Consider the following 56,483-nt stretch of genomic DNA (forward strand, 5'->3'; position numbering starts at 1 on the left):
CGATCAACCAGTGCACCGTGCAGGCCGCCACCAGCGACGCCGTCAAGCAGATGCTCCAGGACGCCGAGGTCCACGACGTGGACGCCGCCCCGTGGGGCGAGGAGTTCGAGCTCGGCGGGCGGGTCCGCACCCTCAAGCGCGGGGTGTTCCAGCCCGCCCGCGCCGCCAAGCTGCACGAACTGTGGCGCCGGCACGCCGCGTTCGAGGAGGTCGACGCCGCCACCCGCGTCCAGGTGGAGCACAAGTACCTGCGCCGCCCGTTCGCCGAGGTCTGGGCCGAACTCGCCGCGGACCCCGGCGCCACCGCGGCGCCCGTGGAGCACACCGGCAAGCAGCGGATGGCGCGGGTCTTCCGCTGGTACCTGGACCGCTGCCTGGACTTCGCGGCCCAGGGCGACCCCGACCGCCGCGTCGACTACGCCGTGTACTGCGGGCCCGCCCAGGGGGCGTTCAACGCCTGGGTGCGCGGCACCGACTTGGAGGACTGGCGCGGCCGCCACGTGGACGTGGTGGCCGACCGGCTCATGACGTCCGCCGCCGCACTGCTGCGGGACCGCTTCGCCACCCTGGTGCAGGCCGGCTGACCCCGCTACGACGGCGGCCCGCCGGACCCCCGAAGGGTCCGGCGGGCCGCCGGGCGCGCGCTGGCCGTGCCGGTGCTCAGCGGGCGGTGAGCCGGGCCCACACCGGCTCGTCGGGCCGCAGGTTCCCGGTCTGCTGGAAGGAGACCGACTCCGCCAACGACTCGATGCGGAACGCCCGCAGCACCGCCTCCAGCAGCACGGTGGCGGCCAGCAGAGCGAAGTGCTCGCCGATGCAGACGTGCGGACCGCCGCCGAACGGCAGGTAGGCGTAGCGCGGCCGGTCGTGCTCGCCGACGAAGCGGTGCGGGTCGAACCGCTCCGGCTCGGGCCAGAACTCCGGGTGGCGGTGGGTCACCCAGGGCGAGAGGAACACCGCGGTCCCCGCCGGCACCCGGTACCCGCCGAGCACGATGTCGGCGGTGGCCAGGTGCTCGGTCATGTAGACCGGCGGGTAGAGCCGCATCGACTCCAGCAGGCTCGCCCGCGCCAGCGTCTCGCGCTGCTGCGCGAACTCCGCCGGCGTGCCGCCCCCGCGGGTGTACGCCAGCGCCTCGTCGGCCACCGTCTGCTGCACCTCGCCGTGGCGCCCCAACAGGTGCAGCGCGAAGGTCAGCGCGGTCGCGGTGGTCTCGTGGCCGGCCATCATCATCAACAGCGTCTGGTCCCGGATCTCGGCGTCCGACAGGCCCGCGCCGGTCTCCGGGTCCCGCGCGGTGCGCAGCCGGGTGACGATGTCGTCCCGCTCGGCCCCGCCGGCCTCCGCGTCGCTGCGCGCCAGGATCCGGTCGATCAGGGCGTACAACTGGGCCTTGGTGCGCAGGAACGCGCGGTTGCGCGGCGTCGGCAGGGCCAGCGGCGGCTTGAGGAGCTGGGTGGTCCGGCCGATGATCAGCTCGTTGGTGAGCGGGATCAGCTTGTGCAGCTCCGGCGCGGTGTAGTCGATGTCGCCGCTGAACAGCGCCCGGCCCACCACCCGCAGCGAGTAGCGCAGCATCAGCCGGTGCAGGTCCACGCGGTCGGCCGCGGTCCCGGCCGGTACGTCCTCGGCGACGATCCGGGCCGCCTCGGCCGCCATCAGGTCGGTGTACTGCGCGACCCGCTTGGGCGTGAACAGCGGCTGGAGCGTGCGGCGCTGGCGGCGCCACTCCGCACCGTCGGTGGTCATCAGGTTGCGCCCGATCATGTCGTCCAGCACCTGGGTGCTGGACGGGCCGCGGCCGATGGTCCGCTCGGTCTCGGTGAGGACCTGCCGGGCCGCGTCGGGGTGGTACGCCGCCACGACGACCTTCCCGAGCGGGCCCTTGCGGGGACCGAAGGGGAAGGCGACCAGGTCGCCGTGGTCGCGGTGGGCGCGCGCCAGCACCGAGATGGGGTCGCGCAGGAACTCGGGGGCGACGCCCGCGACGCCGCTGCCCTGCGGGCCGGGGACGTCCTCGAACGCCGCGATCTGCTCCGTGGTGGTCATCGGTTCTCCGTCCGTTCGTGGCGCGCCGGCCGGCTCAACGGCGGGTGAAGGTGGTGCGGACATCGCGGTCCGGACGGATGCTGTTGAGGACCTTCATCGAGATCTGCTCGTCGTGCGAGGTGATCTCGTACTTGCGCAGCAGCGCCTCCATCAGGATGGAGGAGGCCAGCAGCGCGAAGTGCTCGCCGATGCACACCCGGGGACCGCCGCCGAACGGGAAGTACGCGTAGCGCGGGCGGTCGGCCTGCTTGCCGACGAAGCGGTCCGGGTCGAACCGCTCGGGGTCCGGCCAGAACTCCGGGTGGCGGTGCGTCACCCACGGCACCAGGAAGACCGAGGTGCCCTTCGGGACGTGGTAGCCGTTCAGCTCCAGGTCCTCGTTGGCCACCCGCTCGGTCATGTGCACCGAAGGGAACAGCCGCAGGCCCTCGTTGAGCGCCGCCCGGCCCAGCGTGTCGCGGTTCTGCGCGTACTCGGCCCCGGTGCCGCCCGCCGCGTGGTGCGCGTCGATCTCCGCGGCGATCCCCTTCTGGACGTCGCCGTGCCGCCCGATCTGGTGCAGGCCGAACGTCAGCCCCATGGCGGTCGTCTCGTGACCGGCCATGAACAGCAGCAGCGCCTCGTTGCGGACCTCCTGCTCGGTCAGCGGCTCGTCGCTCTCGGGGTCCCGCGCCTCGCGCAACCGGGAGACGATGTTGTCCTCGGACGACGCGGTGTCGCCGCTGCCGCTGCGCTCGATGACCCGCTCGATCAGGTCGTACAGCGCGTCCCGGGTGCGCACGAACATGCGGTTCGTCGGCGACGGGAACTTCAGCGGGAGCTTGGGGATCTGGGTGGTCCTGGCCATGATCCCGCGGTTGGCGTCGGGGATCAGGGTGTGCAGCTCGGCTTCCGCGTCGTCGAGGTCGCCGCCGAACAGCGCCCGGCCCACGACCCGCAGCGAGTAGCGCATCATCGCCTGGTGCAGGTCGATCTCGGTGCCCTCGAACTGCTCGTGCTCGGCGATGATGCGCTCCGCCTCGCCGGCCATCAGCTCGGTGTACCGCGCGACGCGCTTGGGCGTGAACAGCGGTTGGAGGATGTGCCGACGGCGCCGCCAGTACGGGCCCTCGGTGGTCATCAGCCCGCGGCCGACCAGCTCGTGGGTGGCGCGGAAGCCGTCGGTGTCCCGGCCGAAGGTCCGCTCGGTGTCCATCAGCAACTGGTGGACCAGGTCCGGGTGGTAGACGGCGAGGATGGTCTTGCCCAGCGGGCCCTTGCGGGGTCCGAAGCGGTAGGCGACCAGATCGCCGTGCTCCTGGAAGCCCCTCGTCAGGAAACCGAGGGGATCGGCATTGAAATCCGGGAGCAGTCCCGCCAGGGCGTGCCCTTTTGGTCCAGGGATGTCGTGGAACGGACGTAGTTGAGCCGTGGTGGACATGCTTTCCTCTCCCCGTGCCCGACGCGCTGTATGAGGTGACCGTCTTTGTGACGGTGGCTCCTCGGCAGTCGGAACCGCAGCGATCGACAGCCAAAATTCGCGGAACGAACTTGCCGGGTCCGGTGAAAAGGTCGCTTTCCGTCCGGCAGTTGACTCAGATGTGCTGCAAAGATCCTATACATCGGGGAGAGTTGACGGAAGGGCGAGGGGGAATGCCGGCGGCAGTTCACCGGATGCTTCACGAAATCCCTGGCGAATCTTCCGGTCCGCCGCTTAAGGTGACCGCCATGCGCGCTGTGCAGATCAAGAATTTCGGCGGACCGGAAGTTCTGGAGCTCGCCGAAGTGGCCGACCCGTTACCGGCGCCGGGCGAAGTGCTCGTCGAGGTCTCGCTGGCCGGGGTCAACTACCGCGACACGCACCTCTCCGAGGTCGGCACCCTGCCGGGCGACCTCCTGCCGCTGATCCCCGGCATGGAGGTCGTGGGCCGCACCGCCGACGGCACGCGCGTCGCCGCGGTCGTACCGCGCGGCGGCTACGCCCAACGCGTCGCCGTCCCCGCCCAGTTGGCCGTCCCCGTCCCCGACGGCGTCGACGACTTCTCCGCCCTCGCCCTCCTGGTGCAGGGCACCACGGCCTGGCTGCTGCTCCACGAGAGCGCCCGGATGCGCGCGGGGGACTCCGTCCTGGTGCACGCCGCCGCCGGGGGAGTGGGCAGCCTCGCCGTCCAACTGGCCCGGACCGCCGGCGCCGGACGGGTGATCGCCGCCGCCGGCTCGCCCGAGAAGCGCGCCCTCGCCCTCGACCTGGGGGCCGACGAGGCCATCGACTCCCACGACCCCGACCTGGCGGCCGCCGCCCGCCGCGCCAACGGCGGCCGGGGCCTGGACGTCGTCCTGGAGATGACCGGCGGCCCGGTGACCGCGCAGAGCCTCGCCGCCCTCGCCCCACTGGGCCGCCTCGTCTTCTACGGCATGGCGTCGCGCACCGCCCCCGCCCCCGTCGAACTGCCCGCCCTGATGGAGACCTCCACCACCGTCTGCGGGCTGATGCTCGAACACGCCATGACCCGCCCCGGACTCCTGGAACGCGCCATGGACGCGCTGTTCGAGCAGGTGGCGGACGGCAGGCTGCGGGTGGTGTGCGGGGCGGTCCGCGGCCTGTCCGAGGTCCGCGGCCTGCACGAGGACCTCGCCGCCCGCCGCACGGTCGGCAAGCTCGCCCTGGACCCCGGCCGGTGACCGTCACCCCGGCCACCGGCCCCCACCGGCCCGCCGACGCCACGGACGACGCGACCCCCGACGCCACCGCCGACGTCACCCCCGACGTCACCGACACCGGCATCGCCCGGGTCCGGCCGGGCGAGTGCCACGTCTGGTTCGCCGACGCCAGCGCCGACCTCGGCCTGCTGAGCCTGCTGGACGCCACCGAACGCGACCGCTACCGCCAGTTCCTGCGCGAGCAGCCGCGCGCCCTGTACCTGACGGCGCACGCCCTGGCCCGCAAGGTCATCGCGGCCCAATACGGCGTGCGGCCGGCCGCGTTGCGGTTCACCGCCGTCTGCAAGCACTGCGCCGGCGCGCACGGCAAGCCCCGCCTGGTCGACCCGCCGTTCCCGTTGCAGCTCTCCCTCTCGCACTCCGACGAGCGGGTCGCCGTCGCGCTCACCCTGGACGCCGACGTCGGCGTGGACCTCGAACGCGTCGGCCACCACCGGGAGGACCTGGCCCGCACCGTACTGTCCGCCGCCGAACAGCACACCCTGCGGAGCCTCGCCGAGGGCGCCCGGGACGCCGCGTTCATCCGCTACTGGTGCCGCAAGGAAGCCGTCCTCAAGGCCACCGGGGACGGACTGCTGGTCAACCCCGCGGCCCTGACCGTGAGTCCGCCCGACGCCCCGGCGCGGCTGCTCGCCTGGGACGACCGCACCGGGCCCGCGCGCCCGGTGCACCTGACGGACCTCGACCCCGGCCCGGGATACCGCGCCGCGGTGGCCGTCCTCGACCACGCACCGCGCGTCGTGGCACACCGCATCGACGACGTGCTGGGCCCGCCGGCCTGACCCGGCGCACCCCGACCACCCACCGCCCGCGCCGGTCCCACCCGACCGGCCCGCGCGGCCCGACCAAGGAGGCAAGCCCGTGTACCGGGTCATCCAGTGGTACTCCGGAACCATCGCCAAGAAGCAGATCAAGCTGCTGGCCGAGCACCCCGACTACGAACTCGTCGCCGTGGTCACCCAGTCGCCGGAGAAGGACGGCGTGGACGCCGGCGAGATCGCCGGCATCGGCCCCATCGGGGTGCGCGCCACCACCGACGTCGCGGCGGCCCTCGCCCTGGACGCCGACTGCGTCCTGCTCAACCCGCCCTTCTGGGACGGCGACCTGGCCGCCCGCATCCTGCGCTCCGGCAAGAACCTCGTCACCCCCAGCGGCGGCTTCGACCTGCGCGGCACGCCCTTCCACGCGGAGCTCTCCGCGGCCTGCGCCGAGGGCGGCACCACCCTCACCGGCGGCGGCAACATGCCCGGCCTGCTCAACGACGTCATGCCGCTGGTCCTCTCCGGCTACACCACCAACGTCCGCCGGGTGTGGACCCGGGAGCGCAACTTCCACCGCGACTACGCCGCCGGCGACGTGCTGCAACTCCTCGGCTTCGGCGCCCCCCTTGAGGAGTGCGGCCCGGACAGCCAGCGCGCCCAGATGCTGGGCATGGCCTTCCACTGGTACGAGGGCCAGGCCGCGCACCTGGTCACCGACGCCCTCGGCCTGAAGCTGGACGAGCTGCGCACCACCGCGTGGGACATCCTGCCCGCGCCCCACGAGCTGCACCTGCCCGCCAGCGGCCTGACGATCCCCAAGGGCACGGCCGCCGGCATGCGCTACGAGTTCACCGGTTTCGTCGCCGGCGAGCCCTGGCACACCACCGTCGTGGAGCACGTCGCCGAACTGGGCCTGGGTGAGGGCTGGCAGCAGTCCGAGGACGACCCGGAATTCAGCATCCGGATCGACGGCGACCCGGACCTGCGGGTGGACTTCGCCCACCTCGGCGTGGACGGGCTGATCCAGCTCAACGCCGCCCGGATCGTCAACCTCATCGGCCCGGTGTGCGCCGCCGAGCCCGGCTGCCGCACGATCCTGGAACTCCCCTTCGTCACCGCCAACGCGGCCGTGGTGCCCACCGCGGCCGACTGACCGACCGGCCCGCCCGGCGGGGTGCGCCGCGACCCGTCCGCCGCACCCCGCTCAGTCGTCGCCCACCCCCAACTCCCGTGCCAATACCGCCGCCTGGAGCCGACTGCGCAGCTCCAGCTTGGCCAGCAGCCGACTGACGTGGGTCTTCACGGTGGCCTCCGCCATCGCCAACCGCACCGCGACGTCCGCGTTGGACAACCCCTCGCCCAGGCATCCCAGCACCTCCCGCTCCCGCGGGGTGAGCGCCGCCAGCACCGCCGGGTCCGGGGCCGGCCGGTCGCCCGCGGCCCGGCCGCCCGCCCCGGGCCGGGCGAACTCCGCGATCAGCCGCCGGGTCACCGCCGGCGCGATCACCCCCTCGCCGGCCGCCACCGTGCGCACCGCGGTCAGCAGCGTCGCCGCGTCGCTGTCCTTGAGCAGGAAGCCAGCGGCGCCCGCGCGCAACGCGCCGAACACGTAGGCGTCCAGGTCGAAGGTGGTCAGCACCAGGACGTCGGCCAGCTGCTCGGCGGTGATCCGGCCGGTGGCCGCGACCCCGTCCAACCGGGGCATCTGGACGTCCATCAGCACCACGTCGGGCCGCAGGGCGTGTGCCAGCCGGACCGCCTCCTCGCCGTCCACCGCCTCCCCGACCACCTCGATGTCGGGCGCGGACCCCAGGATGAGGACCAGCCCGGCCCGTACGGCGGACTGGTCCTCGGCGACCAGGACCCGGATCGGCTGCGCCGCGGCGCCTGTCATCGTCGTCCTTCCTCTCCGGCGGCGGGCAGCGCGGCCCGCACCAGCCAGACCGTTCCGTCCGGCCCGTCCGTCGGGCCGGCGTCGAACTCCCCGCCCAGCAGGGCGATCCGCTCCCGCATGCCGACCAGCCCGGCCCCGGACCCGGGGGCGCGGGGGCCCGGCCGCTCGGCGTGCGGACTGCGAACGGTGACGGTCAGCGGCCCGGCGGGGCCGTCGTGGGCGATCCGCACCCGGACCTCGCCGGGCGCGGCGTGCTTGAGCGCGTTGGTCAGCGACTCCTGGACGATCCGGTACGCGGCCAGCTCGACCGGCGCCGGCACGGGCGCCTGGCCCGGGCCGGTCGGCCGCCGCGCGTCGTCCAGGACGAACGTCAGGCCGCTGGTGGCGCCGTTGGCCCGGGCCTGGTCGACCAGGGCCCGGAGCCCGTCGAGGGTGGGGGTGGCGGCCGGCTCCTCACCGCCGGCCCGCGCGTCCCGCAACAGCCCGATGAGCCGACGCATCTCGGCCAGCCCCTGGACGCTGTTCTCGCGGATCACGCCGAGCGCCGTCCGGGTCGCGTCCGGATCGTCGAGGGTCTGGGCGGCGGTGGCGTGGATGGCGATCGCGGACAGGTGGTTGGCGACCAGGTCGTGCAGCTCCCGGGCCATCCGGGCGCGTTCGCCGGCCACAGCCTGGCTGCGGTCCATCTCGGCCAGCAGCGCGGTCTGTTCGGCCCGCAGCCGGGCGGCCTCGGCGGCGTCCCGGTGGTTGCGGAGCATCAGCCCGGTCCAGGCCGGCACCACGGTGACCAGCGCGATCCCGATGCAGAGCAGCACCACCTGCGGATTCGGCCACAGCGCCGCCGTGACGAGGGTGATCAGCACCGTCAGCAGCTCCGAGCCCCGCGGGACCCACCGGGTGGCGGCCGGCGGCCCGTACAGCACCGCGGCGTAGACCACGTCGGTGAACATCAGGACGGTGGCGACCAGGGTGCCGGTGGCGACGTCCAGCGCCAGCGCCGGCACCGCCACCGCCAGCGCGGCCATCGGAGCCACCCGGCGCAGGAGTTCGGCCGCCGCCATCGCCGCGAGCGCGAGCAGCGTCACCGCAGCGGGCAGCCCGAACAGCGGCGGTCCGCCGCGCAGGTGCAGCAGCCACAGCAGCACCCCGACGGCCAGCCCGCCGCCCGCGAGCAGCACGTCGTGGTGGTGCGGCCGTCGGGACGCGGCGGGGACTCGAACGCTCACCCCTCCATCCAACACGGCCCCGGCGTCGTCCGCCGCCACCGGGCGGACGGCCTCGGCCGCGCCGACTACATCGAAAGGTGCAGCGCCGGATCGTCGCCGCCGACGACGTCCGGGCCCCCGACGGCTGGGAGTCTGAGAAGGACCGCCCCGCCCGGTGGGAGCCCCGGAACCGCCCGGGGCGCGGAGCGGTCGGAAAGGAGATTCACCGTGGTCGTCACCCTGATCATCGCCTGCGAGGTCGGCTTCTGGGTGCTGCTCGTCGCCGGCCTGGCACTGCGCTACCTGGCGCGGATGCCGAGGACCGGGGCGGCCGTGCTGCTGCTGGAGCCGCTATTGGAACTGGCGCTGCTGATCGTCACGGCGATCGACCTGAAGAACGGGGCCGCCGCGGACTGGAAGCACGGCCTGGCCGCCGTCTACATCGGCTACACCGTCGCCTACGGGCACGCCACCCTCGCCTGGGCCGACCGGCTGGTCGCGCACCGCTTCGCCGGCGGCCCGCCGCCCGTCAAGCGGTACGGCATGGACCGCTTCCGGCACGAGGCGAAGCTGTGGCTGCGCACCGTGCTGATGGCCGCGGTGGCGGCCGCCCTGCTCCAGTGCGCGATCTGGTACGTCGGCGACGGGGACGTCGCCTCACTGCGGACCTGGCAGGCCGCGACCGTGCGCCTCGTGGCGATCCACGGCGTGATCGCGCTGACGTACCTCCTCTGGCAGAAGAAGGCCCCCGAGGACCAGGCCGCACCGCAGCAGACCCCGACCCGGCCCCGGCACAAGACCCTGGGCTAGGTACAGCCGCTCAGCGCTCCCCGCCCGGCACCCACAGCACGTCCCCGACCTCCTTGTTCGCCGTCCGCGCGAGGATGAACAGGAGGTCGGAGAGGCGGTTGAGGTAGGTGGCGGTCAGCGGGTTCATGGTGTCGCCGTGCTCCTCCATGGCCGCCCAGGTGGCGCGCTCGGCCCGACGGACGACGGTGCACGCCTGGTGGAGCAGGGCCGCCCCGGGGGTGCCGCCCGGCAGGATGAAGCTGCGGAGCTTCTCCAGCTCCGCCAGGAAGCGGTCGCAGTCCGCCTCCAGCTTGTCGACGTAGGACTGCTCGACGCGCAGCGGCGGGAACTCCGGGTCCGCGACGACCGGGGTCGACAGGTCGGCACCGACGTCGAAGAGGTCGTTCTGCACCCGCAGCAGCACCGCGGCGACCTCCTCCGGCAGCGCACCGAGCGCCAGCGCCACGCCGATCGCCGCGTTGGCCTCGTTGGCGTCCGCGTACGCCGCGATCCGGGAGTCGGTCTTGGCGGTCCGGCTCATGTCGCCGAGCGCGGTGGTGCCCTTGTCTCCGGTACGGGTGTAGATGCGGGTCAGATTCACCATGGGGCTGAGACTACGCCGCGGCCCGGCGGAAGGCCCGGGCGCACACGACCGCCGCCGGCGCCGCGCCCCGACCGCCCGCGACCGGTGCGCCCACCGTCCCCGCGCGCGCGGCGGGGCGCCGGGCGGTCCGCCCCTCAACTACGCCGCGCGGCCGGCCGCCTGACGGTCCCCCGGACGCCGCGCGGGGCCCACGGTGTGATGTCCGTCATCCGAGACGTGACGCGCATCTCTTCACCGCCAATCGATCGCCGGTGACCGCTAACGTCACTCAGGACCGTCAAATGCACAGGGTTGAGGGGACAGCAGTGGCAAAGAAGCTTGCCGTCATCGGCGCCGGACTGATGGGTTCCGGCATCGCGCAGGTCTCGGCCCAGGCGGGTTGGGACGTGGTCCTCCGCGATGTGACGGACGAGGCGCTGGCCCGCGGCAAGGGCGGCATCGCCGCCTCCTTCGAGAAGTTCGTCGCGAAGGGCAAGCTGGAGGCGTCCGCCGCCGAGGAGGCGCTCGGTCGGATCACCACCACCACCGACCTGGACGCCGTCGCCGACGCGGACGTCGTCGTCGAGGCCGTGTTCGAGAAGATCGAGGTCAAGCGCGAGATCTTCCAGGCGCTGGACAAGCTCGCCAAGGACGACGCGGTGCTGGCCTCCAACACCTCGGCGATCCCGATCACCAAGATCGCCGCGGCCACCTCCCGGCCCGAGCGGGTGGTGGGCACGCACTTCTTCTCGCCGGTGCCGATGATGCAGCTCTGCGAGCTGGTGCGCGGCTACAAGACCAGTGACGAAACCCTCGCCAGGGCCCGGGAGTTCGCCGAGTCGGTCGGCAAGACCTGCGTCGTGGTCAACCGCGACGTGGCCGGCTTCGTCACCACCCGGCTGATCTCGGCACTGGTCGTCGAGGCCGCCAAGCTCTACGAGTCCGGGGTCGCCAGCGCCGAGGACATCGACGTCGCCTGCAAGCTCGGCTTCGGCCACGCCATGGGGCCGCTGGCCACCGCCGACCTGACCGGCGTCGACATCCTGCTGCACGCCACCGAGAACATCTACACCGAGTCCCAGGACGAGAAGTTCGCCCCGCCGGAGATCATGCGCCGCATGGTGGACGCCGGCGATATCGGCCGCAAGAGCGGGCAGGGGTTCTACGCACACTGACGCCGCGTCAGTCTGTACTCCGGCGGGGTCACCCCGCAGGGTGATTTCGGTATCGGTTCGCTTACAGACGGCAACTTCGCCGCATGAGAGGCAGTCAGATCGGTAGACGACAATGCACCACAACCCATGACATCGGGGAGCGCATATGCACATCAGGGGCGACCACGCCGAGCTGGTCGTCGGGGGCCGCCTCGACGTCCGCAGCGCGGCGGACGCCCGTACGGTCCTGCACACCGCGGTGGACGCCGGTCGCGGTGACCTGGTGCTGGACCTGACCGAACTGGATTCGTGGGACGCCACCGGGCTCGGCGTGATCATGGGGGCGCACCGCCGGGCCGGCCGCAACAACCGGCGGTTGGTCCTGCGCGGGGTGCCGCCGCAGATGCAGCGGCTCCTGGTCGCCACCCGGCTCCACCGCATCCTCGCGATCGAGGGCGGGATCGAAGCGGAATCGCTTCCCCGGGTGTGAGGCGGGGCGCGGTCACCACCCGCGCCCCGCCTCACCACGGCCATATCAGGCAAAGCGCTGCGAACCGTACATATCGCCCGATCTGGTGTGGTATCCGTCAAGGTGCCACCCCGCCTGTGCCCCGTGCCGGGGATCGGTCTATGGTTCGGTTGCCCGCCGTGTGCCATCATCCGCGGCGAGGCACCGGACCAGACGCGACGGCTGAGGAGATCCGCCGGAGCCGGGGGAGTGCGGACGGCCGGAAGCACCGACGGCACGCACATCTGGGAGCTTGCAGCATGGACCCGAACACCACCCCGGGGCCCGAGGAACACGGCCGGCAGGACGGTCCGGCCGGGCCGCCGCCCTCCGAGGCCACCGGCAGCCAGGGCGGATCCGGCGGCCTCGCCCGCGTCGTCCGGCTCGTCTCCGGCAACTACCTCGTCACCGTCAACCCGGTCGACGGGTGCGAAATACAGCCCTGCCCGCCCGGCGAGCGCCCCGCCCCGCCGGTCAAGCTCGACCCGCAGGAACGCGCCGCCGCGGCCCGCGCCGCCCAGCCGCCGGCACCGTCCGGCCCGGTCTCCTTCGCCGGCCACGAGATCCTCCTCGAAGAGCGCTCCGAGGACATCGCCCGGCTGGTCCGGCTGCTGACCCGCGGCCGCTCGGTCCGCGTCACCGGCCCCGCCGGCTCGGGCCGCACCCGCCTGCTGGACGCGGTCGCCGGCAGCGTCGCCGACCTCGCCCCGGACGGCGTGGTCCGGCTCTCCGGCTACCACCGCAGCGTCACCGACGTCCTGCACGCCCTGTTCGCGGCGGTCTACCGGGCCCCGCAGCACCGCCCGGAGCGCCCGGAGCTGCTGCGCCTGCTTGGCGGCATCGGCGCCGTCGTCGTCCTCGACGACCTGGAGTTCGGCGGCGCCGCGCTCGACGAGCTGATGGAGGCCGCCCCCGAGTGCGCCTTCCTCTTCGCCGCCACCCCCGACGCGCCCGCCCCCAGCGCCGACGCCCACGTCGAGGAGGTCTTCGTCGGCGGCCTCAGCAAGGACGCCGGCCTGCGGCTGCTGGAGCGTGCCGTGGACCGCCCGCTCACCCGCGACGAGAAGACCTGGGCCACCGACCTCTGGTTCGAGTCCGAGGGGCTGCCGCTGCGGTTCGTCCAGGCCGCCGCCCTGCTCCGGCAGCGCGACAAGGCCCGGACCGCACCCGGCGCCCTCGACGACGGCTACGGCCTCTTCCCCGAGGACGGCCCGGCCGACGCGACGAACCCGGAGCAGCGCCCCGGGGCCCCGCTCCCGGCCGTCGGCGAGGCCGCCGCGCCCGCCCCGCTGCTCGCCGAGCGGCTCGGCGCCGCCGCGCAGGAGACCCTCCGCTTCGCCCTCGCCCTGGGCGGCGAGCTGCCGCACCAGGCACACCTGCCGGCCCTCACCCAGGACACCCACGCCGACGCCGCCCTCGGCGAACTCCTCGGCTGCGGTCTGATCAGCCCCGCCGGCGGCCACTACCGGCTCGCCGCCACCGTCCAGGAGCAGCTCACCGAGGCCGGCTACGCCGAGGGCGCCGCCGCCCGGGCGCACACCGCCGCCCAGCACTACGCCTGGTGGGCCGGTCACCCCTCGGTCACCCCCGAGCGGGCCGCCGCCGAATCCGACGCGGTGCTGGCCGCCATGGCCGTACTGACCGGCAGCCGGGAGAACGGCCACCCGGCCGCCGCCGTGCTGCTGGCCCGCACCGCCGCCCCCGCGTTCGCCGCGGCGCTGCACTGGAGCGCGTGGGAGCGCAGCCTGCGGCACGGTCAGGAGGCCGCCCGGCTGGCCGGTGAGGTCGCCCAGGAGGCGTACTTCCACCACGACCTGGGCGTGCTGGCCCTGTGCAGCGGCAACGTCGACCGGGCGCGCGCCGAACTGGAGGCGTCGATCGGCCTGCGCGGGGTGCTCTCCGACCGCGACGGCGCGGTCGCCGGGCGCCGGGCCCTGGCCCTCGTCATCGACCGGTCCCGGGCCGCCGCGGCGGACGCGCCGACCACCCTGCTGGCATCCGTCGGCCCGGCCGTCGCCGCCGGCGGCACCGTCGGCGGGCAGGGCGCTGCGGAGCCGCACGACCCGGCCGCCGAGGCGTCGCCGGACGTGGTGTCGACCGCCAAGCTCCAGGCCGTCGCCCGGTCGGAAGGCCCGGCCAGTACGGTCACCGCCCGACCCGCCGCCGGGACCGGCCGGCCGGCCCCCTCGTCCGGCGAGACCACCGCCGCCCTCCCGGCCGCGAAGGCCGCGGCCGCCGCGGCGCGCGCGCAGACCGGTGGCGCCGCCGGCGGCCTGGGCCGCGGCGTCCGGCGCACCGGCCGCCGCAACCTCATCGCCGGCGGCGCCGGAGTGCTGCTGGCCGCCGCGCTCGGCACCGCCCTCACCTTCGGCCTGTCCTCCGGCACCTCCCACCCGCACGACGACAAGGTCACCACCGACCAGTCCCCGGCCGCCGGCGGCGACAGCCAGGAACCGGCCCAGGAGCCCGGCACCGGCGCCGGTCTGCCGCCGACCGGTTCGGGCACCACCCGACCGGGCACCCCCAGCGCCCCGGGCCACCGCCCCACCACCGCGCCGACCGCCACCGGCACCACCGGCGCCCCCACCACCCCGTCCGGCGAACCGACCTCCGGCACCACCGGCCCGACCGGCGGACCCACCTCGCCCACCGGCCGCCCGACCCACCCCACGCACAGCCCGACCAGCAGCCCCACCGACCCCACGCCGACCCAGAAGCCGACCGACGAGCCGACGGACCCCACGCCGACCCAGAAGCCCACCGACACCCCGACCGGGCAGCCGCCGACGACGTCCGGCGGCTCCTCGGGCGGCAACCCGTCCGGCAGCAACTCCGCGGTGGCGCCGTCCGCGAGCGACGGCGGCGCGGCCACCGCCTCGGACACCCCGCCGGCCTCGTCCGACCCGTCGACGGCATCCAGCCAGGGCACGCCGGCCGGCTGACGCCCCCGGCGTCCCTCGGGCCCCACCCGGCACACCCGGCACAGGCCGGAACGTCACGACGGCCCGGTACGCGCGCCGCCCGCCAGAGTGGCGGGAGGCAGGCGTACCGGGCCGTCGTCGTCCGGTCGGCGCGGGCCGGTCAGAACAGTCGCAGCTTGTCGTCCTCGATGCCGCGCAGCCCGTTGTAGTCCAGCACCACGCAGCCGATCCCGCGGTCCGTGGCCAGCACCCGGGCCTGCGGCTTGATCTCCTGAGCTGCGAAGACGCCCTTCACCGGCGCCAAGTGCGGGTCACGGTTGAGGAGTTCGAGGTAGCGGGTGAGCTGCTCGACGCCGTCGATCTCACCGCGCCGCTTGATCTCGACGGCGACGGTCTGCCCGTCGGCGTCCCGGCACAAGATATCCACCGGGCCAATGGCGGTGGGGTATTCACGCCGAATAAGCGAGTAGCCCTCGCCCAGTGTCTCGATCCGGTCGGCGAGCAACTCCTGGAGGTGGGCCTCCACGCCGTCCTTGATGAGCCCGGGATCCACCCCGAGCTCGTGGGAGGAGTCGTGCATGACCTCCTCCAGGGTGATGATGAGCTTCTCGCCGCCCTTGTTCTCCACCGTCCAGACGTTGCCGTCGCCCTCCTTGAGGGAACAGGGCGGGGACATCCAGTTGAGGGGTTTGTAGGCCCGGTCGTCCGCATGGATGGAGACGGAGCCGTCCGCCTTCACCAGGATGAGGCGGGGGGCGGAAGGAAGGTGGGCCGTGAGCCGACCCGCGTAGTCCACGGAGCAGCGGGCGATGACGAGACGCATGGTGCGCCACGCTACTCCAGCCGGGGCCGCCGACGCGATTCGCCCCCGCCCCGGGGTCCCTTTACGGCGGAAACCCCCGCACCCCCGGCGCGGGTCCTTGGCCGGTTGTATGTCCAATCTCCTGGTGCGGGCCCCTTGCGCGGCATACCGTTGACGCGGGGGGTCGCGGGGCGAACACGCTCTGTCGCGAATTCCCCTTGTCCCATCCATAAGGCCCCGTTCGTCCCGACGGGGTCGCGAGAGGAGAACCTCATGTCGCTCGACGTCTCACCGGCCCTCCTCGAACAGGCCGAGCGAGGCGAGGTCGACGAAGCCGCGTTTGTCGACTGCGTCCGCACCTCCCTGCCCTACGCATGGGGGATGATCAGCTCTCTGGTGGACCGGCTGAAGGCGGACGGTGGAGAGTTCGCCGACAACCTGACGCCGCCGCCGAACGAGCAGGCGCGCGGCCAGCTGCTCCGTGCACTGGCGAGTGACGCCATCCGCGGCTCGCTGGAGCGCTACTTCGGAGTGCGCCTCGCCTTCCAGAACTGCCACCGGGTCGCGGTCTTCCCGCTCGACCCGGCCGTCGACCAGCGGCTGGCCCGCTTCACCTCGGTCCGCGGCCAGTTGCTGAACCAGTCGCCCGAACTCCGCGACTGCTGATCGGAGTTGCTGCCGCTGAGCCGGTAGCCCGGAGCACCCTCCGGAGCCGCGCACCGGCGGCAGCACCACCGACCAGCCGTGCTCCAGACCGGTGAGAGCTGACCCCGCCGCCCACCCCCGGCGGGGTCACACCAACTGCGGCAGCACCTCCGCGCCCAGCCGCCGGACGTTCTCCTCGGTGGCGGCGAGGTCCCCCGAGCCCTCCACCATCAGCGCGAACCGTCGGATCCCGGTGCGCTCCGACGTCGCCGCCAGCCGGTCCGCGCACAACTCCGGCGGTCCCACCGGGTGCAGCGCGCACAGCAGTTCCGTGTACGCCAACGGATCGCGCATCGACCGGTACCGGCCGTCGACCGTCACGTGCGCGCCCAGGCCCTGCCGGAACCAGCCGGGCATCGCCTTCGTCAGCGTCTCCACCGCGGCCGACCGGCCGTCCGCGACCTGCACCACCCCGGCCGAGACGTGCTCCGCCGCGGCCACCTCGCCCGGCGTCCGGCCGGCCGCCAGCGCCGCCGACCGCCACAGCGCGACCATCTCCGCCTTCTCCTCGTCGCCGCAGTGCATCCCGAGCAGCATCGGCAGCCCGCGCGCGGCGGCCAACCGGACCGAGGACGGCGAGGTGCAGGCCACCACCACCGGCGGACCGGCGGTCAGCCCCTGCGGATCGTCCGGATCGACCAGCGCCTCGGCCGCCCGCGGCACCACCGCCACCTCGCGGAACGCGTACCGTTCGCCGTCGGCGCCCACCCGCGGCTCGCGCAACCAGCGCAGCAGCAGATCGAGTGATTCCGGGAAGCCGTGCTCGTACGCCGCGAGACCGGCGCCGAAGACCTCCAGATCCACCCACGGGCCACCCCGGCCGACGCCGAGCGTGAACCGGCCCTCCGACGCCAGGTGCAGCAGCGCCGCCTGCTCGCCGAGCGCCACCGGGTGCTGGGTCGGCAGCACGCTGACCGCCGTGCCGACCCCGATCCGCCGGGTCCGCCCCAGCAACAGCGCGGCCAGCGTGGCGGCCTGCGGGCAGACCCCGTACGGGACGAAGTGGTGTTCGGCCAACCAGACTTCGTCGAGTCCGGCCTCTTCCGCGGTCTGTGCGGAACGCACCGCGCGGTGCAGTACTTCCCCCTGCCCCTGACCGGGGAATTGGGCGGCCAGGATGAAAGCCCCTACGCGCATCGCTCTCTGCCTCCTTGCAGCCGACGCGACCCCCCCTCACCCGGCAACAACGGGTGACACGTGCCCAGGGCACGGCCTGACGCGAAATTTCCAGATCATCGCAGAAACGTGACGGCGGACTTTTGCCCCTGACCGCGCCGCGTACGCTGGTGACAGCCCTCCCCCTAGCTCTCCACTCCGTTTGGGCAGGGGGCTCCCCTCCCCGTCGATCTGCCGAGGTGTGCCGTGTCCCCGCGTCGAAACCGCCAAGGCGGTGCGAATCCCCCCGACCGCGCGGACCACTCCGGCGCCGGCCGCTACGGCTTCGAGACCACCGAGGAGTGGCGCGGCGAGGACTGGGTGGTCCGCCCGGTGGGCGGCGGCGGCGCGGCCAAGCACTACCGCTGCCCGGGCTGCGACCAGGAGATCCCGCCCGGCGTCCCGCACGTCGTCACCTGGCCCCGGCACGGCGACGTCGACGACCGCCGGCACTGGCACAAAGCCTGCTGGAACGCACGGAACCGCCGGAGCGCACGGCTCCAGCGGTCCCGTAATGCACCGCGGTACTGACCGCGTCACCCGTCACACGTCGCGCTGCCGCATGGTCGCGTAGGCGGCGCCGAGCGCGACGGCGGCGAGGCCCATGACGATCCACAGTGGCTGCCAGCCGGACGGGCCGCCCTCCACGAACGGGAACTTGTTGCCGTACATCACGGTGAGCTGGTTGGGGATCGAGTAGCCCATCAGGAAGTTGCGCACCCCCTCCAGGCTGTCGGCGAACATGAACATCGACAGCACGAACGGCAGCAGCACCATCCCGATCATGATGGTGACGGCGCCCGCGGAGTGCCGGATCAGCGAGCCGACGGCCAGCGCCAGCAGCCCGAGGAACGAGACGTACAGGCCGATGCCCACCGTCGAGCGCAGCCACTCGCCGGCGCCGACCTCCACCCGGCTGATGCCGCCGATCATGGCGTTGTCGGTGAGCGCGACGAGGCCGGTGACGACGGTGGTCACCGCGAAGGTCAGTGCGAAGAAGACGAGCGCCTTGGCCGCCAGCACCCGGCCCCGGTCCGGACAGGCCGCCAGGGTCGTGCGGATCAGGCCGGTGCCGTACTCCGAGGAGGTCACCAGCACGCCGAGCGGCAGCACGCACAGGACGCCCAGCAGCATCCCGAAGAGCCCGAAGAACAGCGGCGAGGTGTCGCCGACGGTGCTCATCGACCCCACGGACGTGGCCACCAGCACGCCGATGCCCAGGACGAGGACGGTCATCACGCCCAGCGTCCACACCGTCGACCGCACCGAACGGATCTTGGTCCACTCGGCGGCCAGCGCGTGACCCAGGTGCGTGGGGCGCACGGGGAGGGGCGAGATGTAACCGGGCGCCGCAGCCTGCCAGTTGGCGGGCGGGACCGGTGACTGCTGCGGCGGGGCCGGCGTGGCATACGGCGGGGCGGCATGCGGCGGGACCGGCGGCTGCGCGGCGGCGGTGAGCAGCATCGTGCCGGCCTCCCTGCCCGGCCCGTGCGCCGACAGCGGCGTCGGCTCGGGGTGACCACCGGCCGGCGGCTGCGCCTGGAGCAGCATCGTGCCGGCCTCCTTGGCGGGCGCCGGCGGGGCCGGGGCCGGGGCCGGGCCCGGCGGCTGGGCCTGGAGCATCATCGTCCCCGCGTCCTGGGCGGGGGCCGGCTGGACCGGCGCCGGCTGCGCCGGGGCGGGCTGCGGCGGAACGGCGGGCGGCATCGGCCCGGCGGACGGGGCGGGCGCGGGCACGGCGGGCGGCATCGGCTGCGCACCGGGCGCCGGCTGCGGCTGGGGCTGCTGAGGGCTGGTCATCGGGCGTCCTGGGTGTGCGGCACGGGCTGGTCGGTCGAGGCGGCGGGCGGCGCCGGGGGGCCCGCCGGCGCGTACGGGGCCGCGGGCGAGGGCGGCTGCTGCCCGTACGGAGCCGAGGGTGCGGGCGGCTGCTGCCCGTACGGGTGGGGCGCACCGTACGCGGCGGGTGCCCCGTACGGGTGACCCTGCTGCGGGGGCACCGGCCCGCCCGGCACCGGGACGGCCCGGGCGTAAGGATCCTGCGGGGCGTACGGGTGCGGCGGCGGTCCGGGCGTCGCCAGCGGCACCTGGCCCGGCGCGCCCGGCTGGCCCGGCACGAAGCCCTGCGGCGCGGCGGCTCCCTGCGGCGGGTAGCCGGCCACCGGTTGCAGTCCGGCCCGCTGGTCGGCGGTCGAGCGGTAGTCGACGGCCCCCTGCGTCATCCGCATGTACGCCTCCTCCAGCGACGCCTGGTGCGGCGACAGCTCCCACAGCCGGACGCCGGCCGCGTGCGCCAGCTCGCTGATCCGGGGCAACGGCACCCCGGTCACCCGCAGCGCACCGTCCGCCTCCGGCGCCGCCTGGCCACCGGCCTCGACCAGCGCCGCGGTCAGCTTCTCCCGCTGCTCCGGCGCACCGTCCGGCGTCCGCACCCGCGCGAAGTCCGCCGAGTTGGCGGAGATGAAGTCCTTGACGGCCATGTCCGCGAGCAGCTGCCCGCGGCCGATCACGATCAGGTGCTCCGCGGTCAACGCCATCTCGCTCATCAGGTGCGAGGAGACGAAGACCGTACGGCCCTCGGCCGCCAGCTGCTTCATCAAGTTCCGCACCCACAGGATGCCTTCGGGGTCCAGGCCGTTGACCGGCTCGTCGAAGAGCAGCACCTGCGGGTCGCCGAGCAGCGCCGCCGCGATGCCCAGCCGCTGCCCCATGCCGAGCGAGAAGCCCTTCGAGCGCTGGTGGGCGACGTCCTGGAGTCCGACCACCCCCAGCACCTCGTCGACCCGCTGGGCCGGGATCCCCGACAGCTGCGCCAGCGACAACAGGTGCGCGCGTGCGCTCCGTCCGCCGTGCACGGCCTTCGCGTCCAACAGCGCACCCACCAGGCGCGCGGCGTTGGGCGTCTGACGGAACGGGCGACCACCGATCGTGGCGTGGCCGGCCGTCGGGGCGTCGAGGCCCAGGATCATCCGCATCGTCGTCGACTTGCCGGAGCCGTTGGGCCCGAGGAAGCCGGTGACGGTTCCCGGACGCACCTGGAACGACAAGTTGTGCACGGCCGTCTTCGGCCCGTAGCGCTTGGTCAGGCCGACTGCCTCGATCAATTCTCCGCCCCTCGCGAGATGGTCGGGGCAGAGGCGGCCTCGTGCCCCCGTGAGGGTTATGAGGCTATCGGGACGTTGACGGTTCCCGCCAAAACGGCGGAACCGCCGGCCGGCGTCCGCCCGGCCTCAGGCGTCCCGCTTGTTCAGCAACAGGTAGCCGACCAGCAGCGCGGCCGCCGTCCACGCCGCCATGATCCCGAAGCCGCCCCACGGCCCGTACGGCGTCTCGTCGTTGACCGGCGCCACCACCTGCATGATCTTCGAACCGGCCTGGTCCGGGAGGTAGCGCCCGATCCGCCGGGTCGCCGACACGTTCCCCAGGATGTTGGAGATCAGGAAGAAGAACGGCATCAGGATGCCCAGCGACAACATCGGGCTGCGCAGCATCGTGGCCACCGCCATCGAGAACAGCGCGATCATCATCATGTAGAGCGCGCCGCCGACCACGGCCCGCAGCACCCCCGGATCACTGAGGTGGGCCCGGTGCTCGCCCAGCGCGGCCTGTCCCACGAAGAACGTCAGGAAGCTCGTCGCCAGCCCCACCACGAAGACCAACGCGGTGGCCACCAGCAACTTGCAGAACAGGAACACCCCGCGCTGCGGCACCGCCGCCAACGACGCCCGGATCATGCCGGTGCTGTACTCGTTCGACACCACCAGCACCCCGAAGACGATCATCGCCAGCTGCCCCAACCCCATCCCCGCGAAGCTGATGTTGGTGGGATCGAAGGCGAGCCGCCGTTCGTCCGGCATCGCATCGAAGTCCCTCCGCGCCAACGTGCAGATCACCACGCCCAGCAGCACGGTGACCACCACCGCCGTGCCCAGCGTCCACACCGTCGACCGCACCGACCTGATCTTGACCCACTCCGCACGCAGGGCCTGCCCGACGACAGCCATCCGTCAGCTCCTCTTCCTCTGCCAGCCCGCACCCCAACCTCCCGGTGGCGCCCCGCCCGACAGCGCCCGCTCCGGAACCACCGGCCGCGGCGGCATCCCGCGCCCCGGCACCGGCCGTCCGCCGGCGTGCGCGTGGTACTCCACCGCCCCGGCCGTCAACTGCATGAACGCCTCCTCCAAGGACGCCTGCTGCGGGCTCAGTTCGTGCAGCACCACCTGCTGCGCCGCCGCCAGCTCGCCCAGCCGCTCCGCCGGCACCCCGTCGACCTCCAACGCGCCGCCTCGACGGGCCGCCGCCCGGATGCCCGCCCGGTGCAGCACGTCCAGCAACCGTTCCCGATCCGGCGACCGCAGCCGCACGTACGACCGCGAGTTCTGCCGGATGAACTCCGCCATCGAGGTGTCCGCGAGCAACCGCCCCTGCCCGATCACCACCAGGTGCTCCGCGGTCAACGCCATCTCGCTCATCAAATGGGACGACACGAAGACCGTCCGCCCCTGGGCCGCGAGGTTCTTCATCAGATGGCGGATCCAGTGGATGCCCTCCGGGTCCAAGCCGTTGACCGGCTCGTCGAACATCAGGATCCGCGGGTCGCCGAGCAGCGCCGCCGCGATGCCCAGCCGCTGCCCCATGCCGAGCGAGAAGCCCTTCGACCGCTTGTGCGCCACCGACGTCAACCCGACCAGGTGCAGCACCTCGTCGACCCGGGTGCGCGGAATGCCGTTGCTCCGGGCCAGGCACAGCAGGTGGTTCGCGGCGCTCCGGCCGCCGTGCATCGCCTTGGCGTCCAACAGCGCCCCGACGTACCTCAACGGGTCCTTCAACTGCCGGTAGTGCCTGCCGTAGATGCGCACCGAACCGGCCGTCGGATTGTCCAGACCGAGCACCATCCGCATGGTGGTGGACTTCCCCGCACCATTGGGACCGAGAAAGCCGGTGACGATGCCCGGCCGCACCGTGAACGTCAACCCGTCCACCGCGACCTTGTCACCGTAATGCTTGGTCAGCCCCATGAGCTCGATCATGTACCGCACGCTAGGTCCACCCCTGGACCCCCGCCAGCCGGGCGACGCCGCCCGCATGAGGCTTCACACGACCGCGCCCCCGCACCACCACAACGGGCGGTACGGGGGCACGATCCGCGCGACGCGAAGCCCTCCGGCGTCAGGCGACCTCAGCGGCTCTGCTGGGCCGGCACGCCACGGGAGACCGACTCGTCGTCGCCGGGCGCACCGGCGGCGGCCACCGCCGCACCGGTCAGCGTCGCCAGCATCTCGCGGACGTTGGTCAGCTGCGCGTTGATGGAGTCGCGGCGGTTGGTGAGCGCCGCCAGCTCGCGCTCCGATTCGCTGCGGATCCGGTCGGCCTTGGCGTTGGCGTCCGCCACGATGTCCTCGGCCTGACGCTGAGCCGTCTCCACCGTCTGCCGGGCCCGACGCTCCGCGTCCGTCCGCAGCTTCTCGGCCTCCAGGCGCAGCTGCTCCGCCCGGTGCTCGATCTCGGCCAGGCGCTTCTCCGCCTTCGCCTGACGCGAGGCCAGGTCGCGCTCGGACTGCTCGCGGCGCTTGGCGAGGTTCGTCTCGAAGTCCGCGGCGGCCTGCGCGGCCTTGGCGCGGGTCTCCTCGAAGAGGGCGTCCGCCTCCTCCCGCTTGGACTGGGCGTCCTTCTGCGCCTCGGAACGCAGCGTGGAGGCCTCACCCTTCGCCTTCTCGACGATCCGGGCACCCTCGTCCTCGGCCTTGGACTTGCGCTCGACGGCGAACGCCTCCGCGTCGTTGCGGACCTGCTGGGCGGCCGACTCGGCGAGCTCGCGGTGCTGCTCGGCGGCCCGACGGGCCTCCTCGCGCAGCTCCTTGGCCTCCTCCTCCGCAAGACGGAGGATCTTCTCCACGCGCGCCCCGAGGCCCGCGTAGGAGGGTTCGGCGTCGGTTACCTGGGCCTGGGCGTTCTGCGTCTCGAGGTGCAGCTCCTCGATGCGCTTCTCCAGCGAGGTGATACGGGCCAGCGCACTGTCGCGGTCCGCGACCAGTTTCGTAATGCGGTCATCCACCTGACCGCGGTCGTACCCACGCCGCACGAGCTCGAAGCCGAAGGGGGAGGAAGTGTCGCTCATGGGGTTCCTGTCGAAAGAGACCGGTGAGGTGATAAGGAGAATCCTAGGGGTCTTAACGGCGTGTCATCGAGTCATTGCGCGTTTGAAGTGGAGAATGACCCCTCATTTGAGTGGCTACCCCTCAGACTGCTTGCCACTCGAACGAGTTGTCCCGGCCCCCGCGGCGGCCTTCGCCGCCCCCTCCTTGCCGTCCCCGCCCTGCGTCGGCACCTCGAACGACTCCAACGCCTCCAGGACGTCCTGCACCCGGGAGATCTCGGTGTTGATGTCCTTGCGCCGGCGCGCCAGCACCTCCAGCTCCCGCTTGCCCTCCGCCACGATCCGCGCGGCCTCCTCCTTGGCGTCGGCGCGCATCGTGTCCGCGTCCCGCACCGCCGTGCCCTTCTTGTTCTCGGCCTCCTTGATCAGGCCCTCGGCCTTCTTCACCGCGGCGATCCGCACCTTGCTCGCCTCGCTGTTGGCGTCGGCCAACAGCTTCTCGGCCTTCTCCTCGGCCTCCGCCTGCTGCGCGGTGGCCTGCGCGATCAGCTTGTCCACCCGCTCGCCGGCGTTCTTCATCGCCTCGGCCGACTCCCGCCGGGCCCGCTCGTGCAGCTCCTCCACGTCGGACTCGACCCGGACCCGCAGCTCCTCCGACCGGTCCCTTATGGCCGTCGCGTCCCGCCGCGCCTCACCGAGCAGCGTGTCCGCATCCGTCCGCGCCTTCTCCACGCGCGCGTTGCCCTCGGAGGTGGCCTCGCGCACGATCCGCTCGGCCTCCGTGCGGGCCGCCCCGACCATCGTGTCGGCCTGCTCCTCCGCGGCGGTCGCGGTCTTCAGCGCCTCCTCCTGCGCCTTGGCGATCAACTGGTCGGCCTGCTCGGCCGCGTCGCCACGACGCTTGGCGGCGTCCTTGCGCGTCTCGTCCAACAGCCGGTCGGACTCCTCCTGCGCCTCGGCCCGCTGCCGCTCGGCAGCCGCCTCGGCCTCCTTGCGGACCTTCGCCGCCTCCGCCCGCGTGCGGTTCGCGTGCTCCTGCGCCGTCGTGACGGTCTCCGCCGCCTCGGCCCGCAGCCGGTCGGCGTCCGCCGTGGCCGTCGCGAGCATCCGGTCCGCCTGCTCACGGGCGTCCGCCCGCGCCCGGTCCGCCGCGCGCTCGGCCTCCGCCGACCGCTCCGCGGCCTCCGCCCGCAGCCGCTCCGCCTCGCCGGCGGCCTCCGCCACCAACTCGTCGGCCTGCGCCGCCGCGTCCGCCCGCGTCTTGTTGGCCGCCGACCGGGCCTCGTCCGCGACCCGCTCGGCCTCGGAGCGCGCGCCCTCCAGCGCCTCGGCCGCCTCGGCCCGCAGCCCCTCGGCCGTCTTGGTGGCCTCGGCCACCAACCGCTGCGCCCGCTGCTCGCCCTCGGCCCGCAGCCGCTCGGCGGCCTCCCGGCCCTCCCGGACCGCACGCTCCGCGTCGTCCTGCGCCGACGACGTCAGCTCGGCCGCCTCGGTGACGATCCGTTCGGCCTCCGCCCGCGCCTCGGTCAGCAGCCGGTCGCACTGCTCGGCCGCCTCCGACCGCATGCGGTTGGCATCGTCCCGCGCCTCGGCCCGGGCGCGGGCCGCGTCCTGCTCCGCCGACGCCAACGCGTCCGACGCGTCGGTACGCAGCTGCTGCGCCTTCGCCGTCGCGTCCCCGACCGCCTTCGTCGCCTTCGCGGTGGCCTCGGCGACCAGCCGTTCCGCTTCGTCGGTGGCTTCGGACACCAGCAGGTCGGCCTGCTCGGCCGCCTCCGAGCGCGCGGCGTTGGCGTCCCGCCGCGCCCCGTCCAGGACCTCCGCCGCCTCGGCCCGCGACTCCTCGGCCTTCGCGGTGGCCTCGGCGACCAGTCGCTCGGCTTCGTCGGTGGCTTCGGACACCAGCAGGTCGGCCTGCTCGGCCGCCTCGGACCGCGCGGCGTTGGCGTCCCGCCGCGCCCCGTCCAGCACCCCGGCCGCTTCCGACCGCAGGCGCTCGCCCTCGTCGAGCGCCTCGGCGACCGTCCGCTCGGCGAGCGCCTTCGCGGCGTCCGTCGCCTCCTGGGCCTCGGCCCGCACCCGCGCCGCGTCCTGGGAGGCGCGCTCCCGCTCCGCGTAGGCGTCCGAGCGGACCCGGTCCGCCTCCTCCTGCGCCTCCGCCTTCGTGCGTTCCGCGGCGTGGTCCGCCGCCGAACGCAGCCCGGCGATCTCCTCGTTGGCCTGCTCGTGCAGCCCGGCCACCGCGTCGCGCACCTGCTGCGCGGTCTGCTCGGCCGTCGCCACCAACTCGGTCGCCCGCCGGTCCGCCTCCTCGACCAGCCGCTCGGCCTCCGCCTGCGCCTCACTGACCCGGGTACGGGCCGACGCCAGCAGTTCCTCGCTCTGCTCCCGCGCGGCGGTGCGCTCCTGATGGGACTCCTCGCGCGCCTCGCCCAGCAGCTGCTCGGCCTCCCGGCGCCGCCGCCCGGCCTCCTCCTGGGCCTCGGCGAGCGCCTCCGCGGCCTCCGTGCCCGTACGCTCCGCGGCGGCAGCCGCCTCCGCACGCACCCGGTCCGCGGTCTCCTGCGCCTCCGCCTTCAGCCGCTCGGCCTCCGCCGCCGCCTCACCGCGCAGCCGCGTCGCAGCCGCCTCGGCCTCCGACCGGGCCGCCGACGCGTCCCCGGTCGCCTCCGACCGCAGCCGCTCGGCCTCCTCCTCGGCCTGCTGCTGGAGCGACCGCCGCCGCTCCGCGGCCTCGGCCTTGAGCCGGGCCGCCTCCTCCTGCGTCTCCCGCCGCAGCCGCTCGGCCTCGGAACGCGCCTCGCGCAGCGACTCCTCGGCCGCCGCCAGCTTCTCCTCGGCCTCGCCGCGCAGCCGGTCCAACTCCGCCTGGGCCTCGGTACGCCGCTCCTCGGCGGCCTCCTCGGCCTCGCCGCGCAGCCGCTCGGCGCCCTCCTCCGCCTCGCGCGTCAACTCCTCGGCGGCCTGCGTGCCTTCCAGCAGCAGTTGCTCGCCCTCGGTGCGTGCCCGCTCCAGCGCCTCCTCGGCCTGCCGGCGCAGCGAAGCCGCCCGCTCGATGGCCTCCGTCCGCACCCGCTCGCTCTCCGCGACCGCGCCCGAACGGGTCTCCTCCGCGTCCGACTTGGCCTTCGACAGCAGCTCCTCGGCGGTCCCGGCCGCCTCCTCGATCTGCTGGACGGCCTCCCGGCGCGCCTCGCTGCGGATCCGCTCGCCCTCCGCGACCGCATCCGCCCGCAGCTGCTCGGCCTCGCCGCGCAGCCGCCGCGCCTCCTCCTGGAGTTCGGCGGTCTTGGCGCGGTACTCCTTGGTGTCGTTCTTCGCCGCGCCCTTCAACTGCTCGGCGGTGTCGTGCGCCTGCTCGCGCAGCCGGTCCGCCTCCGACTCGGCCTCCCGGCGCAGCCGCTCGGCCTCCTCGGCAGCGGCCTTCGTGGTCGCCTTGGCGTCCTCCGACGCCTTGGTCACCATCTCCTCGGCGGCCCGCGCCGCCTTGGCCAACTGCGCCGCGGAGTCCTCCGCCGCCCTCGACCGCGCCGACTCCTGCGCCTCGGAGAGCAACCGCTCCGACTCCGCCCGGGCGTCCGCCCGCTGCTGCTCGGCCTCCGCCCGCAGCGCCTCGGCCTCCTTGGTCGCCTCCGCGACCAACCGGGCGACCTCCGCCTTGGCCGTGCGCGAGCGCTGCTCGTTCTCCGACTCCGTCGCCGACAGCCGCTTGCCGGCCGCCTGCTGAGCCTCCTCGACGAGCTTCTCGGCCTCGGCCCGCGCCTCCCGCAGGGCCGTGTCGGCCTCCTGCACCCGCGCCTCGGCGGTGCGCGTCAACTCGGCCGCCTGACGGCGCGACTCCTCCGACTCCGCACCCGCCGACGTCCGCAGCTGCTCGGCCTGGTCCGTGGCCTCCTGGGCCTGGCTGGACGCGGCGTTCAGCAGCCGCTCGGCGTCCGTGCGCGCCCGGCGCAGGATGGATTCGGCTTCGCTGCGCGCCTCCTCGGCGGCCGTGCCCAGCCGCTCCCGGGCCCGATCGGCCAGCCGCTGCGCCTCGGCCCGCGCCGTCGCCAGCGCCTGCTCCGACTCGGCCCGGGTCTCCTCCATCAGCCGCCGGGCCTGCGACTCGGTGCGCGCCCGCAGCTGCTCCGCCCACGCCACGTTCTCGTTGACGTGCGACTCGACCGTCTGCCGACGCTCGTTCAGCTCCTCGTCCAACCGCTGCCGGCGGGTGACCGCCTCGGCGTGCAGGTCGCCGTCCAACCGGGCCTGACGCTCGGCCGCTTCCTGCAGCAGCCGTTGGGTCTGCGCCCGCGCCTCGCGGACCTCCCGCTCGGCGTCCGAACGCAGCTGGTCCGCCTGGATCTGCGCATTGCGCAACAGCTGTTCGGCCTGATGGCTGAGGTTGTCGTAGGCAGGCCGGGACGCGAGGTTGCGACGCGCCTCGTGGAGCTTGGCACGCAACACCTCGACCTGGTAGCCGAGGTCGTCGGCGTGCTGGACGGCCTTGTCCCGCTCGGTCTTCAGCCGCTCCATCTCGGCTTCGAACTGCGAGAGGTGGTCGGTCTCAGCCCGCTGACGCTCCTGGCGCTCGTTGCCCCGCACTGCGCGGTCCCATCCGTCCCCTGGTCATGGCGGCGGCCGGCTCCGGCACTGCGGCGCGCGTCCCGTACCCGTCACGGCGTACCGGACCTGCGCCCCTCGGAGCTGACCCTTCCGAAGAAATGGTGTCAGATCATCGGCAGAGTATGGACCGAGCCCCACCCCCGTACCCCGGCCGAAGCTGCACTCTACCGGCCGGGGAAGGCGAAGGTCAGTGGTCAGTCGCCTCCGGCGCCGCCGCGGTGACGAGTTCGGTCAGCACGCCGTGGCAATCCTTGGGGTGCAAGAAGGTGATCCGGGATCCCATCGACCCCCGGCGCGGCTCGTCGTACAGCACCCGGACGCCCTTGCCGCGGACGTCCGCGGCCACGCCGTCGACGTCCGCCGTCCCGAACGCGATGTGGTGCACGCCCTCGCCGTTCTTGGCCAGCCACTTGCCCACCGCGGAGTCCTCCCTGGTCGGCTCCAGCAGCTGGAGGTACGAGGCACCCCCGTCCGAGGTCTCGTTGATTTTGAGCATCGCCTCGCGGACCCCCTGCTCCTCGTTGACCTCGGTGTGGAACACCTCGAAGCCATACGTGGCACGGTAGAACTCGACGGTCTTGTCGAGGTCGAGACAGGCGATCCCGATGTGGTCGATTCGCGTCAGCATGGCTCCAGTGCACCGCTCGCACGGCTGGTTACGCAACGTGCGCGCGATCACACCCGCTTGCCGGTGACCCGGCGACTACCCCTCAGTACATTGACGGGAACCCTCGTTAACTTCCCGGCAAAGGAAGGCCGCATCGTATGTCTGCAACGAACGGCACCACCTCCGTGATCGTCGCCGGAGCGCGCACCCCCATGGGCCGCCTCCTCGGCTCGCTGCGCAGCTTCTCCGGCGCCGACCTCGGAGGAGTGGCCATCAAGGCGGCGCTGGACCGTGCGGGGATCGGCGGCGACCAGGTGCAGTACGTGATCATGGGCCAGGTCCTCCAGGCCGGGGCGGGGCAGATCCCGGCACGTCAGGCCGCGGTCAAGGCCGGCATCCCCATGAGCGTCCCCGCGCTGACCGTCAACAAGGTCTGCCTCTCCGGCCTGGACGCCATCGCGCTGGCCGACCAGCTCATCCGCGCCGGCGAGTTCGACGTGGTCGTCGCCGGCGGCCAGGAGTCCATGACGAACGCCCCGCACCTGCTGCCCAAGTCCCGCGAGGGCTTCAAGTACGGCGCGGTGGAGATGCTCGACGCGATGGCCCACGACGGCCTCACCGACGCCTTCGAGAACATCGCGATGGGCGAGTCGACCGAGAAGCACAACACCCGTTTGGGCCTCGGCCGCGCCGAGCAGGACGAGGTCGCCGCGCGCTCCCACCAGCGGGCCGCCGCCGCCCAGAAGAACGGCCTGTTCGAGGCGGAGATCACCCCGGTGGAGATCCCGCAGCGCAAGGGCGAGCCGGTGCTCTTCAGCAAGGACGAGGGCATCCGCGGCGAGACCACCACCGAGACCCTCGGCAAGCTCCGCCCGGCCTTCGCCAAGGACGGCACCATCACCGCCGGCAGCTCCTCGCAGATCTCCGACGGCGCCGCCGCCGTGGTCGTCATGAGCAAGGCCAAGGCCGAGGAGCTGGGCCTGGAGTGGATCGCCGAGATCGGCGCGCACGGCAACGTCGCCGGCCCCGACAACTCCCTCCAGTCGCAGCCCTCCAACGCCATCAACCACGCGCTCGCCAAGGACGGCCTCGGCGTTGAGGATCTTGACCTGATCGAGATCAACGAGGCGTTCGCGGCGGTCGCCGTGCAGTCCATGAAGGACCTCGGGGTTTCCCCGGAAAAGGTGAACGTCAACGGCGGCGCCATCGCCCTGGGCCACCCGATCGGCATGTCCGGCGCCCGCATCGTGCTGCACCTCGCGCTGGAGCTGCGGCGGCGCGGCGGCGGCATCGGCGCGGCCGCGCTGTGCGGTGGTGGCGGTCAGGGCGATGCGCTGATCATCCGGGTACCGGGCAAGTAACGGGGCGTGCCGTCCCGCGTCACCGGGCGCGGGACGGGCCCCGGCGCCGCGCACCGGCCGGGCGGCGGCGCGCGGCGCGCAGCAGCGCGTACCAGCCAGTGAGTCGAGGTCGAAGGAGCCGAGCGCGATGGTGGACGTCCCCCAACTGGTGGCACAGGCCCGGGAGGGCCGCCCGAGGGCGGTGGCCCGGCTGATCTCCCTCGTGGAGGGGGCGGCGCCGGAGCTGCGCGAGGTGATGGCGGCGCTGGCGCCGCTCACCGGCGGCGCCTACGTGGTCGGGCTGACCGGCTCGCCCGGCGTCGGCAAGTCGACCACGACGTCCGCGCTGGTCACCGCGTACCGCAAGGCCGGCAAGCGGGTCGGTGTGCTCGCCGTCGACCCGTCCTCGCCGTTCTCCGGCGGTGCGCTGCTGGGCGACCGGGTCCGGATGAGCGACCACGCCTCCGACCCCGGCGTCTACATCCGCTCCATGGCCACCCGCGGTCACCTGGGGGGCCTCGCCTGGGCCGCGCCGCAGGCGATCCGGGTGCTGGACGCGGCCGGTTGCGAGGTGATCCTCGTCGAGACCGTCGGCGTCGGCCAGTCGGAGGTGGAGATCGCCTCCCAGGCCGACACCAGCGTGGTGCTGCTGGCCCCCGGCATGGGCGACGGCATCCAGGCCGCGAAGGCGGGGATCCTGGAGATCGGCGACGTCTACGTGGTCAACAAGGCCGACCGGGACGGCGCCGACGCCACCGCCCGCGAGCTGAACCACATGCTGGGCCTGGGGGAGTCCCGGGCGCCAGGTGACTGGCGCCCGCCGATCGTCAAGACCGTCGCGGCGCGCGGCGAGGGCGTCGACGAGGTCGTCGAGGCGCTGGAGAAGCACCGGGCCTGGATGGAGGAGCGGGGCGTGCTGGCCCGGCGCCGGCTGGCCCGGGCGTCCCGCGAGGTCGAGACGATCGCCGTCACGACGCTGCGGTCGCGGATCGGCGACCTCTCCGGGGACCGTCACCTGGGTGCGCTGGCCGAGCGCATCGTCGCCGGCGAGACGGACCCGTACCGCGCGGCGGACGAACTGGTGGAGGGCCTGACGAACGGCGGCTAGGCGCCGGCCCGGACCTCGGGCGGATCAGGGGTTGCCGCGGTGCCGGCGGAGGTGGTCGGCGACCGGGGCGAGCGAGGCCTCCAGGGAGCCCAGGGACTCGGGCGCGAAGAGGTCGATGAAGTGCCGGCGGACGGAGGCGACGTGGTGCGGGGCGACCCGGCGCATCGTCTCCCAGCCCTCGTCGGTGAGGACGGCGTAGAGCCCGCGGCGGTCCGACTCGCAGCTCTCGCGGCGCACCAGGCCGGCGTTCTCCATGCGCGTGATCTGGTGCGAGAGGCGGCTCTTGGACTGCAACGTGCTGGCGGCCAGGTCGCTCATCCGCAGCCGGCGGTCCTCGGCCTCGGAGAGGTTGACCAGGATCTCGTAGTCGTTGTTGGTCAGGCCGAACGGCTGCAGATCGCGCTCCAGTTGGTGCATCAGCAGCCGGCTGACGTCCAGGTGGGTGCGCCAGGCGCGCTGCTCCTGGTCGGTCAGCCAGGGAGTGTCGCTGTCAGTCGTCATGGATGAATTCTACCCGTGAAAGTTGAATAGTGAATTAGTCATGGCGTGTGACATCTGCGGAGGTCGGCCGGCCGGGACCCGCGGTTGATCAGACGTTCGAGGTCACCGTCCGCAGACTACCGTTCACAGCCCGAAGCGGCGCTGGAGCCCCCCGAGGCCGCCGGGCAACTGCGGCACTTGTGAGCCACTTTCCGGCGTCGGGGCGCCGCCGCCCGGGACGCCCTCCTCGGCCGGCAGCGCGCCCGTCGCCCGCTCCGGCATCAACTGCTCCGACGACTGCAACAGGACCGTGCCGGCGCCGGTGAACTCGAACTGGTGCTCCTCGCCGGACGCCCCGCCGATCCCGGTGTGGGCGCGCAGGCCACCCAGGAAACCCCGCAGGTACCGGTGGTCGTAGTGGTGGCAGGGGGACGGGCAGTCGGCCCAGCCGACGAGGGCCTGCGGGTCGACCCGGACCGGGGGCTCGACGAACACCACGGGGCCGTTGGAAGCGGCCACGAACTTGCCCGTGCCGATGAGGGTGAGGAAGCCCGGGATGATCGATTGCTTCAGCGAGAGAGATGGCTGAAAGGCGAGCACATTGCCGGAGCGAATGGTGAGGTTCCCCTCATCCAGGTCGAACGAGTTAATGTCGAAGGCCCGGTCGGCCAGCAGCATCTTCCCGCGGCCCTCGGCCACCACCCAGTCCGCGGCGTGCAGTGGCGAATGGAAACTGCCCGCGATGAGGTGGTCCAGGCGGCCGTGCCCGATGCCGTGGAAGTCGATCTGCCCGTAGTAGGCGATCATCTTCCCCTTCTGCAGGAACCACTGGCCGTCCAGGTCGACGCTGAAGGCGTAGGGATTGACGTTGTCGTCGACGGGGAGGGTGAAGACGTCGTGGATCACGGGACCGGTCACAGCTTCTCCTCCGACGCCTGAACGTAGACGGTGCCCTGGCCGGACAGCTCCAGTTGGAACGCCTCACCCGAGCCGCGGCCGATCATCTCGCGCCAGCCGATGGCGGTGGACAGGCGGTTGCGCACGTCGCCCCGGTGCGCCACGTACGCCTGCGGGTCGACGTGGACCGGGCGCTGCGGCGTGATCGGCAGCTCGATGACACCCCCGTGGGCCATCACCGCGACCGAGCCGTGGCCCTGGAGAGTGGTGGTGAACAGCCCCTGGCCGGTGACCTGGCCACGGACCATGCCCATCACCCCGCCCTGCGCGCCCATGAACATCGTGCCCTGGGTGAGCGAGCCGTCGAAGGCCAGCAGGCGGTCGGCCTCCACGTAGAGCGTGTCGCCGGTCAGGTCGACGACCTGGACGTGGTGGCCGCCGTGACCGAACATGACCGTGCCGTTGCCCTCCACGGTCATCAGGGGCGTCGCCTCACCGGCGATCCGGCGGCCGATCATGGAGCCGAGGCCGCCCTGGCCGCCCTGGATGTTCGGGGTGAAGGTGACGTCGCCGCGGTAGCCGAGCATCGCGCCGCGCTGGCTGAACATCCGCTGCCCGGGGGCGATCCGGGCCTGGACCATGCGGGAGTTGAGGGCCGTGAACGGCATCAGAGCTCACCGCCCACGGTGTTGCGCTCGCTGGGCTGCACGTAGACCAGTCCCTCGCCCTCGAAACGGATCTGGAACGCCTCTCCGGAGCCCTCGCCGATCAGCGTGCGGAAGTTCACCCCGGACTGGAAGTGCTGCTTCAACTGGCCGGTGTGCGCGATGTACGCGCCCGGGTCGACCTGGAGGGGGTACTGCTTGGTGACCCGCAGCACCACGGCCGGACCGTCGGAGGTGAGCGCGGCCTGCCCGTGGCCCTCGACGGTGGTGGTGAACAGGCCGTTGCCCTGCGAGGTGCCGCGCAGCCCGGTGAACGTCGTGCCGGTGTGCAGCGCCGCGTCGGTGCACAGCAGGTTGCTGGCCTCCACGAACAGCTTCTCGCCCTGGAGGGCCACCAGGTTGATCTCGCTGGCGCGGTCGGCGAAGTAGCAGGTGCCCTGGCCCTTCACCTCCATCACGGTCATCTGCTCGCCGGTCAGCCGCCGGGTGACCATGCCGCGCAGGCCCTCCCCACCGCCGGTCATCTTCTTGAAGGTCATTTGGCCGTCGTACGCGACCATCGCGCCGTTCTTCGCCTTGACGGCGTCGCCCGCGAGGTCGACGGCGAGCACTTTGCTTCCCTGAAGCCGAAACTGAGCCACGCGACAGACGGTAGCCGGCCGCGGCCGGCCCGGGCAGGGCTTTCCCCTCGGAGCCGACCCCGAGCCTGCCCCGCGCCGCCCACCCGAGCCCTGCCCGCCCGGGCCGGACCGACGGCCCCCGGTGCGGTGATCGTCGGGGCGGCTGTAACAATGGGGCGGACGCTTGTGAACTCTTGCACAAGCATGTGTGACGCCCCCCTCTCCGCCCGAACGAGGTTCCCGTGGACATCAAGACCGCCGCTGCCCTGCACCGACTGCGCCTGGCATCCATCCCGGAGGCGCTCTCCTTCCCGGCGCTGCTGATATTCGGCACGGGCTTCCGGATCTTCCTGGGCTACGACAAGCTCGTCATGCCGCTCGGCCTGCTGCACGGCATCCTGTTCACGATCTTCGTGGTGCTGCTGCTGGACGCCTGGAACCGCACCAAGTGGCCCTTCAAGCGGGTCGCCTTCTTCTTCCTCCTCGCGGTCCTGCCGTTCGGCGGCCTGTACGCGGACAAGGTGCTCAAGCGCGAGGAGGAGGCCGGCGCGATCGCCGCCCGCGCCCGCCAGGAAGGTACGGTCAACGCATGATCGTCGCCTTCTCCGTGAGCCCGCTGGGCGTCGGCGAGGACGTCGGCGAGTACGTCGCCGACGCCGTCCGCGTCGTCCGCGAGTCCGGCCTGCCCAACCGCACCGACGCCATGTTCACCTCCATCGAAGGTGACTGGGACGAGGTCATGGACGTCGTCAAGCGCGCGGTGGCCGCCGTCGAGGCGCGCGCCGGGCGGGTCTCGCTCGTCCTGAAGGCCGACATCCGGCCGGGCGTCACCGACGGCCTCACCTCGAAGGTGGCGACCGTCGAGCGCCACCTGGCCGGGGGCGAGCGGGGCGCCTGAGCCCCCGGGGCCGCCCCCCCCCGCGCCGTCAGCCGCCGGCCAGGAGGGCCAGGCCCAGCGGCGTCCGCTCGTAGAGCACCTGGTGTCCGTGCCGGCGCGAGGTCAGCAGCCCGGCGTCGCGCAGCACGGACAGGTGCGCCGAGACCGACGAGGCGGCCAGCCCCAGCCGGTGGGCCAGCGCCGAGGTCGTCGCCGGCGCGTCCAGGGCCGTCAGCACCGCGGCCCGGTTGGCGCCCAGCAACCGCGCCAGTGCCGGGCCGCCCGTCGGCTCCTGCCACAGCCCGCCGATCCCGCGCGCCGGATAGATCACCGTCGGCTGCCACGGCGGATCGAAGCCGCTGATCACGTCCGGCCAGACGAACACGCTCGGCAACAGCAGCACGCCCCGGCCGTCGAGGTCCTGGAGCTGCGCGAAGTCCGTACGGGTGCGGACGGTCAGCGTGCCGGCGTCCGACCAGGACAGCCGCGGATGCAGATCGGCGAACAGGCGGCGCAGTCCACCGCTCGCCAACTGCCGCGACCGGTAGGCGATCTCCGCCTCCAACAGCGCGCGCAGCCGCGGCCAGTCGGGCGCCAGCAGGGCCTCCCAGGCCCGTTCGGTGACGTCCGCCAGCTCCTGCACGGCCCGCGCCGGGTCGGCCAGCGCCGCCCGGCCGCGCGGCGATTCCGCCGCCCCGGGCGTGCAGGCCAGCGACTTGGCCATCTCGGCCCGGGCCAGCGCCGGATCGGTGGCCCGCAGGCGCGCCAGCTCCGCCGCGAAGTCCGCCAGCGGCGCGTCCGGCGGCCGACCCAGGAAATCGGGGGTGTAGCCGGGCCGCGAGGACGGCATGAACAGCCACAGCGGCGACGGGTCCAGCCCCGCCGTCCGCTCCCGCATCCGGCGCAGCCACGGCAGGTGGTAGCCGTGCCGGTCGGTGCGCCGCAGGGTCCGCAGCGCCTCGTGGGTCTCGCACAGCGGCGAGATGGCGAACCGGATCCGCAGCAGGTCGTCCGCCCCGAAGTGCAGTTCCAGCGGCACCGCCCGGCCCTCCCCTCCCCGGAATTCGGCTGGAGCCGAAACACTACGTCCCGTCAGGTCCCCCCGGCAGCCTGACGCCATGCCGACGCCTTCCGGGCCCGCACGGCCGGGCCCCGCTCCCGCCTGCCCGCCCGCCTTAGCCCCGCCCGTCGCCGGCCCGGGCTACCGCGCCGTCTTCGCCGTCCCCGAGTTCCGCTCCGTCTTCGCCGCCCACCTGCTGTCCTCCCTGGGCGTGGTGGTCTGCGAACTCGCGCTGTCCGTCCTGGTCTACCGGCTGACCGAATCGCCGCTGCTCAGCGCGCTGACCTTCGCGCTCGGCCTGCTGCCGTACGTCGTCGGCGGCACCCTGCTGTCGGCCGTCGCCGACCGCTACCCGGCCCGCCGGGTGCTGGTGCTGTGCGACGCGGTGTGCGCGGCGGCGGCCGCGGCGATGGTGCTGCCGGGCACGCCGGTGGCGGTGCTGCTGGTCCTGCGCTGCCTGATCGCGGCGGTCGCGCCGGTCTTCGCGGGCACCCGGGCCGGGACGCTCGGCGAGATCCTCGGCGACGGCGAACTCTTCGTCCTGGGGCGCTCGCTGGTCCGGATCGTCAACCAGGGCGCGCAACTGGCCGGGTTCGCGGCCGGCGGGCTGCTGCTGGCCGCGGTCCCGCCGGGCGCGGTGCTCGGCCTCACCGCCGCGACGTTCACCGCGTCGGCGCTGCTGCTGCGGCTGGGGACCGCCGCCCGTCCGGCGCGGGGGCGGACGCCCGGCGCGTTGGTGGGCGCCTCGTTGGCCGGCATCCGGCGGCTGCTGGCCGACCGGCGGATCCGGGCGCTGCTGCTGCTCACCTGGGTGCCGCCGGCCATCGTGGTCGTCCCCGAGGCGCTGCTCGTGCCCTACGGGGACCTGCTGGGGGTCGGGCCGATGGGGCAGGGGCTGCTGCTGTGCGGGATGCCGGTCGGGGCGGTTGTCGCGGAAACCCTGGTGGGGACGTTCCTCGGGCCGCGCGCCCGGACCCGGTTGACGTTCCCCCTGGGGGTGTTCGCGGTGCTGCCGTCCCTGGGGTTCGCGGCCCGGCCGTCCTGGGGGTGGGCCATGGCGCTGCTGGTGCTGACCGGCACCGGCATCGCCTACAACTTCGGCGTGGACCGGTGGTTCGTCGCCGCCGTCCCCGACGAGCTGTTGGGGCAGGCGATGACGGTGATGCAGGCGGGCCGGATGACGAGCATGGGGCTGGCGATGGGGCTGGCCGGAGTGGCGGCGGAGTGCGCCCCGTTGTCGGTGGTGATGTCGGCCGCGGGGGTGGTCGGGGCGGTCGTCGTCCTGGCGGTGGTCGCCGAGGTCCGGCGGTCCGGGGCGCGGGCGACGGGGCGGGCGAGAGGCGGGCGCGGGCCGCTTCAGCAGACCGAAAGTTGAGACGGTGCTGACCAACATATGACCGCCGGGTAGGGTCGGAAGCGTGCCGAAGCCGCTCAGCCTTGCCTTTGACCCCATCGCACGCGCCGACGAGCTCTGGAAGCAGCGCTGGGGATCCGTGCCCGCCATGGCCGCGATCACCTCGATCATGCGGGCCCAGCAGATCCTGCTGTCCGAGGTGGACGCGGTGGTCAAGCCGTACGGGCTGACCTTCGCCCGCTACGAGGCGCTGGTGCTGCTGACGTTCTCCAAGGCGGGCGAGCTGCCGATGTCGAAGATCGGCGAGCGCCTGATGGTGCACCCCACCTCGGTGACGAACACCGTGGACCGGCTGGTGAAGTCCGGGCTGGTGGCCAAGCGGCCCAACCCGAACGACGGCCGGGGCACCCTGGCGTCCATCACGGAGCGGGGACGCGAGGTGTGCGACGCGGCCACCCGCGACCTGATGGCGATGGACTTCGGGCTCGGGGCGTACGACGCCGAGGAGTGCGCCGAGATCTTCGCGCTGCTGCGCCCGCTGCGGGTGGCGGCGGCGGACTTCACGGACGACTGAGCCTGCCCAACGGGGTTCGTGCAGGTCACTGCCGTGGTCCCCGCGCACGCGCGGGCGGTCCGCGCCGCGTCCGCCCGCGCTGCCGGGCGCTTGCACGGTCCCCGCGTCCGCGGGGGATTTCCGGACGGTTACGCTCGTATCCATGAAATCCAGCGTGCTGACCCGATACCGGGCGATGGCCTACATCACCGCCGTGATGCTGCTCGTGCTCTGCGCCTGCATGGTGTTCAAGTACGGCTTCGGAATGGGGAAGGACCTGACGCTGGTCGTCGCCCAGATCCACGGCGTCCTCTACATCATCTACCTGGTCTTCGCCTTCGACCTGGGCTCCAAGGCGCGCTGGCCGTTCGCCAAGCTGCTGTGGGTGCTGATCTCCGGCACGATCCCGACCGCCGCGTTCTTCGTGGAGCGCAAGGTGGTCCGCGAGGTCACGCCGCTGCTGGTCAAGGACGCGCCGGAGCCGGTCAGGGTCTGACGGCGGCACGCTGCTCCCGGCGCCCTGGTGGTGCCGCGCCACGCCTCCCTGGGCCCCTCCCGTCGCACGGGAGGGGCTCAGGTGCGTTCGGGGCGGTGCGGGGCGTCATGGGGCGGGCGTGGAGGGCGGGGGCGTTGCGTTTTCGTCGTGCGGGCGGTGGGCAGCCCCCCGGTGGGGGGACGTGCGGCCCGTAGGGGATGCGGCACGCGGCCCCTTAGGGAACGGGCGCCCGGCCTCTCGGGAAGGCGCTCCCGCTCGCCGGAACGGCGTGCCCGCCCCGCTGGAAGCCGTTCCCGCCCCTCGCCGGGCCGGCGTCGGGCGGGAACGGGGCTACCCCGAGGACGAATCAGGGGCGCTTCCCATCGACAGATACTAGGACGTCCTAGTAAATTCATGGGCATGGACGCTGACGCGATCGAAGAGGGCCGCCGCCGCTGGCAGGCCCGGTACGACTCCGCCCGGAAGCGCGAGGCAGACTTCACCACGCTCTCCGGTGACCCCGTCGAGCCGGTCTACGGGCCGCGCCCCGGCGACGCCGTCGAGGGCTTCGAGCGGATCGGCTGGCCGGGGGAGTACCCCTTCACGCGCGGCCTGTACCCCACCGGCTACCGCGGCCGCACGTGGACGATCCGCCAGTTCGCCGGCTTCGGCAACGCCGAGCAGACCAACGAGCGCTACAAGATGATCCTCAAGGCCGGCGGTGGCGGCCTCTCGGTGGCGTTCGACATGCCGACGCTGATGGGGCGGGACTCCGACGACCCGCGCTCGCTCGGCGAGGTCGGGCACTGCGGCGTCGCCATCGACTCGGCGGCCGACATGGAGGTCCTGTTCAAGGACATCCCGCTGGGCGACGTCACGACCTCCATGACGATCAGCGGCCCCGCCGTGCCGGTCTTCTGCATGTACCTGGTCGCGGCCGAGCGCCAGGGCGTCGACCCCGGGGTGCTCAACGGCACGCTGCAGACCGACATCTTCAAGGAGTACATCGCGCAGAAGGAGTGGCTCTTCCAGCCCGAGCCGCACCTGCGGCTGATCGGTGACCTGATGGAGCACTGCGCGCACGGCATCCCCGCCTACAAGCCGCTGTCGGTCTCCGGGTACCACATCCGGGAGGCGGGCGCGACGGCCGCGCAGGAGCTGGCGTACACCCTCGCCGACGGCTTCGGCTACGTCGAGCTGGGCCTCTCCCGCGGCCTGGACGTCGACACCTTCGCGCCCGGCCTGTCGTTCTTCTTCGACGCCCACGTGGACTTCTTCGAGGAGATCGCCAAGTTCCGTGCCGCGCGCCGGATCTGGGCCCGCTGGATGCGCGACGTCTACGGGGCGCGCAGCGAGAAGGCGCAGTGGCTGCGGTTCCACACTCAGACCGCCGGCGTCTCGCTGACCGCGCAGCAGCCGTACAACAACGTCGTGCGCACCGCGGTGGAGGCGCTGGCGGCGGTGCTCGGCGGCACCAACTCGCTGCACACCAACGCCCTGGACGAGACGCTGGCGCTGCCCAGCGAGCAGGCCGCCGAGATCGCCCTGCGCACCCAGCAGGTGCTGATGGAAGAGACCGGCGTCGGCAACGTCGCGGACCCGTTGGGCGGCTCCTGGTACGTCGAGGCGCTGACCGACCGGATCGAGGCGGACGCCGAGAAGATCTTCGCGCAGATAACGGAGCGCGGGACGCGGGCGGTGTCGAACGGGCAGCACCCGATCGGCCCGATCACCTCCGGCATCCTGCGCGGGATCGAGGACGGCTGGTTCACCGGCGAGATCGCCGAGTCCGCGTTCCGTTACCAACAGGCGCTGGAGAAGGGCGACAAGCGGGTCGTCGGCGTCAACTGCCACGACGGTTCGGTCACCGGCGACCTGGAGATCCTCCGGGTCAGCCACGAGGTCGAGCGGGAGCAGGTGCGGGTCCTCGCGGAGCGCAAGGCGGCCCGCGACGACGCCCAGGTGCAGGCCGCGCTGGACGAGATGCTGGCCGCCGCCCGCAGCGACCGCAACATGATCGAGCCGATGCTGACAGCCGTCCGCGCGGAGGCGACCCTCGGCGAGATCTGCGGCGTGCTCCGCGACGAATGGGGCACGTACACCGAGCCGGCCGGCTTCTGACCGGCCGCCGGGCCGCCGCCCGGCGCAACCAGCGGCCCGGCGTCCCTCACCCCGCTCCCGCTTCGGGGGGCGGGGCGAGCGGCATCCGCAGGCGGAAGAGCGCGCCGCCGCCCGGGGCCCGTTCCGCGGTGAGTTCGGCGCCGTGCGCGCGGGCGATCTGGCGGGCCATCGCCAGACCGAGGCCCGAGCCGGGCAGGGCGCGGGCGGCCTGGGCGCGGTAGAAGCGGTCGAAGACGTACGGCAGGTCGTCGGTGGCGATGCCGGGGCCGTGGTCGCGGACGGTGAGGTCCAACGCGTCCGCCACGACGTCGAGTTCGGTCTCGACCGGCCCGCCGGGCGGGGAGAACTTCGCGGCGTTGTCCAGGAGGTTGGACAGCAGTCGGGTCAGCCGGGCGGGGACGCCGGGGCGCGTGGCGCCCGCCGCCGCGGGCGCGATCCGGGCGGTGAAGGCGACCTCCGGCCAGTGCCCGCGGGCCGCGGCCACCGCGTGCTCCAGCAGGTCGGCCGGGCGGACCTGTTCGAGCAGCGGCCGGGGCTCCTCGTCGCGGGCCAGCTCGATGAGGTCGTTGACGAGCGTGGTGACCTCCCGGAGCTGACGGGTCAGCGCCCCCGACGCCCGGTTGCGCTGATCGTCCGTCAGGCGGTCCGCCCGGGCCAGTAGTTCGGCGTTGGTGCGGAGCGCGGTCAGCGGGGTGCGCAGTTCGTGGGAGGCGTCGGCGACCAGGCGGCGCTGGGCGGTGACGGACTGCTCCAGTTCGCCGAGCATGGTGTTGAAGCTGGTGGCGAGCCGGGTGATCTCGTCCTCGTGGGCCCGGGGTCCGGTCGGGAGGTCGATCCGGTGCCGGGGGTCACGGGTGGTGGCGATCCGCTCGGCGGTGGCGGTCAGCCGGGCGACCGGGGCCAGGCCCGTGCGGGAGACCCAGTAGCCGAGTGCGGCGGCCAGCAGGACGCCGGTGCCGCCGACCGCCGCCAGGGCCCACGCGGCCTGGCGCACCCCGCGCTCGACGGTGTCGGAGCGCAGGGCCACCTGGAGCGCCTCGTCTTTGCCGTGCAGGCGGACGGTGTACATGCGGACGGGGTGCCCGGCGACGGTGAGGTGGGTGTAGAAGGGCGCGTGGCGGCCGGTGGCCACCTCGCGGGTGGCGGGGGAGACCGGCAGGACGGGGGAGTGGCCGTGGGCGTCCCTGGCGGGGTCGGCGGGGATGATCTGGACGCAGGGCACGGCCTGGTAGCGGCAGGAGGTGTCGCCCGCGGTCGGGCCCCAGGTGCGGGTGCGCTGGGCGAGTTGGGTGGCGGTCTGCGCCAGGTTGAGGTCGAGCTGACGGGTCATCTGGACCCGTAGGACGAGGAACGCGGCCGCGCAGACGCCCACCGCGACCAGCGCCACCGCGGCCGACGCGGCGAGCGCCAGCCGGGTGCGCAGGGGGCGGCGGCGGACCCAGCGGCCGCCCAGGCGGCGCCGGCCGGTCATGCCGTCGCCCCGTCGCGGCCGCCCGGGCCGGGCCGGGCTCCGGGGGCGTGGCGCCCTTCGCGCCCTCGCGTCGGCCGACTCATGTGCCCTCCGGCCGGTCCAGGCGGTAGCCGACGCCGTGCACGGTGTGCACCAGCCGGGGTTCGCCGCCGGCCTCCAACTTGCGGCGCAGGTACCCGACGTAGACGGCCAGCGAGTTGGAGTCCGGGCCGAAGTCGCGGCCCCAGACGCGTTCCAGGATCGTCTCCCGGGGCAGCACCTGGCCGGGGTGCTGGAGCAGCAGCTCCAACAGCGCGTACTCGGTGCGGCTGAACTCCAGCGGGCGCCCGCCGCGGTGGCCGCTGCGGGTGGCGGGGTCGACGACCAGGTCCGCGAAGGCCAGCCGGGCGTCGGCGGTGCCGGCCGCGGCCCGCCGGAGGAGCGCCCGCACCCGGGCGATCAACTCGTCCAGGGCGAACGGCTTGACCAGGTAGTCGTCGGCGCCGGCGTCCAGGCCGTCGACCCGGTCGCTGACCGAGTCCAGGGCGGTCAGGACCAGGATCGGGGTGCGGTCGTCGAGGGCGCGCAGCCGGCGGCAGACCGCCAGGCCGTCCAGCACCGGCATCATCACGTCGAGGACGAGGGCGTCCGGCTGCCAGGTGGCGACCTCGGAGAGGGCGGCCAGCCCGTCGGCGGCGCCGCGGACCGCGTAGCCCTCGACGGCGAGCCCGTCCGCCACGGCGGCGCGGACCTCCGGTTCGTCGTCGACGACCAGGATCCGGGGGGCGACGGGCGGCGGGGTGCCGGGAACGGGTGCGGGTGCGGGGCGTGCGGTCATGGACCAAGGCTGCCAAACGGCGTCTTAGAACGTTCTTAAGGCGGCCGACGAGCGTGGCGGCCATGCGCACACCACTCTCGGTCGTGATCGGTGCGGGCGGCACCGGCGGCCACATCTATCCCGGACTCGCCCTCGCCGACGCGCTGCGTCGGGCCGTACCGGACGCGGAGATCTCCTTCGTGGGGACCGACCGCGGACTGGAGACACGGTTGATCCCGCAGGCCGGCTACCGGCTGCACACCGTCGACATGATCCCGTTCGACCCGGCGCTGGGCGCCCGGCGCTACCTGCTGCCGGCCGCGCTGCTGCGCTCCGGCGCCCAGTGCCGGGCGATCCTGCGCGACCAGCGGGCCCAGGTCGCCGTCGGCATGGGCGGCTACCCGAGCGCCCCGGTGATCGTCGGGGCCCGGATGGCGGGACTGCCCAGCCTGATCCACGAGTCCAACGCGGTGCCCGGCCGGGCCAACAAGTTCGCCGCCCGGCTCACCCCGCACATCGCGCTGGCCTTCGACCGCAGCCGGCCCCACCTGGCGGGCGGCGAGCGCGCCGAGACGGTGGGGATGCCGCTGTCCGGGCCGTTGGCCGCGCTGGACCGGGTGGCCCTGCGGCCGGTCGCCCGCCGGGCCCTGGGCGTCCCCGACGAGGCCCGGCTGGTCGTGGTCAACGGCGGCAGCCTGGGCGCCGCCCGGCTCACCGAGGCCGCCGTCGACCTCGCGGGCCGCTACCTGAGCCGGACCGGCCTGCGGCTGCTGATCAAGACCGGGCCGGCGGCGCTGGACGCCGCCCGGGCCGCCCTGGAGGCGAACGGCGGGGCCGCGGTCGCCACGGCGGTGCCGTACCTGGACCGGATGGACCTGGCGTACGCGGCGGCCGACCTGGTGCTGTGCCGGGCCGGTTCGGCGACCGTCGCCGAACTCGCCACGATCGGCATGCCGGCCGTCCTCGTCCCCTACCCGCACGCGCCCGGCGACCACCAGACGCACAACGCCCGGGTGCTCTCCGACGCCGGGGCGGCGCTGCTGCTGCCCGACGGCGAGGTCACCGGCGCGCGGCTGGACGCCCTGGTCACGCCGCTGCTGGCCGACCCGGCGCGGCTCGCCGCGATGGGCGCGGCCGCCGACCCCGGCACGCACGCGCGGGCCGCGGACCTGCTGGCCGCCCGGACCCTGGCGCTGGCCGGCCACCCCGACGCACACCACTTCGTCACCACCCAGAAGGAGTCAGCATGAGCACGAGCAGTACGAGCAGCGCCGCGTCCCGGTCGTGGGCCGGCCGGAAGGTCCTGGTCACCGGGGCCGAGGGGTTCATCGGTTCGACGCTGGTGGACCTGTTGGTGGCGGCCGGCGCCGAGGTGCGCGCGTTCGTCCACTACAAGCCGTACGGGGAGAAGGGCAACCTCGCCCGCTACCTGGAGCCGGGCGGCCCGGTCGAGATGCTCGCCGGGGACATCCGGGACGCCGGCCGGGTGATGGACGCCGTCGCCGGCTGCGACACGGTCTTCCACCTGGCCGCGCTGATCGGCATCCCGTACAGCTACGACTCGCCGGGCGCCTACGTGCAGACCAACGTGGTGGGCACGGAGAACGTCGCGGAGGCGTGCCGTCGGCACGGGGTGCGACGGATGGTGCACACCTCCACCAGCGAGGTCTACGGGACCGCACGCACCGCGCCGATCGGCGAGGACCACCCGCTCCAGCCGCAGTCCCCGTACTCCGCCTCCAAGATCGGCGCGGACATGATGGCGCTGTCGCACTGGCACGCCTTCGAGCTGCCGGTGACGGTGGTGCGGCCGTTCAACACCTACGGGCCCCGGCAGTCCGCCCGCGCGGTGATCCCGACGATCCTGGCCCAACTGCACGCCGGCGCCCGGCAGATCAAGCTCGGTTCGCTCACCCCGACCCGGGACTTCACCTACGTCACCGACACCGCGGCCGGCTTCCTGGCGCTGGCCGACTGCGACCGGGCCCTGGGACAGGTCGTCAACCTCGGCAGCGGCCAGGAGATCACCATCGGGGCGCTGGCCGAGGCGCTGATCGCGGCCTCCGGGCGGGACGCCGAGGTGGTGGTGGACGCCGCGCGGCTGCGGCCCTCCGGCAGCGAGGTGGAGCGGCTGCTGTCGGACAACTCCCGGGCCCGCGACTGGGCTTCGTGGCAGCCGGAGGTCACCCTCAAGGAGGGGCTGGCGCGCACGTCGGAGTGGGTGGCCGAGCACCTGCACCTGTTCCGGGCGGACCGTTACCAGGTGTGAGGCGGGGCCGGGCCGGTGCCGGGGCTACTGCCCCAGCCCGGCCAGGCCCGTCAGCAGCAGGATGGTGAACTGCCGGGCCCAGCCGGTGTCCACCGGCTCGGCGCTGACCAGCAGCCGGTGCACCACGGCCCCGGCGATCACGTCGAAGATCAGTCCCACGGTGCGTTCGGCGGCCCGTTCACCCTCGGGTCCGCAGGCGTCCGGCGGCAGTTCGCCGCGTGCCTGCGCCCGCGAGCGGCCCAGCAGCACCAGCCGTTTCTGCCGTTCGACGATCGCCGAGCGGATCCGCTCGCGCAGCGCGTCGTCGGTGGTGGACTCGGCGACCACCGCCATCAGCGCGGTCTTGGTCTCGGGCCGGGCAAGCAGGGTGCCGAACTGGAGCACCACGCCCTCGATGTCCGACTGGAGGCAGCCCCGGTCGGGGAGTTCCAACTCGTCGAAGAGGACCGCGACGGCGTCCACGACCAGTTCGCTCTTGTTGGCCCAGCGGCGGTAGAGGGTGGTCTTGGCGACCCCGGCGCGGGCGGCGACCTCGCCCATGGTGAGTCCGCCCCAGCCGACGTCGACGAGCGCGGCGCGGGTGGCGTCGAGGATCGCGTGATCGGTCTCGACGCTGCGGGGGCGGCCCGGGCGGCCTTTCGCGGGGTGGGCGGACTGCTGCATGCGGGCGACCATACCGGCCAGTAGGGCATCGGGACCCGGTGCGTCACCGCGGTCCGTGAGGGAGATCACCCGGCGGCCGGCGGGAAGTGCTTGCCGGCCGGGGGCGGCCCCGAGTTACGCTACGACCTGTAGCGAAAGAGCGATGACCACTGGCCGTGGGTGGGGACCCATGGCCGCACGCGCAACGGCCCTTCGGGGCCGAGACCGGGCTCCGGATTCCGGGCGCGCACCGCATTCCAGCGGGGCGTGCCGGCGGACGGCGGGCCCGCTTTCCGGATCGCTTTCCGGAACCGGTCGCTCAGGGGGGAGGATGGACCCATGCAGCCACGCAACATGTCCATGAGTGGAGTCGTCGACCTCGCAGCGGTGAAGGCGGCCGGGGAAGCGAAGCAGAAGGCCGAGCAGGCCCGCGCCGAGGCCGCCCGCACGGGCGCGGCGCCGGCCGGTGCCACCCGCCTGGTGTTCGACGTCGACGAGGCGGGGTTCCAGGAGGACATCCTCCAACGGTCCACCGAGGTCCCGGTTGTCATCGACTTCTGGGCCGAGTGGTGCGAGCCGTGCAAGCAGCTCGGACCGCTGCTGGAGAACCTCGCGGCGGAGTACGCCGGCAAGTTCGTCCTCGCCAAGATCGACGTCGACGCCAACCAGATGCTGTTCCAGCAGTTCGGGGTGCAGGGCATCCCGGCGGTGTTCGCGGTCGTCGCGGGCCAGCCGATCCCGCTCTTCCAGGGCGCGGTCCCCGAGGGCCAGCTCCGCCAGGTGCTGGACCAGCTGGTGCAGGTCGCCGAGCAGCAGTTCGGCATCGTCGGCGTGCCGGTGGACCCGGCGGCGGCCGAGGAGACCGAGGTCGCGGCGGAGCCGCCGGTCGGCCCGTACGACGCGGCGCTGACCGCGGCGGCCGACGCGCTGGACGCCGGTGACCTCGACGGCGCCATCCGCGCCTACCACAACGTCCTCGCCGACGACCCGACCAACCCGGAGGCCAAGCTCGGCCTGGCCCAGGCCGAACTCCTGAAGCGGGTGCAGGGCCTCAACCCGCAGACCGTCCGGCAGGAGGCCGCGGACCGTCCGGCCGACGTCCAGGCGCAGATCACGGCCGCGGACCTGGACCTGGTGGGCGGCCACGTCGAGGACGCCTTCGGGCGCCTGGTCGACGCCGTGCAGCGGACGGCCGGCAACGACCGGGAGGCCGTGCGGGTCCGGCTGCTGGAGCTGTTCGAGGTGATCGGCGCCGACGATCCGCGGGTGACGAAGGCGCGCACCGCTCTGGCGCGCGTGCTGTTCTGACCCCGCACTCCTCTCCCGCCCCCTGAGCCCCACCCCAGAAGGCGGCGCTACGCGCCCACTTGCCCGTGGGTCCGGCGCTTTCCCGGGGAATATCCGTCCTGGCCCGGTTCTGCCCCGCGGGAACTCCCGCGCGCGCGTCCGGCAAACGGAACAGCGGCCACGCTTTGCCGAAACTTGGTAAAGGTGGCCGCTGTTACTTGGAGTAAGTCCAGGCGACCAATTTGCCGGCGTCTGAGGCTAATTGTCCCTTGTTTGGTCATCGTTAGTGACGACGGTGCGTGCGCGGGTGATCTCCGAGCGTCGCGGCGTGGTTATCGGCCCGTTACCCGCAAGTAACGAGGGCCTTGTGCGGCGGCCGGGAATGCACGACGATCGGCCACGCTCGGTCCATTTCCCGCAGTCCGGCATCCGGTCGGCGCAGCGGGGTACTTGGGTCCCCACCGAGTGGGTCGGCGGCAGTGGCGCCGGCCCTGGACAGGGGGGTCTTTGCCGTTCGGCAGAGCCTGTCCGGTGAGGTTGCGCGAGAGCGTGGCCAGTGGTTGTCGCTCGGGGGTGATCGCCGGTGTTCGGAAACACGCTGTGCCTCCGAGACGGGCGCTCTCCTTCCCGAGGACGTAGCACTTCTCCCATCCCAGGTACGGCCTCCCTCAAATGGGGCGGTGCGTACCGGAGATGTACGTCCGAGAAGGAGGAAAGTCATGGAGTCCCTGACTCGTGGCGGGACCAGATGGAAGCGGTTCGCCGTCGTCATGGTGCCGAGCGTCGCGGCCACCGCCGCGATCGGCGTCGCCCTTTCGCAGGGTGCCCTGGCGGCGTCGTTCAGCGTGTCCGGCCAGCAGTTCAAGGTCAGCACGGACCGGTTGGACGGCACGGGCTTCGTGCAGTACGGCGCGGTCGACGCCCAGAAGGACGGCAAGAACGTCCCGGTGGCGGTCTCGGCGTTCTCCAACGCCAAGATCCGTAACCTGTGCCAGTCCGTCGTCGTGCCGGTCCCGGTCTTCGGCGACGTGTCGATGCAGCTCCGGGCCGGTGGTGGTGACACGCCGGTCGTGGCGAAGAACCTCTACATCGACCTGGACCAGCTCAGCGCGGACGCGACCTTCAGCAACATCAACATCGGTGTTGCCGCGGGGTCGTCGACCAAGGGTCCCGGCATCAAGGAGGGCGACAAGGCCGATCCCGGCTCCTTCGCCCAGGAGGCCGACAAGGCCGTCCTGACCGGTGTCAAGCAGCGTGCCTGGGCCACCACGGCCGGCACCTTCAAGCTCAGTGGCCTCAAGATGAGCGTCACCAAGGGCAAGAACGAGTGCTACTGACGCACTGAGCGTACGGGCGCGGGGTAGGCAGTCGCGGCGTGAGCCGTTCCCCGTGCCCGTACGCCGGGTAGCGCTGGAAGTACCCACGGATCCACCGATTTGCCAGTCCCGAGGAGCCGGACGACATGAGTGACTGGAGCATGGGGGACGCCCCGGCCGGAGGCTGGGGGAGAGTCATCAACAGGTACGCGCGGCGCGCATGCGGGACCGCCGACCGTAGGGAGGCTGGCGCATGAGCGCAGAGCGACCACAGCTGAACGAGACCCTCGGCCGGAAGCGGCAGGCCTTCCGGGAGTGGCGTGGGCAACGCCCGTTCTGGGGCGGCCTGCTGACCCTCCTCGCCGGCGTCCCGATCATGTACATCCCCTACGCGAACCTCACCATCGGTTCCCTCACCGTCCGCATGGCGACCACGGCCGGCGCCGGTTCGCTGATCATCGGCGTGCTGCTGGTGGTGCTCGGCCTGACCATGTGGTTCCAGCCGGTTTCGCGGGTCTTCGCCGGTGTTGCGGCGATCCTGCTCTCGCTGGTCTCCCTGGTCGTCTCGAACTTCGGCGCCTTCCTGATCGGCTTCCTGCTGGGGCTGATCGGCGGTGCGCTGAGCGTCTCCTGGGCGCCGGGCAAGCCCGTGCAGGGCGAGGACGGGTCGGGCGAGCCGGACCGCGTCGTCGGACCGGTGGTCGCCACCAACCCCGCTCCGGCGGTCGGTGGTCCCGGGTTGGGCAACGGACTGGACGACCTGTCAGGAACGAGCCCGACCAACGGAAGGAACGGGAGGCACCGTGCCGGGTGACCAGCTGCCGGAGGGGGCACCCCCGCCGGAGGCAGGGGAAGGATCGGCAGCCACCGGGGCGAGAGGCGGGCCGCGGCACGCGGCGCCCCGCAAGCCGCTGCTGACCCGCCTGCATGTGCCCGCGGGCAAGGCGATCGCCATCGCGGCGATGCCGTCGGCCGTCCTCATGGGCATGGGGCTGACGCCCCAGATGGCGATCGCCAAGCCGGCGCCGCCCGAGAGCCCCTTCAGGAACGGTCCCTGCGTCACCGCCCCGGACACGTCCGGCCAGGACGCCAAGGCCAAGGACGACGCCAAGGCCAAGGACGCCAAGGGCGCCAAGGACCAGAAGGACGCCGGCAAGGACGCCGGCAAGGACGGCAAGCCGTCGGCGGACCCGTCCGCCTCGCCCTCGCCGTCACCGTCCGCCAGCAAGGACGCGAGCACCACCAAGCCGTCGGCGGACCCGTCCGCCGACGCGACCCCGTCGCCCTCCGCCTCCCCGGAGAAGAAGGACGACGGCGGACTGCTGGGCGGCATCGGCGACGCGCTCGGCGGCCTCTTCGGCGTGCACAAGAAGTCCGAGGAGCCGACGGCCACGCCGAGCCCCTCGCCGTCCGCGTCCGCCACGAAGTCCCCGTCGCCCTCGGCCGACCCGTCCGCCGGGGACGCGGCGTCCAAGGGCTCCGGGCCCGGCCTGGACGAGGTCACCAAGCCGGTCGGCGACGCGCTCAAGAACCCGTCGAAGGCGGTCAACGACACCGTGCACGGCGCCGTCGGCACGGTCGACAACGCCCTGCCCGGCGGCGGGCTGGACGGCAAGGACGCCAGCGGCAAGCCCGGTTACCCCTGCGTCGTCGAGAACAAGCAGGCCGGCAAGAACGAGCAGACGCCGGTCACCCTGCCCGACCTGCCCTGGCACCTGGAGTCCACCGGGCTCACCCTGCGCGGGCTGGACTACGTGGGCGTCGTCAACGTCACGACGCAGAACGGCCACAGCAAGCAGGTCCTGAAGTTCACCGCCGACAGCATCGACATCGCCGACCTGCACCAGATCGTCGACGACCCGGCGTCGGGCAAGCACTACCACGTGCGCTCGACACCGGGCTCCACGTCCACCATCCGCGACGGCAAGGTGACGCTCTACACCGAGCGGCTCCAGGGCAACCTCTTCGGTCTGATCCCGATCGTCTTCGACCCGGAGCACCCGCCGCCGATCAACGTCCCGTACGCCTACTTCAGCAAGGTGAAGCTGGACCAGGCGGGCCAGTTCGGCGGCAACCTGCACATCCCGGGCATGCGGGTGTCCATCGAGGACTGACCCGGCCGGCGACCGTGCTGCAACAGCCGAGAACGGCGGTGGGCCGCCCCCTGGTGAAGGGGGCGGCCCACCGCCGTTCGTGCGGGGCGGCGCGTCAGGCGCGCTGGCCGCCGAGGTGGTGCACCCGGACCATGTTGGTGGTGCCGGGGACGCCGGGGGGCGAACCGGCGGTGATGATCATGGTGTCGCCCTGGTTGTAGCGCTGGAGCTTGAGCAGCTCGGCGTCGACCAGGTCGACCATCGCGTCGGTGTTGTCGACGTGCGGCACGACGAAGGCGTCCACGCCCCAGCTCAGGGCGAGCTGGTTGCGGGTGGCGACGTCGGTGGTGAAGGCCAGGATCGGCTGGGCGGCGCGATAGCGCGAGAGCCGGCGGGCGGTGTCACCGGACTTGGTGAACGCCACCAGGGCCTTGCCGTCGAGGAAGTCGGCCATCTCGCAGGCCGCGCGGGCCACCGCACCGCCCTGCGTGCGCGGCTTCTTGCCGGGCACCAGCGGCTGCAGGCCCTTGGAGAGCAGCTCCTCCTCGGCCGCCTCGACGATCTTCGACATCGTCTTGACGGTCTCGATCGGGTACTGGCCCACCGAGGACTCCGCGGAGAGCATCACCGCGTCGGCGCCGTCGAGGATGGCGTTGGCGACGTCGGACGCCTCGGCGCGGGTCGGCCGCGAGTTGGTGATCATCGACTCCATCATCTGGGTCGCGACGATCACCGGCTTGGCGTTCCGGCGGCACAGCTCGACCAGCCGCTTCTGCACCATCGGGACCTTCTCCAGCGGGTACTCCACCGCCAGGTCGCCACGGGCCACCATCACCGCGTCGAAGGCCATCACGACCTCCCGCATGTTGGCGACCGCCTGCGGCTTCTCGACCTTGGCGATGACCGGGACCCGGCGGCCCACCTCGTCCATGACGCGGTGCACGTCCTGGACGTCCTTGGCGTCCCGCACGAAGGACAGCGCGACCATGTCGCAGCCCATGTGCAGGGCGAACTTCAGGTCCTCGATGTCCTTCTCGGACAGCGCCGGGACGTTGACCGCGGCGCCGGGCAGGTTGATGCCCTTGTGGTCGGAGATGACACCGCCCTCGATGACGATGGTGCGCACCCGCGGGCCGTCGATCTCGACGACCTGGAGGGCGACGTTGCCGTCGTTGATCAGGATCGGGTCGCCCTTGGAGACGTCGCCGGCCAGGCCCTTGTAGGTGGTGCCGCAGAGGTGCTTGTCACCGGGGACGTCCTCGGTGGTGATGACGAACTCGTCCCCGCGGACCAGCTCGACCGGGCCCTCGGCGAAGGTCTCCAGGCGGATCTTGGGGCCCTGGAGGTCGGCCAGCACGCCGACGGCGCGGCCGGTCTCCTCGGCGGCCTTGCGGAGGCGGTGGTACCGCTCCTCGTGCTCCGAGTGGGTCCCGTGGCTCATGTTGAAGCGGGCCACGTTCATGCCGGCCTCGATCAGCGTCTTCAGCTTCTCGTAGGAGTCGACGGCGGGGCCCAGGGTGCAGACGATTTTGGAACGGCGCATGTCTCGATCCTATCGGTTTGTTTCGGAGCGGAATATTTCGCTCTGCTTCAAAGGCCCTTTAGCCGAGGAGAGGCGACGCGGGCGAAGCGGGCGCACTCCCGCGGCACTACCCGCGGGAGCGCGCCTCACGAGGCGGTGACCAGGGCGTATGTCTGGCGGGCGATCTCCAGTTCCTCGTCGGTGGGCACCACGGCGACCGCGACCCGGGCGTAGTCGGGCGAGATCAGCCGCGGCTCGTCGGACCGCACGGCGTTGAGCGAGGCGTCCACCGCCATGCCCAGCTCCTCCAGACCGGCGATCGCGGCGGCCCGGACCGGGGCGGCGTTCTCGCCGACGCCCGCGGTGAAGGCCACCGCGTCGACCTTGCCGAGGACCGCGGTGTAGGCGCCGAGGTACTTCTTCAGCCGGTGGACGTAGATGTCGAAGGCGAGCGCGGCGCGCTCGTCGCCCTCGTCGATCCTGCGGCGGATCTCCCGCATGTCGTTGTCGCCGCACAGCCCGAGCAGACCGCTCTTCTTGTTGAGCAGCTCGTCGATCTCGTCCGCGGACATCCCGGCCACCCGCTTGAGGTGGAAGGTCACCGCCGGGTCGATGTCACCGGAGCGGGTGCCCATGACCAGGCCCTCCAGCGGGGTCAGCCCCATGGAGGTGTCCACGCAGCGGCCGCCCCGGACCGCGGAAGCGGAGGCGCCGTTGCCCAGGTGCAGCACGATCACGTTGACCTCCTCGGGCGCCTTGCCGAGCAGTTCGGCGGTGCGGCGGGAGACGTAGGCGTGCGAGGTGCCGTGGAAGCCGTAGCGGCGGATGCGGTGCGCGTCGGCGGTCTCCACGTCGATGGCGTAGCGGGCCGCGGACTCCGGCATCGTGGTGTGGAAGGCGGTGTCGAAGACCGCGACCTGCGGGAGGTCGGGGCGCAGTGCCTGGGCGGTGCGGATCCCGACGATGTTGGCCGGGTTGTGCAGCGGGGCCACCGGCACCAGCCGCTCGATCTCCTTGAGCACCGCCTCGTCGATCACGGTCGGCGCGGTGAACTTCAGCCCGCCGTGCACCACCCGGTGTCCGATCGCGGCCAGCTCCGGGGAGTCCAGCCCGAGCCCGTCGGCGGCCAGCTCCTCGGCCACCGCCTTCAGTGCGGCCTGGTGGTCGGCTATCGGGCCGGTGGTCTCCCGGGTCTGGCCGCCGGCGGCCAGCGGGGTGTGGGCCAGGCGCGATGTCGCCTCACCGATCCGCTCGACCAGGCCGACGGCCAGGCGCGCACCCGCGGAGTCGCCGTCCGCGGCCTTCCCCATGTCGAGCAGTTGGTACTTCACCGACGAGGAGCCGGAGTTGAGGACGAGGATGCGGGTGGCGTTGGCAGTCATGGAGGGGCTTTCCGATGGGGGGCGGGGTCAGGCGGTGGGGCCGGCGCCGGGCTGGGCGCCCTGGGCCTGGATCGCGGTGATGGCGACGGTGTTGACGATGTCCTGGACGAGGGCGCCGCGCGAGAGGTCGTTGACCGGCTTGCGCAGGCCCTGGAGGACCGGGCCGACCGCGACCGCGCCGGCGGAGCGCTGGACGGCCTTGTAGGTGTTGTTGCCGGTGTTGAGGTCCGGGAAGATCAGCACGGTGGCCTTGCCGGCGACCTCGGACTCCGGGAGCTTGGTCTGCGCGACCGCCGCGTCCACCGCCGCGTCGTACTGGATCGGGCCCTCGACCAGCAGGTCCGGGCGCCGCTCGCGGACCAGCTCGGTGGCCTTGCGGACCTTGTCGACGTCGGCGCCGGAGCCGGAGGTGCCGGTGGAGTACGACAGCATCGCGATCCGCGGCTCCACGCCGAACCGGGCGGCGGTGGTGGCGGACTGGATGGCGATGTCGGCCAGCTGCTCGGCGTTCGGGTCCGGGTTGACCGCGCAGTCGCCGTAGACCAGTACGCGGTCGGCCAGGCACATGAAGAACACCGACGAGACGATCTGGGCGCCCGGCGTGGTCTTGATGATCTCGAAGGCCGGCCGGATGGTGGCGGCGGTGGAGTGCACCGCACCGGAGACCATGCCGTCGGCCAGGCCCTCCTGCACCATCAGCGTGCCGAAGTAGGAGACGTCGGCGACCACGTCGTAGGCCAGCTCGTAGCTGACGCCCTTGTGGGAGCGGATCGTGGCGTACAGCTCGGCGAACCGCTCGCGCAGCGCGGAGGTATGCGGGTCGATGATCTGGGCGTCCGCCAGGTCGATCGCCAGGTCGGCGGCGCGCTTGCGGATCGCCTCCTCCTCGCCCAGCAGCGTCAGCTCGCAGACGTCGCGGCGCAGCAGCACGTCGGCGGCGCGCAGCACCCGCTCCTCGGTGCCCTCGGGCAGGACGACCCGGCGGCGGCCGGTGCGGGACCGCTCGATCAGCTCGTGCTCGAACATCATCGGGGTGACCCGGCCGGAGCGGGCGACCGAGATCCGCTCGGTCAGCTCGCCGGTGTCCACGTGCCGCTCGAAGAGGCCGAGCGCGGTCTCCGCCTTGCGCGGCGAGGCGGCGTTCAGCTTGCCCTCGACGGCGAACAGCTCGGCGGCGGTCGGGAACGAGCCGCCCGGCACCGAGACGACCGGGGTGCCGGGCGCGAGGCGGGCGGCCAGCGCCATGATGTCGGGGCCGGGGCGCTCGTCGAGGGTGAGCACCACACCGGCGATCGGCGGGGCGCCGGCGCTGTGCGCGGCGAGCGAGCCGATGACGAGGTCGGCGCGGTCCCCGGGCGTGATCACCATGCAGCCGGGGGTGAGCGCCTTGAGGAAGGTCGTCAGCATCGCCCCGCCGAAGACGAAGTCCCGGGCGTCCCGGGCGAGCCCGGAGTCGTCGCCCAGCAGGATCTCGGCGCCGAGCGCCTGCACGATCTGGCCGACGGTCGGCGCGGACAGCGAGCCCTCCTCGGGCAGCGCGTAGCAGGGCACCGGCAGCCGGGCGGCGAGCCGCTCCACGACGGCCGTGCGCTGCTCGGGGGCGACGCGGTTGACGACCAGCGCGACGACGTCGCAGCCCAGCGTGGTGTAGGCGCGGTAGGCGTTGCGGGCCTCGGCGCGGACCGCTTCGGCGTCCTGGCCCTGGCCGCCGACGACGGGTATCACCGCGGCGCCGAACTCGTTGGCCAGCCGGGCGTTGAGCGCCAGCTCGTCCGGCAGGCTGGTGTCGGCGTAGTCCGAGCCGAGGACGAGGACGTACTCGTACTCCCGGGCCACCGCGTGGAAGCGGTCGACGAGCCGGGAGACCAGCGCGTCGGTGCCGCGCTCGGCCTGGAGGGCGGCGGCCTCCGGGTAGCTGACGCCGTAGACGGAGTCGGCGGGCTGGGTGAGGCGGTATCGGGCCCGCAGCAGCTCGTACAGGCGGTCGGGCCCGTCGTGGACCAGGGGCCGGAAGACCCCCACCCGGTCGACGTGGCGGGTCAGGAGCTCCATGACTCCCAACTCGACGACCTGGCGTCCGTCGCCGCGGTCGATACCGGTCACGTACACGCTGCGGGTCACGCGTGGTCTCCGTCCATCCGATGGCCGCGAGGCTCCGTGCTCGCGAGTTTTCCCTGCTCAGAAGGTCAAAATGGCCCGTTATTGTGGGCTTGCCCCTCTTGACAATACCTGCGCCGGTGGATAAGTCGCTCTCCCAGTTTCCCTGGGGCGCCGGGGCCGGGGACAGTGGGGGTGGTCGCTCGGGTGCGGCCCGGGTCGGCCGGCCCGTGAAACAATCGGACTGGCTCACACGAACCGACAGCGAGCACAGGAGACACAGCACGATGCGTATCGGAGTCCTCACCGCAGGCGGCGACTGTCCCGGCCTCAATGCTGTGATCCGGTCCGTCGTCCACCGTGCCCTCGCCGGGCACGGCGACGAGGTCATCGGCTTCGAGGACGGCTTCAAGGGTCTGCTCGACGGCCGCTTCCGCAAGCTCGACCTGGACGCGGTCAGCGGCATCCTCGCCCGCGGCGGCACCATCCTCGGCTCCGCCCGCCTGGAGCGCGCCCGGCTGCGCGAGGCGTGCGAGAGCGCCAAGGACTTCTCCCGCGAGTACGGGATAGACGTCCTGATCCCGATCGGTGGCGAGGGCACGCTGACCGCGGCGCGGATGCTCGCCGACGCCGGCATGCCGGTCGTCGGCGTCCCCAAGACCATCGACAACGACATCTCCTCCACGGACCGCACCTTCGGTTTCGACACCGCCGTCGGCGTGGCCACCGAGGCCGTCGACCGCCTCAAGACCACCGCGGAATCGCACCAGCGGGTGATGGTCGTCGAGGTCATGGGCCGGCACGCGGGCTGGATCGCGCTGGAGTCCGGGATGGCCGGCGGCGCCCACGGCATCTGCCTACCGGAGCGCGAGTTCGACGTCAACGACCTGGTGAAGATGGTCGAGGAGCGGTTCGCCCGGGGCAAGAAGTTCGCCGTGGTCTGCGTCGCCGAGGGCGCCCACCCGCTCGCCGGCACCATGGACTACAAGAAGGGCGCCATCGACCAGTTCGGCCACGAGCGGTTCTCCGGCATCGGCACCGCGCTCGCCCACGAACTGGAGCGGCGCCTGGGCAAGGAGGCCCGCCCGGTCATCCTCGGCCACGTCCAGCGCGGCGGCACCCCCACCGCCTACGACCGGGTGCTGGCCACCCGCTTCGGCTGGCACGCCGTCGAGGCCGCGCACCGCGGCGACTTCGGCAAGATGACCGCACTGCGCGGCACCGACATCGTGATGGCCCCGCTGGCCGACGCGATCACCGAGCTCAAGCGGGTCCCGGAGAGCCGCATGGACGAGGCCGAGTCGGTCTTCTGAGGCCCCGGGGCCCGCGTCCGGTTCCGAGCCGTCGGACGCGCCCGCCCCCGCAACACGCCGTCGGCGGCGCACCGTTGGGTGCGCCGCCGACGGCGTTTCGGCCCGTGGGCCGGTGCCTCACTGGGCGCCGATGGACTCCAGCACGTTCAGCCGGGCCGCCCGGCGGGCCGGCCACACCGCGGCCAGCACCCCGACGACCAGGGCGATCAG

Annotated in this window: 51 protein-coding genes (2 of these 51 cut by a window edge); 25 read left to right on the forward strand and 26 right to left on the reverse strand. The window is 73.1% G+C overall.

What is annotated here, in order from left to right; genetic code table 11:
- Positions 1-584 carry the 3' end of an ACP S-malonyltransferase gene (gene fabD, locus ABD385_RS06245; RefSeq protein ID WP_344573971.1) on the forward strand. Its footprint begins 2,752 nt before the window's first position, so only the last 584 of its 3,336 coding nucleotides appear in the window; its start codon lies beyond the left edge, outside the window; the stop codon is at positions 582-584.
- Between the two features lie 76 nt (positions 585-660).
- On the opposite strand, the gene ABD385_RS06250 is transcribed toward fabD, so the two are convergent.
- Together ABD385_RS06250 and ABD385_RS06255 are read right to left on the reverse strand one after the other, a co-directional pair.
- The gene (locus ABD385_RS06250) at positions 661-2,049 is read right to left on the reverse strand and encodes a cytochrome P450 (RefSeq protein WP_344573972.1); all 1,389 of its coding nucleotides are present in this window, start codon (positions 2,047-2,049) and stop codon (positions 661-663) included.
- A gap of 34 nt (positions 2,050-2,083) precedes the next feature.
- On the reverse strand, positions 2,084-3,469 hold the full coding sequence (locus ABD385_RS06255) for a cytochrome P450 (protein ID WP_344573973.1): 1,386 nt from the start codon (positions 3,467-3,469) through the stop codon (positions 2,084-2,086).
- 287 nt (positions 3,470-3,756) lie between these two features.
- Here ABD385_RS06255 and ABD385_RS06260 point away from each other — a divergent pair, with 287 nt between their 5' ends.
- The 3 genes from ABD385_RS06260 (at position 3,757) to ABD385_RS06270 (ending at position 6,663) form a co-directional block, all read left to right on the forward strand.
- Positions 3,757-4,710 (forward strand): quinone oxidoreductase family protein, encoded by a 954-nt coding sequence (locus ABD385_RS06260; protein WP_344573974.1) that lies wholly within the window; start codon positions 3,757-3,759, stop codon positions 4,708-4,710.
- The gene (locus ABD385_RS06265) at positions 4,707-5,531 is read left to right on the forward strand and encodes a 4'-phosphopantetheinyl transferase family protein (protein ID WP_344573975.1); all 825 of its coding nucleotides are present in this window, start codon (positions 4,707-4,709) and stop codon (positions 5,529-5,531) included. The genes ABD385_RS06260 and ABD385_RS06265 overlap by 4 nt, the downstream gene beginning before the upstream one ends.
- Positions 5,532-5,610: 79 nt before the next feature.
- The gene (locus ABD385_RS06270) at positions 5,611-6,663 is read left to right on the forward strand and encodes a dihydrodipicolinate reductase (protein ID WP_344573976.1); all 1,053 of its coding nucleotides are present in this window, start codon (positions 5,611-5,613) and stop codon (positions 6,661-6,663) included.
- 51 nt (positions 6,664-6,714) lie between these two features.
- On the opposite strand, the gene ABD385_RS06275 is transcribed toward ABD385_RS06270, so the two are convergent.
- Both ABD385_RS06275 and ABD385_RS06280 read right to left on the reverse strand, forming a co-directional pair.
- Positions 6,715-7,404, reverse strand: a complete 690-nt coding sequence (locus ABD385_RS06275; RefSeq protein WP_344573977.1) for a response regulator — start codon at positions 7,402-7,404, stop codon at positions 6,715-6,717.
- Positions 7,401-8,630, reverse strand: coding sequence for a sensor histidine kinase (locus ABD385_RS06280; protein ID WP_344573978.1), 1,230 nt, complete (start codon positions 8,628-8,630; stop codon positions 7,401-7,403). Before ABD385_RS06280 ends, ABD385_RS06275 begins: the two co-directional genes overlap by 4 nt.
- Before the next feature lie 207 nt (positions 8,631-8,837).
- Here ABD385_RS06280 and ABD385_RS06285 point away from each other — a divergent pair, with 207 nt between their 5' ends.
- Positions 8,838-9,419, forward strand: a complete 582-nt coding sequence (locus ABD385_RS06285; protein WP_344573980.1) for a hypothetical protein — start codon at positions 8,838-8,840, stop codon at positions 9,417-9,419.
- Positions 9,420-9,429: 10 nt separating this feature from the next.
- Here ABD385_RS06285 and ABD385_RS06290 read toward each other — a convergent pair whose 3' ends face one another.
- Positions 9,430-10,002 (reverse strand): cob(I)yrinic acid a,c-diamide adenosyltransferase, encoded by a 573-nt coding sequence (locus ABD385_RS06290; RefSeq protein WP_344573981.1) that lies wholly within the window; start codon positions 10,000-10,002, stop codon positions 9,430-9,432.
- A gap of 305 nt (positions 10,003-10,307) precedes the next feature.
- Here ABD385_RS06290 and ABD385_RS06295 point away from each other — a divergent pair, with 305 nt between their 5' ends.
- From ABD385_RS06295 to ABD385_RS06305, 3 genes are all read left to right on the forward strand, one after another.
- Positions 10,308-11,156: a 3-hydroxyacyl-CoA dehydrogenase family protein gene (locus tag ABD385_RS06295; protein WP_344573982.1), complete on the forward strand. Its 849-nt coding sequence runs from the start codon at positions 10,308-10,310 to the stop codon at positions 11,154-11,156.
- Between the two features lie 145 nt (positions 11,157-11,301).
- A complete protein-coding gene (locus ABD385_RS06300; protein WP_344573983.1) occupies positions 11,302-11,625 on the forward strand; it encodes an STAS domain-containing protein in 324 nt (107 codons plus the stop codon).
- Between the two features lie 278 nt (positions 11,626-11,903).
- The gene (locus ABD385_RS06305) at positions 11,904-14,585 is read left to right on the forward strand and encodes a P-loop NTPase family protein (protein ID WP_344573985.1); all 2,682 of its coding nucleotides are present in this window, start codon (positions 11,904-11,906) and stop codon (positions 14,583-14,585) included.
- 139 nt (positions 14,586-14,724) lie between these two features.
- On the opposite strand, the gene nucS is transcribed toward ABD385_RS06305, so the two are convergent.
- On the reverse strand, positions 14,725-15,387 hold the full coding sequence (gene nucS / locus ABD385_RS06310) for an endonuclease NucS (RefSeq protein WP_344573986.1): 663 nt from the start codon (positions 15,385-15,387) through the stop codon (positions 14,725-14,727).
- A 252-nt stretch (positions 15,388-15,639) separates the two neighbouring features.
- Between nucS and ABD385_RS06315 the strand changes: the two genes are divergently transcribed.
- Positions 15,640-16,032 (forward strand): SCO5389 family protein, encoded by a 393-nt coding sequence (locus ABD385_RS06315; protein WP_344573987.1) that lies wholly within the window; start codon positions 15,640-15,642, stop codon positions 16,030-16,032.
- 126 nt (positions 16,033-16,158) lie between these two features.
- Here ABD385_RS06315 and ABD385_RS06320 read toward each other — a convergent pair whose 3' ends face one another.
- Entirely contained in the window at positions 16,159-17,208 is a 1,050-nt protein-coding gene (locus tag ABD385_RS06320) for an LLM class flavin-dependent oxidoreductase (RefSeq protein ID WP_344573988.1), read from the reverse strand.
- Between the two features lie 225 nt (positions 17,209-17,433).
- On the opposite strand from ABD385_RS06320, the gene ABD385_RS06325 reads away from it, so the two are divergent.
- Positions 17,434-17,757, forward strand: coding sequence for an ATP/GTP-binding protein (locus tag ABD385_RS06325; protein ID WP_344573989.1), 324 nt, complete (start codon positions 17,434-17,436; stop codon positions 17,755-17,757).
- A 12-nt stretch (positions 17,758-17,769) separates the two neighbouring features.
- Here ABD385_RS06325 and ABD385_RS06330 read toward each other — a convergent pair whose 3' ends face one another.
- From ABD385_RS06330 to mce, 7 genes are all read right to left on the reverse strand, one after another.
- The gene (locus ABD385_RS06330) at positions 17,770-19,026 is read right to left on the reverse strand and encodes an ABC transporter permease (RefSeq protein WP_344573990.1); all 1,257 of its coding nucleotides are present in this window, start codon (positions 19,024-19,026) and stop codon (positions 17,770-17,772) included.
- The gene (locus tag ABD385_RS06335; protein WP_344573991.1) at positions 19,023-20,330 is read right to left on the reverse strand and encodes an ABC transporter ATP-binding protein; all 1,308 of its coding nucleotides are present in this window, start codon (positions 20,328-20,330) and stop codon (positions 19,023-19,025) included. The genes ABD385_RS06330 and ABD385_RS06335 overlap by 4 nt, the downstream gene beginning before the upstream one ends.
- 126 nt (positions 20,331-20,456) lie before the next feature.
- On the reverse strand, positions 20,457-21,230 hold the full coding sequence (locus ABD385_RS06340; RefSeq protein ID WP_344573992.1) for an ABC transporter permease: 774 nt from the start codon (positions 21,228-21,230) through the stop codon (positions 20,457-20,459).
- A gap of 3 nt (positions 21,231-21,233) precedes the next feature.
- A complete protein-coding gene (locus tag ABD385_RS06345; RefSeq protein ID WP_344573993.1) occupies positions 21,234-22,256 on the reverse strand; it encodes an ABC transporter ATP-binding protein in 1,023 nt (340 codons plus the stop codon).
- A 149-nt stretch (positions 22,257-22,405) separates the two neighbouring features.
- On the reverse strand, positions 22,406-23,344 hold the full coding sequence (locus ABD385_RS06350) for a coiled-coil domain-containing protein (protein ID WP_344573994.1): 939 nt from the start codon (positions 23,342-23,344) through the stop codon (positions 22,406-22,408).
- Positions 23,345-23,458: 114 nt separating this feature from the next.
- Positions 23,459-27,907, reverse strand: coding sequence for a polarized growth protein Scy (gene scy / locus ABD385_RS06355; protein ID WP_344573995.1), 4,449 nt, complete (start codon positions 27,905-27,907; stop codon positions 23,459-23,461).
- Positions 27,908-28,115: 208 nt separating this feature from the next.
- Positions 28,116-28,556, reverse strand: coding sequence for a methylmalonyl-CoA epimerase (mce, locus tag ABD385_RS06360; protein ID WP_344573996.1), 441 nt, complete (start codon positions 28,554-28,556; stop codon positions 28,116-28,118).
- A 164-nt stretch (positions 28,557-28,720) separates the two neighbouring features.
- Between mce and ABD385_RS06365 the strand changes: the two genes are divergently transcribed.
- Together ABD385_RS06365 and meaB are read left to right on the forward strand one after the other, a co-directional pair.
- Complete coding sequence (locus ABD385_RS06365) at positions 28,721-29,896, forward strand: acetyl-CoA C-acetyltransferase (RefSeq protein WP_344574287.1); 1,176 nt, start codon at positions 28,721-28,723, stop codon at positions 29,894-29,896.
- 127 nt (positions 29,897-30,023) lie between these two features.
- On the forward strand, positions 30,024-30,983 hold the full coding sequence (gene meaB / locus ABD385_RS06370; RefSeq protein WP_344573997.1) for a methylmalonyl Co-A mutase-associated GTPase MeaB: 960 nt from the start codon (positions 30,024-30,026) through the stop codon (positions 30,981-30,983).
- Between the two features lie 24 nt (positions 30,984-31,007).
- Here meaB and ABD385_RS06375 read toward each other — a convergent pair whose 3' ends face one another.
- From ABD385_RS06375 to ABD385_RS06390, 4 genes are all read right to left on the reverse strand, one after another.
- Complete coding sequence (locus ABD385_RS06375) at positions 31,008-31,484, reverse strand: MarR family winged helix-turn-helix transcriptional regulator (protein ID WP_344573998.1); 477 nt, start codon at positions 31,482-31,484, stop codon at positions 31,008-31,010.
- A gap of 123 nt (positions 31,485-31,607) precedes the next feature.
- The gene (locus ABD385_RS06380) at positions 31,608-32,381 is read right to left on the reverse strand and encodes an AIM24 family protein (protein ID WP_344573999.1); all 774 of its coding nucleotides are present in this window, start codon (positions 32,379-32,381) and stop codon (positions 31,608-31,610) included.
- The gene (locus tag ABD385_RS06385) at positions 32,378-33,028 is read right to left on the reverse strand and encodes an AIM24 family protein (protein ID WP_344574000.1); all 651 of its coding nucleotides are present in this window, start codon (positions 33,026-33,028) and stop codon (positions 32,378-32,380) included. The genes ABD385_RS06380 and ABD385_RS06385 overlap by 4 nt, the downstream gene beginning before the upstream one ends.
- Positions 33,028-33,666 carry an AIM24 family protein gene (locus ABD385_RS06390; protein WP_344574001.1) on the reverse strand — a complete coding sequence of 213 codons (639 nt, stop codon included), beginning with the start codon at positions 33,664-33,666 and terminating at the stop codon, positions 33,028-33,030. The genes ABD385_RS06385 and ABD385_RS06390 overlap by 1 nt, the downstream gene beginning before the upstream one ends.
- Before the next feature lie 221 nt (positions 33,667-33,887).
- On the opposite strand from ABD385_RS06390, the gene ABD385_RS06395 reads away from it, so the two are divergent.
- Both ABD385_RS06395 and ABD385_RS06400 read left to right on the forward strand, forming a co-directional pair.
- Positions 33,888-34,238: a DUF3817 domain-containing protein gene (locus ABD385_RS06395; RefSeq protein WP_344574003.1), complete on the forward strand. Its 351-nt coding sequence runs from the start codon at positions 33,888-33,890 to the stop codon at positions 34,236-34,238.
- Positions 34,235-34,543, forward strand: a complete 309-nt coding sequence (locus ABD385_RS06400) for an MTH1187 family thiamine-binding protein (protein WP_344574004.1) — start codon at positions 34,235-34,237, stop codon at positions 34,541-34,543. The genes ABD385_RS06395 and ABD385_RS06400 overlap by 4 nt, the downstream gene beginning before the upstream one ends.
- 28 nt (positions 34,544-34,571) lie before the next feature.
- Here ABD385_RS06400 and ABD385_RS06405 read toward each other — a convergent pair whose 3' ends face one another.
- A complete protein-coding gene (locus ABD385_RS06405; protein ID WP_344574005.1) occupies positions 34,572-35,561 on the reverse strand; it encodes an ArsR/SmtB family transcription factor in 990 nt (329 codons plus the stop codon).
- Between the two features lie 79 nt (positions 35,562-35,640).
- Between ABD385_RS06405 and ABD385_RS06410 the strand changes: the two genes are divergently transcribed.
- From ABD385_RS06410 to icmA, 4 genes are all read left to right on the forward strand, one after another.
- Positions 35,641-36,957: an MFS transporter gene (locus ABD385_RS06410; RefSeq protein ID WP_344574006.1), complete on the forward strand. Its 1,317-nt coding sequence runs from the start codon at positions 35,641-35,643 to the stop codon at positions 36,955-36,957.
- A 43-nt stretch (positions 36,958-37,000) separates the two neighbouring features.
- On the forward strand, positions 37,001-37,510 hold the full coding sequence (locus ABD385_RS06415) for a MarR family winged helix-turn-helix transcriptional regulator (RefSeq protein ID WP_344574007.1): 510 nt from the start codon (positions 37,001-37,003) through the stop codon (positions 37,508-37,510).
- Positions 37,511-37,652: 142 nt separating this feature from the next.
- The gene (locus ABD385_RS06420; RefSeq protein ID WP_344574008.1) at positions 37,653-37,985 is read left to right on the forward strand and encodes a DUF3817 domain-containing protein; all 333 of its coding nucleotides are present in this window, start codon (positions 37,653-37,655) and stop codon (positions 37,983-37,985) included.
- 399 nt (positions 37,986-38,384) lie between these two features.
- Entirely contained in the window at positions 38,385-40,085 is a 1,701-nt protein-coding gene (gene icmA / locus ABD385_RS06425; protein WP_344574009.1) for a coenzyme B12-dependent isobutyryl-CoA mutase large subunit, read from the forward strand.
- 46 nt (positions 40,086-40,131) lie between these two features.
- On the opposite strand, the gene ABD385_RS06430 is transcribed toward icmA, so the two are convergent.
- Positions 40,132-41,556: a sensor histidine kinase gene (locus ABD385_RS06430; protein ID WP_344574010.1), complete on the reverse strand. Its 1,425-nt coding sequence runs from the start codon at positions 41,554-41,556 to the stop codon at positions 40,132-40,134.
- 79 nt (positions 41,557-41,635) lie between these two features.
- A complete protein-coding gene (locus tag ABD385_RS06435) occupies positions 41,636-42,373 on the reverse strand; it encodes a response regulator transcription factor (protein WP_344574011.1) in 738 nt (245 codons plus the stop codon).
- Positions 42,374-42,435: 62 nt separating this feature from the next.
- Here ABD385_RS06435 and ABD385_RS06440 point away from each other — a divergent pair, with 62 nt between their 5' ends.
- Together ABD385_RS06440 and ABD385_RS06445 are read left to right on the forward strand one after the other, a co-directional pair.
- Positions 42,436-43,602, forward strand: a complete 1,167-nt coding sequence (locus tag ABD385_RS06440) for a UDP-N-acetylglucosamine--N-acetylmuramyl-(pentapeptide) pyrophosphoryl-undecaprenol N-acetylglucosamine transferase (protein WP_344574012.1) — start codon at positions 42,436-42,438, stop codon at positions 43,600-43,602.
- Entirely contained in the window at positions 43,599-44,621 is a 1,023-nt protein-coding gene (locus ABD385_RS06445) for a GDP-mannose 4,6-dehydratase (RefSeq protein WP_344574013.1), read from the forward strand. Before ABD385_RS06440 ends, ABD385_RS06445 begins: the two co-directional genes overlap by 4 nt.
- A 24-nt stretch (positions 44,622-44,645) precedes the next feature.
- On the opposite strand, the gene ABD385_RS06450 is transcribed toward ABD385_RS06445, so the two are convergent.
- A complete protein-coding gene (locus ABD385_RS06450) occupies positions 44,646-45,284 on the reverse strand; it encodes a TetR/AcrR family transcriptional regulator (protein ID WP_344574014.1) in 639 nt (212 codons plus the stop codon).
- A gap of 318 nt (positions 45,285-45,602) precedes the next feature.
- On the opposite strand from ABD385_RS06450, the gene ABD385_RS06455 reads away from it, so the two are divergent.
- From ABD385_RS06455 to ABD385_RS06470, 4 genes are all read left to right on the forward strand, one after another.
- Complete coding sequence (locus ABD385_RS06455; RefSeq protein ID WP_344574015.1) at positions 45,603-46,571, forward strand: tetratricopeptide repeat protein; 969 nt, start codon at positions 45,603-45,605, stop codon at positions 46,569-46,571.
- Positions 46,572-47,269: 698 nt separating this feature from the next.
- A complete protein-coding gene (locus ABD385_RS06460; protein ID WP_344574016.1) occupies positions 47,270-47,887 on the forward strand; it encodes a DUF6230 family protein in 618 nt (205 codons plus the stop codon).
- Positions 47,888-48,119: 232 nt separating this feature from the next.
- On the forward strand, positions 48,120-48,680 hold the full coding sequence (locus ABD385_RS06465; protein ID WP_344574017.1) for a DUF6114 domain-containing protein: 561 nt from the start codon (positions 48,120-48,122) through the stop codon (positions 48,678-48,680).
- Positions 48,670-49,980 carry a hypothetical protein gene (locus ABD385_RS06470; RefSeq protein ID WP_344574018.1) on the forward strand — a complete coding sequence of 437 codons (1,311 nt, stop codon included), beginning with the start codon at positions 48,670-48,672 and terminating at the stop codon, positions 49,978-49,980. The genes ABD385_RS06465 and ABD385_RS06470 overlap by 11 nt, the downstream gene beginning before the upstream one ends.
- A gap of 94 nt (positions 49,981-50,074) precedes the next feature.
- Here the strand turns inward: ABD385_RS06470 and pyk are convergent, their stop codons facing one another.
- From pyk to pta, 3 genes are all read right to left on the reverse strand, one after another.
- Positions 50,075-51,502: a pyruvate kinase gene (gene pyk / locus ABD385_RS06475; RefSeq protein WP_344574019.1), complete on the reverse strand. Its 1,428-nt coding sequence runs from the start codon at positions 51,500-51,502 to the stop codon at positions 50,075-50,077.
- A 125-nt stretch (positions 51,503-51,627) separates the two neighbouring features.
- Complete coding sequence (locus tag ABD385_RS06480) at positions 51,628-52,863, reverse strand: acetate kinase (protein ID WP_344574020.1); 1,236 nt, start codon at positions 52,861-52,863, stop codon at positions 51,628-51,630.
- Between the two features lie 27 nt (positions 52,864-52,890).
- A complete protein-coding gene (gene pta / locus ABD385_RS06485) occupies positions 52,891-54,984 on the reverse strand; it encodes a phosphate acetyltransferase (protein ID WP_344574021.1) in 2,094 nt (697 codons plus the stop codon).
- Positions 54,985-55,247: 263 nt separating this feature from the next.
- Here pta and ABD385_RS06490 point away from each other — a divergent pair, with 263 nt between their 5' ends.
- Positions 55,248-56,273, forward strand: coding sequence for an ATP-dependent 6-phosphofructokinase (locus ABD385_RS06490; RefSeq protein ID WP_344574022.1), 1,026 nt, complete (start codon positions 55,248-55,250; stop codon positions 56,271-56,273).
- Positions 56,274-56,390: 117 nt separating this feature from the next.
- Here ABD385_RS06490 and ABD385_RS06495 read toward each other — a convergent pair whose 3' ends face one another.
- Positions 56,391-56,483, reverse strand: the 3' portion of a protein-coding gene (locus ABD385_RS06495; RefSeq protein WP_344574023.1) for an ABC transporter permease. Its footprint extends 2,481 nt past the window's final position; only the last 93 of its 2,574 coding nucleotides appear in the window; its start codon lies off the right edge, out of view — the gene reads right to left on this strand; the stop codon is at positions 56,391-56,393.

The organism is Streptomyces lunalinharesii, assembly GCF_039532155.1.
Taxonomy (GTDB): domain Bacteria; phylum Actinomycetota; class Actinomycetes; order Streptomycetales; family Streptomycetaceae; genus Streptomyces; species Streptomyces lunalinharesii.

Bases quoted from the DNA above. Each gene is read 5' to 3' on its own strand.
- ABD385_RS06260 (WP_344573974.1), top strand. From the start codon at position 3,757: ATGCGCGCTGTGCAGATCAAGAATTTCGGCGGACCGGAAGTTCTGGAG.
- ABD385_RS06340 (WP_344573992.1), bottom strand. From the start codon at position 21,230: ATGGCTGTCGTCGGGCAGGCCCTGCGTGCGGAGTGGGTCAAGATCAGG.
- ABD385_RS06385 (WP_344574000.1), bottom strand. From the start codon at position 33,028: ATGCCGTTCACGGCCCTCAACTCCCGCATGGTCCAGGCCCGGATCGCC.
- ABD385_RS06435 (WP_344574011.1), bottom strand. From the start codon at position 42,373: ATGACCGCACGCCCCGCACCCGCACCCGTTCCCGGCACCCCGCCGCCC.
- ABD385_RS06375 (WP_344573998.1), bottom strand. From the start codon at position 31,484: ATGACGACTGACAGCGACACTCCCTGGCTGACCGACCAGGAGCAGCGC.
- ABD385_RS06455 (WP_344574015.1), top strand. From the start codon at position 45,603: ATGCAGCCACGCAACATGTCCATGAGTGGAGTCGTCGACCTCGCAGCG.
- ABD385_RS06330 (WP_344573990.1), bottom strand. From the start codon at position 19,026: ATGACCAGCCCTCAGCAGCCCCAGCCGCAGCCGGCGCCCGGTGCGCAG.
- ABD385_RS06345 (WP_344573993.1), bottom strand. From the start codon at position 22,256: ATGATCGAGCTCATGGGGCTGACCAAGCATTACGGTGACAAGGTCGCG.
- mce (WP_344573996.1), bottom strand. From the start codon at position 28,556: ATGCTGACGCGAATCGACCACATCGGGATCGCCTGTCTCGACCTCGAC.
- ABD385_RS06410 (WP_344574006.1), top strand. From the start codon at position 35,641: ATGCCGACGCCTTCCGGGCCCGCACGGCCGGGCCCCGCTCCCGCCTGC.
- ABD385_RS06320 (WP_344573988.1), bottom strand. From the start codon at position 17,208: ATGCGCGTAGGGGCTTTCATCCTGGCCGCCCAATTCCCCGGTCAGGGG.
- ABD385_RS06255 (WP_344573973.1), bottom strand. From the start codon at position 3,469: ATGTCCACCACGGCTCAACTACGTCCGTTCCACGACATCCCTGGACCA.
- ABD385_RS06460 (WP_344574016.1), top strand. From the start codon at position 47,270: ATGGAGTCCCTGACTCGTGGCGGGACCAGATGGAAGCGGTTCGCCGTC.
- ABD385_RS06420 (WP_344574008.1), top strand. From the start codon at position 37,653: ATGAAATCCAGCGTGCTGACCCGATACCGGGCGATGGCCTACATCACC.
- ABD385_RS06490 (WP_344574022.1), top strand. From the start codon at position 55,248: ATGCGTATCGGAGTCCTCACCGCAGGCGGCGACTGTCCCGGCCTCAAT.
- ABD385_RS06440 (WP_344574012.1), top strand. From the start codon at position 42,436: ATGCGCACACCACTCTCGGTCGTGATCGGTGCGGGCGGCACCGGCGGC.
- ABD385_RS06275 (WP_344573977.1), bottom strand. From the start codon at position 7,404: ATGACAGGCGCCGCGGCGCAGCCGATCCGGGTCCTGGTCGCCGAGGAC.
- ABD385_RS06290 (WP_344573981.1), bottom strand. From the start codon at position 10,002: ATGGTGAATCTGACCCGCATCTACACCCGTACCGGAGACAAGGGCACC.
- ABD385_RS06300 (WP_344573983.1), top strand. From the start codon at position 11,302: ATGCACATCAGGGGCGACCACGCCGAGCTGGTCGTCGGGGGCCGCCTC.
- ABD385_RS06350 (WP_344573994.1), bottom strand. From the start codon at position 23,344: ATGAGCGACACTTCCTCCCCCTTCGGCTTCGAGCTCGTGCGGCGTGGG.
- ABD385_RS06400 (WP_344574004.1), top strand. From the start codon at position 34,235: ATGATCGTCGCCTTCTCCGTGAGCCCGCTGGGCGTCGGCGAGGACGTC.
- ABD385_RS06315 (WP_344573987.1), top strand. From the start codon at position 15,640: ATGTCGCTCGACGTCTCACCGGCCCTCCTCGAACAGGCCGAGCGAGGC.
- ABD385_RS06480 (WP_344574020.1), bottom strand. From the start codon at position 52,863: ATGACTGCCAACGCCACCCGCATCCTCGTCCTCAACTCCGGCTCCTCG.
- ABD385_RS06430 (WP_344574010.1), bottom strand. From the start codon at position 41,556: ATGACCGGCCGGCGCCGCCTGGGCGGCCGCTGGGTCCGCCGCCGCCCC.
- ABD385_RS06450 (WP_344574014.1), bottom strand. From the start codon at position 45,284: ATGCAGCAGTCCGCCCACCCCGCGAAAGGCCGCCCGGGCCGCCCCCGC.
- icmA (WP_344574009.1), top strand. From the start codon at position 38,385: ATGGACGCTGACGCGATCGAAGAGGGCCGCCGCCGCTGGCAGGCCCGG.
- meaB (WP_344573997.1), top strand. From the start codon at position 30,024: ATGGTGGACGTCCCCCAACTGGTGGCACAGGCCCGGGAGGGCCGCCCG.
- ABD385_RS06465 (WP_344574017.1), top strand. From the start codon at position 48,120: ATGAGCGCAGAGCGACCACAGCTGAACGAGACCCTCGGCCGGAAGCGG.
- ABD385_RS06305 (WP_344573985.1), top strand. From the start codon at position 11,904: ATGGACCCGAACACCACCCCGGGGCCCGAGGAACACGGCCGGCAGGAC.
- ABD385_RS06250 (WP_344573972.1), bottom strand. From the start codon at position 2,049: ATGACCACCACGGAGCAGATCGCGGCGTTCGAGGACGTCCCCGGCCCG.
- ABD385_RS06445 (WP_344574013.1), top strand. From the start codon at position 43,599: ATGAGCACGAGCAGTACGAGCAGCGCCGCGTCCCGGTCGTGGGCCGGC.
- pyk (WP_344574019.1), bottom strand. From the start codon at position 51,502: ATGCGCCGTTCCAAAATCGTCTGCACCCTGGGCCCCGCCGTCGACTCC.
- nucS (WP_344573986.1), bottom strand. From the start codon at position 15,387: ATGCGTCTCGTCATCGCCCGCTGCTCCGTGGACTACGCGGGTCGGCTC.